52 protein-coding genes, 4 pseudogenes and 1 riboswitch (1 of these 57 running past the window's edge) are annotated in these 50,278 nt (G+C 71.0%); of the genes and pseudogenes, 20 read left to right on the forward strand and 36 right to left on the reverse strand.

The window, feature by feature from the left end:
• A protein-coding gene (locus tag AB0D27_RS08970; protein WP_362504192.1) for a sigma-70 family RNA polymerase sigma factor crosses the window boundary here: on the reverse strand, positions 1-233 show its 5' end (the start). 331 nt of this gene lie to the left of the window's left edge; 233 of the gene's 564 nt are visible here — the first part of the coding sequence; it begins with the start codon at positions 231-233; its stop codon lies off the left edge, out of view.
• A 208-nt stretch (positions 234-441) separates the two neighbouring features.
• Between AB0D27_RS08970 and AB0D27_RS08975 the strand changes: the two are divergent.
• A pseudogene (locus AB0D27_RS08975) lies at positions 442-1,955 on the forward strand (carboxylesterase family protein).
• Between the two features lie 392 nt (positions 1,956-2,347).
• Positions 2,348-2,836, forward strand: coding sequence for an RNA polymerase sigma factor (locus AB0D27_RS08980; RefSeq protein WP_362504195.1), 489 nt, complete (start codon positions 2,348-2,350; stop codon positions 2,834-2,836).
• Here the strand turns inward: AB0D27_RS08980 and AB0D27_RS08985 are convergent.
• Positions 2,813-3,316: an SRPBCC family protein gene (locus AB0D27_RS08985; RefSeq protein ID WP_362504198.1), complete on the reverse strand. Its 504-nt coding sequence runs from the start codon at positions 3,314-3,316 to the stop codon at positions 2,813-2,815. The two genes, AB0D27_RS08980 and AB0D27_RS08985, sit on opposite strands and share 24 nt — an antisense overlap.
• Positions 3,317-3,680: 364 nt before the next feature.
• On the opposite strand from AB0D27_RS08985, the gene AB0D27_RS08990 reads away from it, so the two are divergent.
• From AB0D27_RS08990 to AB0D27_RS09000, 3 genes are all read left to right on the forward strand, one after another.
• The gene (locus AB0D27_RS08990; RefSeq protein WP_362504201.1) at positions 3,681-4,127 is read left to right on the forward strand and encodes a 3-deoxy-7-phosphoheptulonate synthase; all 447 of its coding nucleotides are present in this window, start codon (positions 3,681-3,683) and stop codon (positions 4,125-4,127) included.
• 251 nt (positions 4,128-4,378) lie between these two features.
• A complete protein-coding gene (locus tag AB0D27_RS08995; protein ID WP_362504204.1) occupies positions 4,379-5,266 on the forward strand; it encodes an alpha/beta hydrolase in 888 nt (295 codons plus the stop codon).
• Positions 5,267-5,318: 52 nt separating this feature from the next.
• Positions 5,319-5,897: a gamma-glutamyl-gamma-aminobutyrate hydrolase family protein gene (locus AB0D27_RS09000; protein ID WP_362504350.1), complete on the forward strand. Its 579-nt coding sequence runs from the start codon at positions 5,319-5,321 to the stop codon at positions 5,895-5,897.
• Between the two features lie 156 nt (positions 5,898-6,053).
• Here the strand turns inward: AB0D27_RS09000 and AB0D27_RS09005 are convergent, their stop codons facing one another.
• Complete coding sequence (locus AB0D27_RS09005; RefSeq protein ID WP_362504207.1) at positions 6,054-6,500, reverse strand: Lrp/AsnC family transcriptional regulator; 447 nt, start codon at positions 6,498-6,500, stop codon at positions 6,054-6,056.
• A 161-nt stretch (positions 6,501-6,661) separates the two neighbouring features.
• Here AB0D27_RS09005 and AB0D27_RS09010 point away from each other — a divergent pair, with 161 nt between their 5' ends.
• Positions 6,662-7,180 carry a rhodanese-like domain-containing protein gene (locus tag AB0D27_RS09010; RefSeq protein ID WP_362504210.1) on the forward strand — a complete coding sequence of 173 codons (519 nt, stop codon included), beginning with the start codon at positions 6,662-6,664 and terminating at the stop codon, positions 7,178-7,180.
• Between the two features lie 271 nt (positions 7,181-7,451).
• On the opposite strand, the gene AB0D27_RS09015 is transcribed toward AB0D27_RS09010, so the two are convergent.
• Both AB0D27_RS09015 and AB0D27_RS09020 read right to left on the reverse strand, forming a co-directional pair.
• On the reverse strand, positions 7,452-9,143 hold the full coding sequence (locus AB0D27_RS09015) for a DUF885 domain-containing protein (protein ID WP_362504213.1): 1,692 nt from the start codon (positions 9,141-9,143) through the stop codon (positions 7,452-7,454).
• A 63-nt stretch (positions 9,144-9,206) separates the two neighbouring features.
• Positions 9,207-9,734 carry an Lrp/AsnC family transcriptional regulator gene (locus AB0D27_RS09020; RefSeq protein ID WP_362504216.1) on the reverse strand — a complete coding sequence of 176 codons (528 nt, stop codon included), beginning with the start codon at positions 9,732-9,734 and terminating at the stop codon, positions 9,207-9,209.
• Between the two features lie 60 nt (positions 9,735-9,794).
• Here AB0D27_RS09020 and AB0D27_RS09025 point away from each other — a divergent pair, with 60 nt between their 5' ends.
• Positions 9,795-11,000, forward strand: a complete 1,206-nt coding sequence (locus AB0D27_RS09025; RefSeq protein WP_362504219.1) for a PLP-dependent transferase — start codon at positions 9,795-9,797, stop codon at positions 10,998-11,000.
• A 253-nt stretch (positions 11,001-11,253) separates the two neighbouring features.
• Here AB0D27_RS09025 and AB0D27_RS09030 read toward each other — a convergent pair whose 3' ends face one another.
• From AB0D27_RS09030 to AB0D27_RS09045, 4 genes and pseudogenes are all read right to left on the reverse strand, one after another.
• Positions 11,254-12,684: a GNAT family N-acetyltransferase gene (locus tag AB0D27_RS09030; protein WP_362504222.1), complete on the reverse strand. Its 1,431-nt coding sequence runs from the start codon at positions 12,682-12,684 to the stop codon at positions 11,254-11,256.
• Positions 12,685-12,805: 121 nt separating this feature from the next.
• A pseudogene (locus AB0D27_RS09035) lies at positions 12,806-13,141 on the reverse strand (hypothetical protein); the annotation flags it as partial.
• A gap of 96 nt (positions 13,142-13,237) precedes the next feature.
• Positions 13,238-14,833 (reverse strand): alkaline phosphatase D family protein, encoded by a 1,596-nt coding sequence (locus AB0D27_RS09040; protein ID WP_362504225.1) that lies wholly within the window; start codon positions 14,831-14,833, stop codon positions 13,238-13,240.
• A 293-nt stretch (positions 14,834-15,126) separates the two neighbouring features.
• A complete protein-coding gene (locus tag AB0D27_RS09045) occupies positions 15,127-16,497 on the reverse strand; it encodes a PLP-dependent aminotransferase family protein (protein ID WP_362504228.1) in 1,371 nt (456 codons plus the stop codon).
• Positions 16,498-16,522: 25 nt separating this feature from the next.
• Between AB0D27_RS09045 and AB0D27_RS09050 the strand changes: the two genes are divergently transcribed.
• Together AB0D27_RS09050 and AB0D27_RS09055 are read left to right on the forward strand one after the other, a co-directional pair.
• Positions 16,523-16,900: a hypothetical protein gene (locus tag AB0D27_RS09050; RefSeq protein WP_362504231.1), complete on the forward strand. Its 378-nt coding sequence runs from the start codon at positions 16,523-16,525 to the stop codon at positions 16,898-16,900.
• Between the two features lie 10 nt (positions 16,901-16,910).
• Positions 16,911-17,747: pseudogene (locus AB0D27_RS09055) on the forward strand (EamA family transporter); the annotation flags it as partial.
• 45 nt (positions 17,748-17,792) lie between these two features.
• On the opposite strand, the gene AB0D27_RS09060 reads toward AB0D27_RS09055, so the two are convergent.
• Together AB0D27_RS09060 and AB0D27_RS09065 are read right to left on the reverse strand one after the other, a co-directional pair.
• Positions 17,793-18,623, reverse strand: a complete 831-nt coding sequence (locus tag AB0D27_RS09060; protein ID WP_362504234.1) for an alpha/beta fold hydrolase — start codon at positions 18,621-18,623, stop codon at positions 17,793-17,795.
• Positions 18,624-18,953: 330 nt separating this feature from the next.
• Positions 18,954-19,607, reverse strand: a complete 654-nt coding sequence (locus AB0D27_RS09065) for an NAD(P)-binding domain-containing protein (RefSeq protein WP_362504237.1) — start codon at positions 19,605-19,607, stop codon at positions 18,954-18,956.
• 113 nt (positions 19,608-19,720) lie between these two features.
• On the opposite strand from AB0D27_RS09065, the gene AB0D27_RS09070 reads away from it, so the two are divergent.
• Entirely contained in the window at positions 19,721-20,605 is an 885-nt protein-coding gene (locus AB0D27_RS09070) for an RNA polymerase sigma-70 factor (RefSeq protein ID WP_362504240.1), read from the forward strand.
• 272 nt (positions 20,606-20,877) lie between these two features.
• Positions 20,878-21,639, forward strand: a complete 762-nt coding sequence (locus AB0D27_RS09075; protein WP_362504242.1) for a GntR family transcriptional regulator — start codon at positions 20,878-20,880, stop codon at positions 21,637-21,639.
• 94 nt (positions 21,640-21,733) lie between these two features.
• Here AB0D27_RS09075 and AB0D27_RS09080 read toward each other — a convergent pair whose 3' ends face one another.
• The 3 genes from AB0D27_RS09080 to AB0D27_RS09090 form a co-directional block, all read right to left on the reverse strand.
• Positions 21,734-22,891 carry an ROK family transcriptional regulator gene (locus tag AB0D27_RS09080; protein WP_362504246.1) on the reverse strand — a complete coding sequence of 386 codons (1,158 nt, stop codon included), beginning with the start codon at positions 22,889-22,891 and terminating at the stop codon, positions 21,734-21,736.
• A 100-nt stretch (positions 22,892-22,991) separates the two neighbouring features.
• Complete coding sequence (locus AB0D27_RS09085) at positions 22,992-23,654, reverse strand: response regulator transcription factor (RefSeq protein WP_362504249.1); 663 nt, start codon at positions 23,652-23,654, stop codon at positions 22,992-22,994.
• A gap of 14 nt (positions 23,655-23,668) precedes the next feature.
• Positions 23,669-24,826 (reverse strand): histidine kinase, encoded by a 1,158-nt coding sequence (locus tag AB0D27_RS09090; RefSeq protein ID WP_362504252.1) that lies wholly within the window; start codon positions 24,824-24,826, stop codon positions 23,669-23,671.
• Positions 24,827-24,934: 108 nt separating this feature from the next.
• On the opposite strand from AB0D27_RS09090, the gene AB0D27_RS09095 reads away from it, so the two are divergent.
• From AB0D27_RS09095 to AB0D27_RS09105, 3 genes are read left to right on the forward strand one after another with little or no spacing between them, the layout of a single operon-like run.
• A complete protein-coding gene (locus AB0D27_RS09095) occupies positions 24,935-25,876 on the forward strand; it encodes an ABC transporter ATP-binding protein (RefSeq protein ID WP_362504255.1) in 942 nt (313 codons plus the stop codon).
• Entirely contained in the window at positions 25,873-26,598 is a 726-nt protein-coding gene (locus AB0D27_RS09100; RefSeq protein ID WP_362504258.1) for an ABC transporter permease subunit, read from the forward strand. Before AB0D27_RS09095 ends, AB0D27_RS09100 begins: the two co-directional genes overlap by 4 nt.
• Positions 26,599-26,646: 48 nt before the next feature.
• The gene (locus AB0D27_RS09105; protein ID WP_362504261.1) at positions 26,647-27,090 is read left to right on the forward strand and encodes a hypothetical protein; all 444 of its coding nucleotides are present in this window, start codon (positions 26,647-26,649) and stop codon (positions 27,088-27,090) included.
• Positions 27,091-27,240: 150 nt separating this feature from the next.
• On the opposite strand, the gene mug is transcribed toward AB0D27_RS09105, so the two are convergent.
• From mug to AB0D27_RS09160, 11 genes and pseudogenes are all read right to left on the reverse strand, one after another.
• Positions 27,241-27,741 (reverse strand): G/U mismatch-specific DNA glycosylase, encoded by a 501-nt coding sequence (gene mug / locus AB0D27_RS09110; RefSeq protein ID WP_362504264.1) that lies wholly within the window; start codon positions 27,739-27,741, stop codon positions 27,241-27,243.
• Between the two features lie 44 nt (positions 27,742-27,785).
• Positions 27,786-29,228 (reverse strand): adenylosuccinate lyase, encoded by a 1,443-nt coding sequence (gene purB / locus AB0D27_RS09115; protein ID WP_362504267.1) that lies wholly within the window; start codon positions 29,226-29,228, stop codon positions 27,786-27,788.
• A 59-nt stretch (positions 29,229-29,287) separates the two neighbouring features.
• Positions 29,288-29,656 (reverse strand): DUF4326 domain-containing protein, encoded by a 369-nt coding sequence (locus tag AB0D27_RS09120; RefSeq protein WP_362504270.1) that lies wholly within the window; start codon positions 29,654-29,656, stop codon positions 29,288-29,290.
• Between the two features lie 22 nt (positions 29,657-29,678).
• Complete coding sequence (locus tag AB0D27_RS09125; RefSeq protein ID WP_362504273.1) at positions 29,679-30,461, reverse strand: SGNH/GDSL hydrolase family protein; 783 nt, start codon at positions 30,459-30,461, stop codon at positions 29,679-29,681.
• A gap of 77 nt (positions 30,462-30,538) precedes the next feature.
• Positions 30,539-31,552, reverse strand: coding sequence for a hemolysin family protein (locus AB0D27_RS09130; RefSeq protein ID WP_362504276.1), 1,014 nt, complete (start codon positions 31,550-31,552; stop codon positions 30,539-30,541).
• Positions 31,549-32,874: a hemolysin family protein gene (locus tag AB0D27_RS09135; protein ID WP_362504279.1), complete on the reverse strand. Its 1,326-nt coding sequence runs from the start codon at positions 32,872-32,874 to the stop codon at positions 31,549-31,551. The genes AB0D27_RS09130 and AB0D27_RS09135 overlap by 4 nt, the downstream gene beginning before the upstream one ends.
• A gap of 215 nt (positions 32,875-33,089) precedes the next feature.
• Positions 33,090-33,219, reverse strand: a pseudogene (locus tag AB0D27_RS09140) (GNAT family N-acetyltransferase); the annotation flags it as partial.
• Positions 33,220-33,247: 28 nt separating this feature from the next.
• Entirely contained in the window at positions 33,248-33,667 is a 420-nt protein-coding gene (locus AB0D27_RS09145) for a GNAT family N-acetyltransferase (RefSeq protein WP_362504282.1), read from the reverse strand.
• A 233-nt stretch (positions 33,668-33,900) separates the two neighbouring features.
• Positions 33,901-34,128, reverse strand: a complete 228-nt coding sequence (locus AB0D27_RS09150) for a hypothetical protein (RefSeq protein WP_362504285.1) — start codon at positions 34,126-34,128, stop codon at positions 33,901-33,903.
• Positions 34,129-34,217: 89 nt separating this feature from the next.
• Positions 34,218-36,785: an FtsX-like permease family protein gene (locus tag AB0D27_RS09155; protein WP_362504288.1), complete on the reverse strand. Its 2,568-nt coding sequence runs from the start codon at positions 36,783-36,785 to the stop codon at positions 34,218-34,220.
• A 7-nt stretch (positions 36,786-36,792) separates the two neighbouring features.
• Positions 36,793-37,722 carry an ABC transporter ATP-binding protein gene (locus AB0D27_RS09160; RefSeq protein WP_362504353.1) on the reverse strand — a complete coding sequence of 310 codons (930 nt, stop codon included), beginning with the start codon at positions 37,720-37,722 and terminating at the stop codon, positions 36,793-36,795.
• A 128-nt stretch (positions 37,723-37,850) separates the two neighbouring features.
• Here AB0D27_RS09160 and AB0D27_RS09165 point away from each other — a divergent pair, with 128 nt between their 5' ends.
• Positions 37,851-38,090, forward strand: a complete 240-nt coding sequence (locus AB0D27_RS09165) for a toxin-antitoxin system antitoxin component (RefSeq protein ID WP_028800409.1) — start codon at positions 37,851-37,853, stop codon at positions 38,088-38,090.
• A 4-nt stretch (positions 38,091-38,094) separates the two neighbouring features.
• Positions 38,095-38,469: a fic family toxin-antitoxin system, toxin component gene (locus AB0D27_RS09170; protein WP_362504291.1), complete on the forward strand. Its 375-nt coding sequence runs from the start codon at positions 38,095-38,097 to the stop codon at positions 38,467-38,469.
• Here AB0D27_RS09170 and AB0D27_RS09175 read toward each other — a convergent pair.
• The 4 genes from AB0D27_RS09175 to bioB all read right to left on the reverse strand — a co-directional run bounded on the left by AB0D27_RS09175 (position 38,464) and on the right by bioB (position 42,485).
• Positions 38,464-39,162 carry a class I SAM-dependent methyltransferase gene (locus tag AB0D27_RS09175; RefSeq protein WP_362504294.1) on the reverse strand — a complete coding sequence of 233 codons (699 nt, stop codon included), beginning with the start codon at positions 39,160-39,162 and terminating at the stop codon, positions 38,464-38,466. The genes AB0D27_RS09170 and AB0D27_RS09175 overlap by 6 nt on opposite strands.
• A gap of 153 nt (positions 39,163-39,315) precedes the next feature.
• Entirely contained in the window at positions 39,316-40,032 is a 717-nt protein-coding gene (gene bioD, locus AB0D27_RS09180) for a dethiobiotin synthase (RefSeq protein WP_362504297.1), read from the reverse strand.
• A 1-nt stretch (position 40,033) separates the two neighbouring features.
• A complete protein-coding gene (locus AB0D27_RS09185; protein ID WP_362504300.1) occupies positions 40,034-41,314 on the reverse strand; it encodes an adenosylmethionine--8-amino-7-oxononanoate transaminase in 1,281 nt (426 codons plus the stop codon).
• Entirely contained in the window at positions 41,307-42,485 is a 1,179-nt protein-coding gene (gene bioB, locus AB0D27_RS09190; protein WP_362504303.1) for a biotin synthase BioB, read from the reverse strand. Before bioB ends, AB0D27_RS09185 begins: the two co-directional genes overlap by 8 nt.
• A gap of 160 nt (positions 42,486-42,645) precedes the next feature.
• On the opposite strand from bioB, the gene AB0D27_RS09195 reads away from it, so the two are divergent.
• Positions 42,646-43,770, forward strand: a complete 1,125-nt coding sequence (locus AB0D27_RS09195) for an 8-amino-7-oxononanoate synthase (RefSeq protein WP_362504305.1) — start codon at positions 42,646-42,648, stop codon at positions 43,768-43,770.
• 3 nt (positions 43,771-43,773) lie between these two features.
• On the opposite strand, the gene AB0D27_RS09200 is transcribed toward AB0D27_RS09195, so the two are convergent.
• On the reverse strand, positions 43,774-43,998 hold the full coding sequence (locus AB0D27_RS09200) for a DUF397 domain-containing protein (protein WP_362504308.1): 225 nt from the start codon (positions 43,996-43,998) through the stop codon (positions 43,774-43,776).
• Between the two features lie 9 nt (positions 43,999-44,007).
• Positions 44,008-44,865: a helix-turn-helix transcriptional regulator gene (locus AB0D27_RS09205; protein WP_362504312.1), complete on the reverse strand. Its 858-nt coding sequence runs from the start codon at positions 44,863-44,865 to the stop codon at positions 44,008-44,010.
• Positions 44,866-45,078: 213 nt separating this feature from the next.
• On the opposite strand from AB0D27_RS09205, the gene AB0D27_RS09210 reads away from it, so the two are divergent.
• Positions 45,079-45,537, forward strand: coding sequence for an ATP-binding protein (locus tag AB0D27_RS09210; RefSeq protein ID WP_362504315.1), 459 nt, complete (start codon positions 45,079-45,081; stop codon positions 45,535-45,537).
• An 8-nt stretch (positions 45,538-45,545) separates the two neighbouring features.
• Here the strand turns inward: AB0D27_RS09210 and AB0D27_RS09215 are convergent, their stop codons facing one another.
• Positions 45,546-46,472 (reverse strand): LysR family transcriptional regulator, encoded by a 927-nt coding sequence (locus tag AB0D27_RS09215; protein ID WP_362504318.1) that lies wholly within the window; start codon positions 46,470-46,472, stop codon positions 45,546-45,548.
• Between the two features lie 110 nt (positions 46,473-46,582).
• Between AB0D27_RS09215 and AB0D27_RS09220 the strand changes: the two genes are divergently transcribed.
• The gene (locus AB0D27_RS09220) at positions 46,583-47,200 is read left to right on the forward strand and encodes a LysE family translocator (RefSeq protein ID WP_362504356.1); all 618 of its coding nucleotides are present in this window, start codon (positions 46,583-46,585) and stop codon (positions 47,198-47,200) included.
• Here the strand turns inward: AB0D27_RS09220 and AB0D27_RS09225 are convergent.
• The 4 genes from AB0D27_RS09225 to AB0D27_RS09240 form a co-directional block, all read right to left on the reverse strand.
• Positions 47,154-47,744, reverse strand: coding sequence for a DUF6328 family protein (locus AB0D27_RS09225; protein ID WP_362504321.1), 591 nt, complete (start codon positions 47,742-47,744; stop codon positions 47,154-47,156). The genes AB0D27_RS09220 and AB0D27_RS09225 overlap by 47 nt on opposite strands.
• 76 nt (positions 47,745-47,820) lie before the next feature.
• Positions 47,821-48,294: a C40 family peptidase gene (locus AB0D27_RS09230; protein ID WP_362504323.1), complete on the reverse strand. Its 474-nt coding sequence runs from the start codon at positions 48,292-48,294 to the stop codon at positions 47,821-47,823.
• Positions 48,295-48,297: 3 nt separating this feature from the next.
• Positions 48,298-48,463, reverse strand: a riboswitch (cyclic di-AMP (ydaO/yuaA leader).
• Between the two features lie 369 nt (positions 48,464-48,832).
• Positions 48,833-49,141: a hypothetical protein gene (locus AB0D27_RS09235; RefSeq protein ID WP_362504326.1), complete on the reverse strand. Its 309-nt coding sequence runs from the start codon at positions 49,139-49,141 to the stop codon at positions 48,833-48,835.
• 7 nt (positions 49,142-49,148) lie between these two features.
• The gene (locus AB0D27_RS09240) at positions 49,149-49,784 is read right to left on the reverse strand and encodes an ATP-dependent Clp protease proteolytic subunit (RefSeq protein ID WP_362504329.1); all 636 of its coding nucleotides are present in this window, start codon (positions 49,782-49,784) and stop codon (positions 49,149-49,151) included.
• A gap of 155 nt (positions 49,785-49,939) precedes the next feature.
• Here AB0D27_RS09240 and AB0D27_RS09245 point away from each other — a divergent pair, with 155 nt between their 5' ends.
• On the forward strand, positions 49,940-50,218 hold the full coding sequence (locus AB0D27_RS09245; RefSeq protein ID WP_362504332.1) for a type II toxin-antitoxin system Phd/YefM family antitoxin: 279 nt from the start codon (positions 49,940-49,942) through the stop codon (positions 50,216-50,218).
• Positions 50,219-50,278 lie beyond the last annotated feature (60 nt).

Genomic DNA, 50,278 nt, shown 5'->3' on the forward strand with positions numbered 1-50,278 from the left:
CCCTGGAAGACAGCGATCAGCGACTCCTGCACCGCGTCGGGGCTGTCCGCCAGCGCGATGGGGCGGCACAGCCGGCTGACATAGGGCGTCAGCAGGTTCAGGAGGTCGTTGAGAGCCAGGGCGTCACCGGCCTGAGCGGCATGTACGAGGAGGCCTGCCGCAGCCCATGGATCCTCCTCCGACGGCTGTCGGCGTACCGGCTCGCGCCGCACGCCCGTAGTGACTGTGTTCATGCGCCGTTCTCCTCCCTTTCCCTTGCCTTGTGTCGCTCGGCACCACAGGACGACTCGGTGCGGGCGCTTCACAGGGGCAGAGGGGCTCTTTCCGGCGCACACTCCCTGCGACCGCGGAAGTGGCGCGAATTGATGGGGGACCGGGGGAGCGTTTCGGGCGCGCACGGTCTCTTCTTGTACGACATCAGGGGCTGGGAGGTCGGAACCTGTGGCGAGGGAGCTGCGTCCCGAGACGCGTACGGGACAGGGTGCGGGGCGCGGACAGTTGGAGTACGCACCCGGACGGATTGTCGCGTTCCGCGGGATCCCGTTCGCGAAACCGCCGTTCGGGGCGCTGCGCATCGCCGCCCCCCGGCCGGCCGAGGCATGGGGCGGCGTCCGGCGGGCGACGGCCTTCGGGCCGCCGCCCCGCAGCGTGACCGGATGAACCCGGCGGCCACCGCGGAGGCGGACCGGGCCCCGGACTGTCTGACCGTCAACGTGTGGTCCCCGGACCTGGGGGCGGCGGCGCTGCCCGTCATGGTCTGGTTCCAGGGCGGCGCCTACGTCTTCGGACATGCGGGCGACCCGGTCTACGACGGAGCGCTTCTCGCCCGCGAGGGTGTCGTCGCCGTGACCTTCAACTACCGCGTCGGCATGGAGGGTTTCGCGCAGCTGGCTGGAGCACCGCCCAACAGGGGCCTGCTCGACCAGATCGCCGCGCTGCGCTGGGTGCAGGAGAACATCCGGGCGTTCGGCGGCGACCCGTCCATGGTGACCGTCTTCGGTGAGTCGGCCGGAGCCGGGTCGATCGCGGCGCTTCTCGCCATGGACGAGGCGGCCGGGCTGTTCGGGCGGGCGGTGGCGCAGAGCGTCCCCGGCTCTTACTTCACTCCGGAACTCGCCGCCGGCCTGGCCGGTGCCGTCTGCGGACGACTCGGTCTCGCCGCGACGGCGGACGCGCTGCGCGGGAGCTACCCGTACGCCCTGGCGGAGGCGGCGGAGGAGACCTTCGCCGAGGTGGGGACGCGTGCGGACCTCTGGGGCGTCGTCGCCCACACCGAGACCATGTTCTCGCCGGTCGTCGACGGAGAGACGCTGCAGTGCACGCCGTGGGACGCCGTCGAGCGCGGCGCGGCCCGCGGTATCAGCCTGCTGCTCGGCCACAACCGGCACGAATACCGCCTGTTCATGGCCAAGCGGGCGAGTTCGGCTGGGTGGACGGGGAGCGGGCGGCCCGGGCGCTGCACGTGTTCGGCGCCGCGGTCGGGGGCGCGCCCGCCTACCGCGCCGCCTACCCGGACGCCGACGCGGAGCAGCTCTACGAGCGCGTCAAGTCCGACTGGCTGTGCCGGATGCCGACGGTGCGGCTGCTGGACGCGCAGGCCGGTACGGGCTCGGGCCCCGTTCGCCTGCGAACTGCGCTGGCCCGCCCCCGCGTTCGGAGGTCGGCTCGGCGCCTGTCACGGCCTCGACGTACCGCTGGTGTTCGGCAGCCTGGACGCTCCCCTCGCCCGGCAGATGCTGGGCGAGCGGCCACCGGAGGAGGCCGTCGCCCTGTCCGTCCGGATGCGCACGGCGTGGACGGAGTTCGCGCGGACGGGCGATCCCGGCTGGCCGCCTACGGCCTCGACGAGCGGACGACGAATCTACGACAGCGTCGATACCCTGGAGGCAGACCCCCTGCCGGCTTCCCGCGAGCTGTGGGAAAAGCGAGGATTCGGGGTGCTCGGCCTGCGTTGACTCCCTCACCTCGACACGTTGTCGACGGATGAACCTGTGTATCTGCGCCTCGGTGTTGCCACACGGGGGTCTTGTGATCGGGCATCTTTTGCAGGCTCTCCCGCATTCTTTCACCCGATGCTAGTGTGATCCGCGGGCGTGCAGAAATATGAATTCGCCATCGGTGGGGTCAGTTATTCGTGTTCCGGTTTCTCCTCGCAAGCTTGTTACTTGTGAGTCGAGTCTAGAGGCGCGGTATCTGAGGCGAGCACCGGCAAAGCTGCGTGTGCCTTTGTGTGCTCGAATCGAGCAACTGATTCCCCGTTCCGTCCGGCGTATTTGTTCAAGCTGACGATGGGGGCGCAGTGAGTGGATTTAACGGGGGGCGCACGACGGGCGAGGATCCCGAAAGGGTGGCTCGTCTGGTGGAAGGAGCGCAGCGGGGAGACGCCCTGGCGATGGACGAACTGCTCGGTGTCCTCGCTCCGTACGTCGGCCGGGTCTGCGGACCCGTGGCCCTGCAGGACGGGGCGGACGCGGCCCAGGAGGCGCTCATCGCCGTCTTCCGCAACATCCGCCAGCTCAAGACGCCCGCGGCGCTGTTCGGTTGGGTGCGGGCGATCGCGGTCCGGGAAGCGGTGAAGTTCGCCAAGCAGCGGCAGCGGCAGAACACCGTTCCCGTGGAGTGGGGGGACAAGCCCACCGTCGAGGACCTGCAGCTCGCTTCCGACATCGCCGACGCCATGGGGCGGCTGGCGCCCGAGCACCGAGCGGTGCTGACATTGCGTCATGTCGAGGGGTTGAGTGAGCAGGAGGTCGCGGGGGTGCTCTCGGTCCCCGTCGGCACGGTCAGATCACGGCTGTTCCGCGCCCGCCGGTCATTCCGCACCGCCTGGGACTGACGGGGCCTCCACCCGCCGCTGCACCCGGTCGAGCAGAGCTCCGCTCCGCTTTGCCGACCGGAAGCGGCGCACCCGCCCGACCACCTGGCCGCCGGGGAAGCGCAGACTGCTGAAGAAGGCGAACCGGGTGCCGGCGCCGTCGGCCACCGCGGCCATGCCGCCGGTCAGAATCCTGCTCTGCATCAGGCACCAGCCGGGCCGCAGCACCACGTCGAAGCGCTCACGGTGCCCGAGGGAGCTGACCGCCTGCCCCGGCAGCCGGTCCCCGTCGCCGCCGGTGAGGGTGAAGGAGCGCAACCCGGGGACAATTCGCGGGAGTTCGTGCTCGAGATCGGAGACGACGGACCACAGCTGCTCGAGCGGCACGTCGAAGTACCGCTCCGCGTACGTCGGATGCCGCGTGGCGGAGGCGATGACCCGCAGCCGCCGTACCGAGTCGAGTTCGGCCGTTGGCCAACCGCTGTTCGCCGCACCGGTCATGCTGGCGCTCCCCCTGTGTCGTATGCGAGAGAGAGTCGCACCATCCTCCCGCACGGTCAAGCCCTCGCAAAGGCCCGTTGTCCGGGACGCCGAACTGATTCGCCGGACATATTTCGTACCCCGTGGGGAGTGTGTGGCCACCGCGCGGCCTCTCTCTTCTCAAGGCAGCCTTGAGCCGCCTTCAGGGCAGGAATGAGGAGAGAGGCATCGTGTATTCCAGTGGGTCGCTCCTCGTGCTGCCCCGCGCCCTTTCGCAATTCGGACCGCGGATAACGGGACTGGGCTTTGCCACCGCTTCCGCGCACGAAGGGCCACCCGTCGCGGTCGCGGTGGCGGAGCGCCGTTTCTCCCGGACGATGGCGCGATGGCGCAGGACCGACTTCCGCATCGGCCGCAGCGCGCTGCACCGTGCGCTGCGGGCCGCCGGACTCGCCGCGGACGCGGTCCTGTTCGACGGGCCCCGCCCCCGGCTGCCCGACGGGCCCGTCTCGGCCATCCGGTGGTGTGGCTGTGCGACCCGGTGCACGGCAACACGTACACCAGCGCGACGGGGCACAAGGTCCGGCATGTCGACACGGTGGCCGCCGAGATCCGCGGCTTCTTCGACGCGGTCCGCTCGGTCGGCGGCCGGCCCGGCGGCGTCCATCTGGAGGCCACGTCGGCAGCCGTCACCGAGTGCGTCGGCGGCCCCGCCGGGGTCACCGAGGAGGATGTACCCCTGCGGTACGAGACGGCCTGCGATCCGCGCCTCAACGGGGCGCAGACCGCCGAACTTATCGCTCCGGTCGCGGAGTTGTGTGCGGCGGAGTGACGGCTCGCGAGCCGCTCCCGAGGTTCGCCCCCCTTACACACCGGTGCCGCCGAACCGTGGAGCTTCGCCGGCACCGGTGTGTTGCCGGGTCGGGGTCAGGTTCCGCTACGGACGCGTCTTTGCGGACTTCCGTCGGCCACGGGCATGACCGCCGGCCGAACGGAATTCCGTGCACCGAGGGAACCTTTCGCGAGGCGGCCTCCTCCTGACAGACCGGCCAGCAAGTGAAATCAACGCCCCGGGGAGTTTCCGTGGAGAACCGCACATCACCGATGCCGGAAGTCGAAGGTGTCCGCCACCACCATGTCCGGGTGCGAGGAGTGCGGCTGCATGTCGCGGAGGCCGGAGAGGGGGAGCCGGTGGTCCTGCTGCACGGATTTCCCCAGCACTGGTACGGCTGGCGGCGGCTGATCCCGCTGCTGTCGGACGAGTACCGTCTGATCTGCGTGGACCAGCGCGGCTTCGGCTGGTCCGATGCGCCGGCCAAGGGCTACGACACCGACAGCAAGGTGGATGACGTACTGGCCCTGATGGACGAGTTGGGCCTTGGCCGGGTCCGTCTCATCGGGCACGACTGGGGAGCATGGACCGGCTTCCACCTGTGTCTGCGGGCACCGGAGCGGTTCACGCACTACCTGGCGCTGAACATGCTGCACCCCTGGCCGCTGCACCGTCGGCTGATGCCGCAGTCCTGGCGGTTCTGGTACACCGCGCTGCTCGAACAGCCGCTGCTCGGCCGCTGGATACTGCGCCGACGGCCGGGGTTCACCCGGTACCTGATGCGCAAGGGTGTGATGGAGAAGGCGGTGTGGACACCGGCGGCGATGAACGAGTTCGTCCGCTCCAGCCAGGAGCCCGACCGGGCGCGGGCCGGGGAGGCGCTGCACCGGGCCTTTGCGCTGCGGGACATCGCCAAGCTGGTGCTGGGCCGGTACAAGAAGCTGCGGCTCACCGTGCCGACCGTGATCCTCGCGGGCGAGCGGGACTTCATGCTGCCTCCGGGTGTCCTCGCGGACGCCGGGCGGCACGCGAGCGACCTGCGCGTGGAGGTCGTGGCCGGGTGCGGGCACTACGTGCACGAGGAGCGTCCCGAACTGGTGGCGAAGACGGCACGCGAGCTGTTCACCGGCGGCCGCTGACCCCCTCCCGGCCCCGACACGTTCACGGAATCCCTGAATCCGGAAAATTCGGCTGGCCGACTATCTCCGGCAGACCGGCGCCGAGGTCATCACCTACCGCGCCGGGTTCCCGCCGGAGCTGCTCGACACCGTGGCACCCGACCTGCTCGTCCTGTCCCCGGGCCCCGGCCGCCCGTCTGACTTCCGCATGTCCGACCTGATCGACGCGGCACTGGTGCGCGCGCTGCCGCTCTTCGGTGTCTGCCTGGGCCTGCAGGGACTGGTAGAGCACTTCGGGGGGACGCTCGGCCGGCGTCCCCTGCCGATGCACGGCAAGCACTCACCGGTCGAGGTGGTCGACGACGGTGGCGTGGTGTTCGGGAACCTGCCCAGCCGCTACCGAGCCGGGCGCTACCACTCCCTGTACGCCGATCCCGGCACGCTGCCCGGTGGGTTCCGGGTGACGGCCCGCACCGCCGACGGCACGGTGATGGGCATCGAACACCGTGAACTGCCCGTGGCGGCGGTCCAGTTCCACCCAGAGTGGATCATGACCATGGAGTCGGGCGTGGGTCACGCCCTGATGGCCAACGTCGTCGCCGGGCTGACCCGCGCCCCGTCGACGACTCTCGGCGCGGGGAGCGTGCGATGACGGAACACAAGGATCACGGGGACATCGAGCCGCCCGACGGCGAAGAGGGCAAGGGTAAGGAACCGCACGGAGGTCACGGCGCCGGAGAGCGGCCCCTGGAGCCGGACGACAGTCATAGTGCACTCGGTGGTACGGCAGCGGGTGTTCAGGGCTGAGTCAGTGCCCCAGCGGGCGTCGCGGGAGAGGCGAGGAGTACACGACACTCGTCGTCACCGAGCCGAGCGTGCCGATCTTGCCCGAGATCTCCTCGAGGTGGCTCATCGAGCGCGCCGCGACCTTGATGACGAAGCAGTCGTCGCCCGTGACGTGATGCGCCTCCAGGATCTCGGGCGTCGCCTCGACGAGGTCGTGGAAGGGCTTGTAGTTGCCGTTGGGGTATCTGAGCCGCACGAACGCGAGGATCGGCAGGCCCAGGCTCTCCGGGTCGACGACGGCCGCGTACCCCTGGATGACACCCGCCTCCTCCAGGCGGCGCACCCGCTCGGTGACCGCGCTTGCGGACATGGAGACGGCCCGGGCCAGCTCGGTGAAGCTGGACCGGCCCTCGCGCTGGAGGACATCGAGGATGCGCCAGTCGGTGGCGTCCGGGGAATACGCGGTCATGTGCGATGGATAGCAGGGAAATCACCGGCCGATCAAGAGTGATGCCGTGAATCGCCCCTTCAGGAAGTGGATCACCGGACGTAGGTTTTTGGACAGGACGTCCCGTGGGGCCGGTGCGGAGAAGGTGCCGGTTCGGCGGGACAGGGAGGGAAAACCAGACCATGACTGTGACCGCTGACACCACCGTGAACACCACCGCGACCAGTACGACGACCGTGACGAACCCGGTTCTGCGCGTCGCGCCGGCATCCCCGGCCGCGGCCGCCGCCTACTTCGGCGCGAGCCTCTCCTTCCACGCCGATGTGTCCGACGTCGCCGCGGCCCTCGCCGCCGATGGCGACCCCGGCTTCGTCGTCCTCGACTCCCGCTCCACCGCGTCCTGGGACCAGGGACACATCCCCGGCGCGATCCACTTGCCCACCGCTCTCATCCCCGAGCAGGCCGAGCGGCTCCTCGACAGGTCGGTGCCCGTCGTCACGTACTGCTGGGGCCCCGGCTGCAACGGCGCGACCCGCGCCGCACTCGCCCTCGCCGAACTCGGCTTCCAGGTCAAGGAGATGCTCGGCGGCTTCGAGTACTGGGCCCGCGAGGGCTTCGAGTTCGAGACCTGGGAAGGCCGCGAGCGGCGTGCCGCCGACCCGCTGACGGCCCCGGCGGACGAGGAGGACTGCGGCTGCTGAGCGCGCGGGGGGGGGACTCGCGAGGGCCCGGACTCGCGAGGGCTCGGACCCCCGCCGGGCACGGCGGCCGGCGGGGAACGACGACCATCGTGCACAGCGGCCGGGGATGACGTGCGCCCCGCATCGTGCACGGCGGGGCGGTCGGAACGACGACATCGTGCACGGCGGCCCGGTCGGAACGACGACCATCGCGCACGGCGGCCGGGGGAACGACGGCCATCGCGCACGGCGGCCGGAGACGACGTGCGTCCCTGGCCGCCGGCGATGATCGTCAGAGCTGGGACAGCTCGTCCACCAGGTCGTCCAGGCCCAGAGAACCCTGCGAGAGGGCGGCCATGTGCCAGGCCTTGGCGTCAAAGGCGTCACCGTGCCGCTTCTTCGCGTTCTCCCGGCCCAGCAGCCAGGCGCGCTCGCCGAGCTTGTACCCGATGGCCTGGCCGGGGATGGTGAGGTAGCGGGTCAGCTCACTCTCCACGAAGTCGGCCGGCCGGCTGCTGTGCGCGCCGAAGAACTCCTGCGCCAGCTCGGGGGTCCAGCGCTCGCCCGGGTGGAAGGGCGAATCGGCCGGAATCTCCAGTTCCAGGTGCATGCCGATGTCGACGATGACCCGGGCCGCGCGCATCATCTGCGCGTCGAGATAGCCGAGCCGCCGCTCCGGGTCGGTCAGGAAGCCCAGCTCGTCCATCAGGCGCTCCGCGTACAGCGCCCAGCCCTCGCAGTTGGCGCTGACCCCGCCGACGGTGGCCTGGTAGCGGGAGAGGTCCTCGACGACGTACACCCACTGCGCGAGCTGGAGGTGATGTCCGGGCACGCCCTCGTGGTACCAGGTGGAGACGAGGTCGTAGACGGGGAAGCGGGTCTGCCCCATCGTCGGCAGCCAGGTGCGCCCCGGGCGCGAGAAGTCCTCCGACGGCGCGGTGTAGTACGGGGCCGCGGCGCCGCCGGGCGGTGCGATGTGGGACTCCACCTTCCGTACCGGCTCGGCGAGTTCGAAGTGGGTGCCGTCCAGGGCCTCGATCGCCTCGTCCATCAGGCCCTGGAGCCAGGCCCGCACCTCGTCGACGCCCTCGATGTGCGTGCCGTGCTCGTCGAGGTGCGCGAGGGCCGCCCACGGCGTCTCGGCGCCGGGCAGGATCTTCTCGGCCTCGGTCCTCATCTCCGCGAGGAGGCGGTGGTATTCGGCCCAGCCGTACGCGTACGCCTCGTCGAGATCGAGATCCGTACCGTTGAAGTAGCGCGCCAGACGCGCGTACCGCTCGCGGCCCACCGCGTTGGGGGCGCCCTCGATCGTGGGCGCGTACACGTCGCGCAGCCAGTCCCGCAGGGCCACGAGAGCCTCGGTGGCGGTGCGGGCGGCCGTGTCCAGCTCGCCGCGCAGGGATTCCGGGCCCGCCGACGCGAAGTCCTCGAACCAGCCCCGGCCCTGGCCGTCCGTGTCCGACCACTCGGTGAGCTGCTCGATGAAGGTCGCGGTCGGGCGCGGGCTCGCGTACAGCTTGCGGTCCAGGCCCAGGGCGAGGGATTCCCGGTATCCGGCGAGGGCGGCCGGTACCGCGCGCAGCCGTTCGGCGACCGCGGCCCAGTCCTCGTCCGTCCCGGTCGGGGTGAGCGTGAAGACCTCCCGCACCCCGTGCGGCGCCGTGTGCAGGTTGCCCACGGCCCGCAGGCCCTCGCCGGCCTCGTGGACCGCGATCTCGGCGGTGAGCCGCTCGCGCAGCAGCCGGGCACAGCGGCGCTCGATGTCACGGTCCGCGCCGGGCTGCCGCTCCGCCTCGTCCAGCCGCGCGAGCGTCGCCCGCGCCAGATCCGCCACGGCCTGCTGGCCGGCGGGCGAGGTGTCGGGCAGCTTGCTGTGACTCTCCTTCACACCGAGGTAGGTGCCGAGTACCGGGTCGAGGGCGATGAGGTCGTCGACGTAGGCGTCGGCGACCTCGCGGGGCAGCGGGTTCTTCGTCTGTGACATGCGGACATCCTCATACGGGGACAGGCGCCACGTCAGCCCGATAAGCGAGGCCTCGCGCCCGTATCAAGCTGATTTCGCCGCGGGCTTGTCCGTGACCGGCTTCGCGGGGTGAGGGTCCCGCCGCGGCGGCAGCAGCGGGCCGCAGTCCCACTGCTGGAAGATCAACCGTGTCTCCACCCGCGCCACTTCACGCTGCGAGGTGAACTCGTCCAGCACCAGGCGCTGCAGATCCGCCATGTCCGCGACCGCGACATGGACGAGGTAGTCGTCGGGTCCGGTGAGATGGAAGACGGTACGGGACTCCGGCAGCGCCTTGATCCGGTCCACGAACGGCCCCACCAACTCCCGCCGATGCGGCCTGACCTGCACGGACAGCAACGCCTCCAGCCCCCGCCCCAGCTTCGCCGGGTCCAGCCGCAGCTGATGGCCGAGAATCACCCCCGCCCGGCGCAGCCTGGTCACCCGGTCCAGGCACGTCGAGGGCGCGACACCGACCTGCGCCGCGAGATCGCGGTACGTCGTCCGAGCGTCGTTCTGCAGCAGCCTCAGCAGATGAAGATCCACCGGATCGAGTACGACAGAATCGGCCATGCCGCGAACGTAACACGGGATCTGGCGCTAGAACCCCGGCCGGTGTTCAGTCTTCTGACCATGGATTCCTTGGTATACGACTCATATGACGCACAGGACCTCCTGAACGGAACCGGCCAGTCCTCCATCACGCCGACGGCTCGGGCGCTCGCCACCGAGGCCGTGCACGCCGGGCGGGAGGATCTCGCCGGTCAGGGGCTGCACGCGGCGCCGATCGACCTGTCCACGACCTACCCGTCGTACGACAGCCGCGGTGAGGCCGCCCGCATCGACGCGTTCGCGGCCGACGGCGGCGAACCGTCGGGACCGCCCGTCTACGCCCGGCTCGGCAACCCCACCGTCGCCCGCTTCGAGACCGCCCTCGCGCGCCTGGAGGGCACCGAGAGCGCGGTCGCGTTCGCGAGCGGTATGGCCGCGCTGAGTGCCGTACTGCTCGTACGGAACGCGATGGGACTGCGTCATGTCGTCGCCGTACGCCCCCTGTACGGCTGCAGCGACCACCTGCTCACGGCGGGACTGCTGGGCAGCGAGGTGACCTGGGTCGATCCGGCCGGCATCGCCGACGCTCTGCGCCCCGACACCGGTCTGGTGATGGTGGAGTCCCCGGCCAACCCGACCCTCGCCGAACTCGACCTGCGCGCCGTCGCGCACGCCTGCGGATCCGTGCCGCTGCTCGCCGACAACACGTTCGCCACGCCCGTGCTGCAACGCCCCGCCGAACAGGGCGCCCGTCTGATCCTGCACAGCGCGACCAAATACCTGGGCGGGCACGGTGATGTGATGGCCGGAGTGGTGGCCTGTGACGAGGAGTTCGCCCGGCGGCTGCGCCAAGTGCGGTTCGCGACGGGGGGTGTCCTGCATCCGCTGGCCGGCTATCTGTTGCTGCGGGGCCTGTCGACATTGCCGGTACGGGTCCGAGCCGCCTCCTCCAACGCCGCGGAACTCGCCCGACGGCTCGCCGACGACCCGCGCGTCGCCCGCGTGCACTATCCGCGCATCGGCGGCGCCATGATCGCCTTCGAGGTCCACGGCGACCCCCACGACGTCATCGCCGACGTCCGCCTGATCACCCCCGCCGTAAGCCTCGGCAGCGTCGACAGCCTCATCCAGCACCCGGCCTCCATCAGCCACCGCATAGTGGCCCCGGAAGACCGCCACCACGCGGGAGTCAGCGACCGGCTGCTGCGACTGTCGGTGGGTCTGGAGGACGTGGACGACCTGTGGGATGACCTGGAGCGGGCGTTGGGGGGTGGGGGGCGGAGCTGAGGGGGAGGGGCGCGGGTGTGTGTCGGGGCCGCCGGGGCGTGCGTTGCCCAGGGTCACGGGCGTGGGTTGCCTCGGTCACGGGCGTGCGCCGCCCGGGCCGTCCGAGCGTGCGCCGCCCCGGGCGGGTCACGGCCGTGGGTTGCTCGGGGCCGCCCGGGCGTGTGCCGCCCCGGGTTTGCCCGGGCGGGCGTCGCCCCGGGTTGCCCGAGCGGGCGTCGCTCGGGCAACCGCGGTGGCCGCTGCCCTCGGCCCGTTAGTCCCGCACAACCCGCTCCCCACGCTGGCCCTCGTCGTGCGGCAGTCGCGCAGTCACCGGAGTCGCGTCCAGGCGGGCGGTGATGACCAGGGTGCCCTCCTCGATCTGGTAGTCGAGGGGGAGGCCGAGACCACGCATGGCGGCGACCATGCCGGTGTTGGACGCCTGCGTGACGGCGTACACGCTCTCGCAGCCGGCCTCGACGGCCATCGTCACCAGGCGGCCGAGCAGTTCGCCGCCGACCCCGCGCCGGTGCCAGTCGTCCTCGACGAGCAGCGCGATCTCCGTCTCGTCGCCGTCCCAGAGCAGGTGGCCGAGCCCGACGATGCGCCCGGATGCCGTCTGCACGGCGAGGGTGCGTCCGAAACGGGGGCTGAGCAGGTGGTTGAGGTACCGGTCCACGTCGCCGACCGGGCCGTGGTAGCGCATGCTCAGCGTGCGCGGCGAGCAGCGCTCGTGCATCGCCTTGGCGGCCTCGACGTCGGAGACGTCGGCACGCCGCACAGTGATGGCGTTGCCCCGAGGCAGCGTCAGCATGTCCTGACCGCGCGGAATCCGCGGACCGAGCCGCGCGTCCAGCTCCACCAGCGCCCGCGCCCGCGCGAACTCGGTCGGCGTGAACGGCAGATACGGCCGCTCCACCGTGATCACTCCGCCCTCCGGCGCCCGTAGCCGCATCACCGTGTCCTCAAGGGCCCCCTCCACCGGAGCGCTCTCCTGCGCCCGCCCGGAACCCGGGGACTTGGCGGGCAGCGAACGGATGGTGCAGCGGCCGAGCAACTGCCGCAGCGCGAGCGGCAGTTCCGCGGCGTCCAGTGCCGTACGGGTGGCGAGGCCCAGCACCCGCGTCGGCGCGTCCACCAGGTCGTGGGCGTCGGCCCGTTCGATCCAGGTCCCGGCGCCGCCCGCCTGTGACACCGCGCGGGTGATCTCGGAGTTGGCCAGCTCCGCGGGGGCGCGCAGCAGGAACTCGTCCACCGTGCCCTCGGCCAGCGGGTGCGTCTGCAGGCTCAGGATGTCGACCTGCCGCTGCGCCAGCGCCGTGCACAGCGCGGCCAGCGAACCGGGCGTGTCCCTCACCGTCGTGCGCATGCGCCAGAGCACGGTCGCCCCGCCCACGGCCTCCGGCGTCGCGGCGGCTTCCTCGGACGCCCCGGCCGGCCGGCCGTCGGCGAGCGGCCGGGCGCCGGTATCGTCCGCCGGCGGCGCGTGACCGTGGTGGCGTGCCCACCATGTGTGGAATCCGGCCGTGGCGACGAGGATCACCGCCGAGGTCACCAGCAGAGCGGGCCCGTCGGGCCCGTGCCCGATCAGGTTGGCGGCGGCGTCGGCGACCGCGACGGCCGTGAACAGCGCCGCCAGTTCGACGAGGTCCCGCCGCCAGTGGTGGATGGGGCGACCGTGTTTCGTACGCGTCACATCAGACATGTCTGGAGTCATACAGCCACTGTGAAGGAAGGGTGTTGCGTGATCACGAACGGTTTGTGACTGATCGGTTAAGTATCGTTCTGCCCCTTTTGGAGTTCTTTTTAGGGGTCCTTTGCTTACATCAGGCGGCCGCCTGATGTGTCAGCGCGATCCGCAGGCGGCGTGCCTGAGCCACCAACTTGGACGAGCCGCGCCATCCGGCCGTCTGGGCGAGATGCGTGAGATCACCGCGTGCCCCGGACCGCTCGGCGCAGTCGGCCGCGACGGCCAGCAGATCTCCGAGCCCGCGTGCGGGACTGCCGCTCATGCCGTCCGTCGCGAGATCGGCCAGCAGAACGGGCAGCGCGTCGCGGAGCACCGACCAGACGGTGGCGTAGGCGCCCGTGGCCGCCGCCGTCTGCATCGACTCGGCGAGCCGCAGCGGCTTCACGGCCCCCCGGCGAACCAGCTCTGCCAGTTATGGCGGCAGACGAACCGGCACCAACGCCGCCGCGCACCGGGGGATGACTCCGGTGCGCGGACGATGGTTCGAGGGTACGGGAGGCGGCGGGCGCTACTGCCCCACGTGCCCGGGCTGCAGCACCTGCGTGAACAGCACGCTGCCGTCCTGCTCGCGCAGCCGCACCGTGAGCTCGCCGCTGTCCCCGTCGATGTCGACCTCGCCGAAGAACTGGTAGCCGCCGGCGGGAGAGACGTTCGAGGCGGTCGGCGCCTTCACGAACACCCGCTCGGGCCCGAAGGTGTTGTCCAGCGCGTTCGCCGGGAAGGCACCGGCGTTGAGCGGCCCTGAGACGAACTCCCAGAACGGCTCGAAGTCGGTGAAGGCGGCCCGCGAGGGCTGGTAGTGCTGCGCCGAGGTGTGGTGCACGTCGGCGGTGAGCCAGACGGTGCCCGTGATCCGCCGGTGCTTGACGAACCGCAGCAGCTCCGCGATCTGCAGCTCGCGCCCCAGCGGCGCGCCCGGGTCGCCCTGCGCCACTGCCTCGATGTTCGGCTTGCCCTCGGTCGTGTCCGGCACGACCAGGCCTAGCGGCATGTCGGCGGCGATCACCTTCCACACGGCACGCGACCGTGACAGCTCCCGCTTGAGCCACTCCAGCTGTTCGGCGCCGAGGATGCCCTGTGGGTCGGTGGTCTGTGTGTCGGAGGAGTTGGCGTTGCGGTACGTCCGCATGTCGAGCACGAAGACGTCCAGGAGCGGGCCGTGCCGCATGACCCGGTAGACGCGGCCGTCCTCGCTGCCCGGCCGCAGCGTCGAGATGGGGAAGTACTCGCTGAAGGCGCGACGGGCCCGGGAGGCCAGCACGTCGACGCTCTTCTCGGCGTACCGGGTGTCCGAGGCCGCGATCACCTCACCCGGGTACCAGTTGTTGCGTACCTCGTGGTCGTCCCACTGGATGATGGACGGCACCTGGGCGTTGAAGCGCTTCAGGTTCTCGTCCAGCAGGTTGTAGCGGAAGTTGCCGCGGAACTCCGCCAGCGTCTCGGCGACCTTGGATTTCTCCTCGGTCGTGATGTTCCGCCAGGTGCTGCCGTCGGGGAGCGCCGCGGTCGCCGCGATCGGTCCGTCGGCGTAGATGTTGTCACCGCTGCACAGGAAGAAGTCCGGATCGAGCTTGGCCATGGCGTCGTAGATCCGGTAGCCGCCGATGTCCGGGTTGATGCCCCAGCCCTGGCCCGCCAGGTCGCCCGACCACAGGAAGCGCACTCCATCGCGCCGCCCGACCGGCGTCGTACGGAATGTGCCGGTCACCGGTTCGCCGGTGCGCCGCGGGTCGTCGGGATCGGCGAGCAGGACGCGGTAGTGGATCTGCTCGCCCGGGGGCAGTCCTCGCAGCCGCGTCGTGCCGGTGAAGTCCGTGTCCGCGCCGAGCAGCGGGCCCTGCCATCTGCGGGGATTGCGGAAGGACTCGGTGGCCGACGTCTCGACGATCATTCGGGCAGGGCGGTCGGAGCGGACCCAGACCAGTCCCGAGTCGGCGGTCACGTCTCCGGCCTGGACACCCCACCCCGGCTTCGGCCGCCCGGACAGGGCGAACGCCGGTGCCGCGCCGAGCGCGGTGGGCAGGGCCAGCGCCGCCGACGCGGCGAGGGAGCCGCGCAGAACGCCGCGGCGACCGGGGAAGAGGCTGTGCGGACGGTGTGACATGAATGCGCCTCCAGGGACGGATTCGGCCAGTGTGCAATGCCACAACTACTGGGCCGCCGCAGCGCCCACGGAAACCACAAGTGAACAACTGGCCGCGGGAACAAGGGAGCCGAGGCACGACTCAGGGCGGTCTCGCGGGCACTCGAGGGAGTGATTCAGCTGCGGCCGGTGTCGGCATCGTAGGTACTCGATGGGAGTGATTCAGCTGCGGCCGGTGTCGGCATCGTAGGTACTCGAAGGGAGTGACTCAGCTGCGGACCGTGTCGACGGCTCAGGCACTCGGAGACGGGAACTCAGCCGCGGACGACCTCCGCCATCAGCCGCACCCCTTCGCGGATCCGCGCCGGCGACAGGTGCGCGTACCCCAACACCAGCCGTACGCCGTCCTCGACCGCCCCTCCGTAGTGTGCGAGCGAACGGACCGCCACCCCCCTCTCAGCGGTCCGCGCCAAGAAGTGGTCCTGTGGCCCGTATCGGCCGGGCAACACGGCGATGACGTGCAGACCCGCCGCGATTCCGGTCACCCGCGTGCCCGGGAAGTCCTCCTCCAGGGCGGACAGGAGGGCGTCACGCCGTTCCCGGTAGGCACGCTGGCAGCGGCGCAGCTGCCGGTCGTAGTCGCCCCGTTCGACGAAACGGGCAAGGAGCGCCTGGTCGACGACCGGGTTGCCGAGATCCATGGTGCGTTTGCGCTCGACGACCTCCTCGGAGAGGGCCGCGGGGACGAGCAGCCAGCCGAGCCGCAGACCCGGGGCGAGGGACTTGCTCACCGACCCCGTGTAGGCGACATGGTCGGGATCGAGCCCTTGCAGGGCACCCACCGGGGCACGGTCGTAGCGGAAGTCCCCGTCGTAGTCGTCCTCGATCACGAGTCCGTCCATCGAGCGTGCCCAGTCAAGGAGTTCCACGCGGCGGCGCGCCGAGTACGCGATCCCCGAGGGGAACTGGTGGGCGGGCGTCGTCACCACCGCGCGTACGCCCGACGCCTCCAACGGACCGCTGGCCAGTCCTTCCTCGTCCAGGGGCAGCGCTACGGTGCCGACGCCGGCCGACGCGTACAGCGCGCTGTGCTCAGGACTCCCCGGCTTCTCGACACCGACCTCGCGCACCCCGCGCGCGTGGAGCACGAAACCGAGCAGAGTCATCGCCTGAGCGACTCCGGAGACCACGACGATCCGCTCCGGGTCGGCGACCACACCCCGGCGCCGGGTGAGCAGTTCGGCGAGGGCCGTACGCAGCTGGGGCAGACCGCGTGGGTCCGGGTAGCCGAGGGCGTGATGCGGCAGCTCGGCCAGCACTCCGCGCTGCGCCGCCGCCCACGCGGCTCGCGGGAACAGCGACAGGTCCGGCGTCCCGGGTACGAAGTCGGCCCGCGCTCCGGCAGGTCGTGGGGCGAGATCACGCGCGCGCGGGCCCGCTGCACGGGCAGCGCCGCCGACCCAGGTCCCGGCACCACGGTCGCTGCGCAGATATCCCTCGGCCGTCAACTGCTCATACGCCTCCGTGACCAGCCCCCGCGACACGCCGAGGTCGGCGGCGAGCTCACGGCTGGACGGCAGCCGGGCGCCCGGAGCGAGCCGCCCCGAACGAACCGCCTCGCGCAGCGCCGCCTGCAAGGTGCGGCCACGCGCGCGTGCGGGCACCGAGGCGGCGGGCAGGAGCACTTCCCAGGCGGCGGTCCACGGTGTGGTGGCTGACGGTGCGGCTCCGGACGGCGCGGTGCTCGGCGGTGCGGCTCCGGACGGTGTGGTGGCTGACGGTGCGGCTCCGGACGGAGTGGTGCCTGACGGAGTGGTGCCTGACGGAGCGGTTCCTGACGGTGCGGCACTGAACGGCACGGCGGCCGATGGCGTGGCTCCGGGCGGCGCGGTGCTCGACGGTGCGGCACTGAACGGCACGGCGGCCGATGGCGCGGCTTCGGACGGTGTGGCGGCTGACGGTGCGGCTCCGGACGGCGCGGCGGTCGACGGCGTGGCTCCGGACGGCGCGGACGCCTGTGGCCCGCCACGATTGGTCCCCGATGACGTCATGGAAGTGGACCTTAAGCCGGACCACGTCCCTACATAGCGTCACCGTCATGAACGCCACCACCACCCGGGGCGCGCTGCTCGCCGCCCTCGCCTGCGTCCTCGTCGGAGGTTCCTTCACCGCCAACAGCGTCCTGGGCCACTATCCGTACACGGGCGGCCAGTTCCTGCGCTATGGCCTCGCCTGCCTACTGCTCCTGCCCCTGGTCGGCCGGGGCGGCGCGGCCCCGCTGCGGCGGCTGGCGGCGCGTGAGTGGGGGCGCCTCGCGCTGCTGGCGGCCGTCGGCATGGTCGCCTTCAACCTGGCGGTCATCGCCGCCGAACGCACGGCGGAACCGGCGGTTCCGGGCGTCTTCGTGGGCTGCGCCCCGGTGATCGTGGCCGTTGTCGTCCCGCTTCAGGAGGGCCGCCGTCCACAACGCCGCGTGTTGGGCGGAGCGTTGCTCGTCGCTCTCGGCGCCTTCACCGTCCAGGGGTGGGGCCGCACGGACGCGGCCGGGATCGCCTACTCCGTGTGCGCGTTGGCCGGAGAGGTCGGTTTCGCGGTCCTGGCCGTGCCCGTGCTGCGGCCCCTGGGGCCACGCCTGCTGTCGGCCACGGTGTGCGGGCTTGCCGCGGTCGAGTCGGCGGTCGCCGGGGTGTCGACCGGCGGCGGGGCGTGGCTGCGGACGCCGGACGCGACCGAGGCCGCCGCGCTGCTGTGGCAGGCGGCGGTCGTCACGGTGGTCGGCTTCGTGTGCTGGTACATGGGCATGCAGCGGATCGGCGCGGAGCGCGCCACGTTGTTCTCCGGTCTCATTCCCGTCGCGGCGGCCTGCACCGCGCCGCTCGTGGGCACGGGCGCGTACGGCGCCGCGCAGGCTGCCGGCAGCGCCCTGGTCGGCGGGGGAGTCGCCCTCGGATCCGGTGCGTTGGGCCACCTAGGACGCCGCTCAGCGGCTGCCGTCGAGGATGACGCGGGCGACGAGCGCCGGGTCGTCGTTCATCGGGACGTGCCCGCAGCCGGGCAGCCGCACCAGCCTCGCCCGGGGAATGATCTGCTTGGCGCGGATCCCTTGGCGGCGCACCAGGAGCCGGTCGCGGGTGCCCCAGGCCACGGTGACGGGAAGCGTCGGAATGTCGTCCGTGAACTGGACGGTGGCTCCCGCCCGGAGGGTCTCGCCGAATCCCTCGGCGTGGGCCAGCGCGAGGGTCTCGGCGACGACGGCCTCGGGTGAACGGCGGCCCGGCCGGGCATAGATGGTGCTCGTCAGCACCGTCCGACCGGCTGCCGTGCGCGAGAGCCGCTCGACCACCGGGAGCGGGAGGCGCCGCGCGGCCTGCCGCATGGCCATCAGCACGCCGAAGGCGTAGCGCCGCTCGATCGGTGACCAGAAACCGGCGGGCGAGAGGGCCGTGACGGACCGTACGAGCTTCTCGCGGCCCAGCCCCAGGGCCAGCAGGCCGCCCAGAGAGTTGCCCGCCACGTGCGGCCGCTCGATCTCCAGTGCCTCGCAGAGCGCTCCGAGCGCGGGTACCACCGTCGCCAGGTCGTGCGTGAGCCCTTCGGGCAGCGCCGGCGACTCGCCGAAGCCGGGAAGGTCGACGGCAATGACGTCGCGTTCGGCCGCCAGAATGTGGATGACCGGGTCCCAGGCCTGCCTGTGGTGGCCGATTCCGTGCAGCAGGAGCAGCGGTTCGCCACTGCCCACGCGCGCGTAGGACATGGTCACGGTCCTCGGGCCGCGCGGAGAGGGGAGGCTGAAGGAGACCGTGGCGGACATGGGGCTGCTCCTCGTCTGGGACACGCTGGCGGACAGTCTTGTAGACAGCTTGTCAGCAACTGCTACCGACGGGTAGCCCTCGGCCGCCACGAACCGCACGACGCACGCACACGCCGGGCCCAGTGGGCCACGGTGCCTGCGCGGAGCGGCCCACCAGGCGCCCGTACGCCGTATGAGATGCCACACGCCCGTACGCCGAGGTGCCACGCGCCCGTACGCCGTATGGAGGTGCCGCGCCCGCGTGCCTCGTATGAGGTGCCGCGCGCCCGTACGCCGCATGAGGCGCCACGCGCGCGTGCGCCGCGGACAGGGCCCACGCGCGCGGGCCCCTCAACGCGCCCTACGCACCTCCACGTTGAACTCAGGGTGCCCGACGTGCTGGAACAGGGTCAGCCACAGGGGAAGGTACATCTCCGTGGCCCGCGCCGTCCCGATGCCGCCCAGGTCGAGGACACGGTGCGCAGGCCAGCCGAACTCCCCGAGGAGCGCCGTCACCTGCTCCTTGGCGTCCCGGTCCTCTCCGGAGACGAAGATCTGGTGCTCTCCCGGCACCATCGCGGGGTCGACCATCAGGTGGCAGTTGACCGTGTTGAGGCTCTTCACCACCCGCGCCTGCGGGAAGGCGCGCTGGATCTGCTCGCCCACGCTGTCCGACCCGACGGGGGAGAGCCGCACCTGACCGTCCTCGAACGCGAGGGGGTTGGAGACGTCGAGAACGACCTTGCCGTCCAGATGCTCCTCGCCGACCGATCGCAGTGCGGGCAGAGCCACCCGCCCGCCCACCGCGTTCACGACCACCTCACCGAACGCGGCCGCCTCCGCGAACGTGCCGTGGCTCGCCCCCGGCCCCGCACCGTCGGCCCACTCCGCAGCGGCCGGATTGTCCTTCGTACGCGAACCCAGCGACACCTCGTGACCCAGTTCGACCAGCTTGCCGCCGAGGGTGCGCCCCACTTCGCCCGTGCCCAGAACCGCGTACCGCATGGTCGCTCCTCCGGTGTCGAGGCCGCCGGCCACCAATGGCCCGCGGGCCATTGTGCTCCGGCAGGAGGCGATTCCGCCTGGACACGACCGGACGAGTCGGGTGGGATGGAACGGTGGCAATCGACACCGTGACCGATGTCTTCGAAGAGCACCGTCCCGTCCTGATGGGCGTGGCCTACCGCATGCTGGGACGGGTGGCCGACGCGGAGGACGTGGTCCAGGACGCCTGGCTGCGCTGGTCCGGCGCCGACCGAAGCGGCGTGCGCGAACCGCGCGGCTACCTGGTCCGCACCACCACCCGGCTCGCCATCGACCGGCTGCGCCAGGTCCAGTCGCGCAACGAGGCGTACGTGGGGCCGTGGCTCCCCGAGCCCTACGTCACCGACTTCGGCGACACCGTCCCGGACGCCGCCGAGCGGACCGTGCTCGCCGACTCCGTCTCGCTCGCCTTTCTCGTCGTCCTGGAATCCCTGTCGCCCTTGGAGCGCGCGGTTTTCGTCCTCAGGGAGGCGTTCGGCTATCCGTACGCCGACATCGCCGCCATGCTCGACCGCGGCGAGCCCGCCGTACGCCAACTCGCCGGACGGGCCCGCAAGCACGTCGACGAACGGCGGCCGCGCTACGAGGTCGACCCGGCGGAACGCCGAGATCTCACGGAGCGGTTCCTCGCCGCGGCGGTGGAGGGCGACCTGGAAGGGCTCATGGCCATACTGGCCCCGGACGTCCGCCTGGTGGGCGACAGCGGAGGGCTCGCCCAGGCTCCCCTGCGCGTCATCGAGTCCGCCGACAAGGTGGGGCGCTTCCTTCGCGGTGTCGCCCAGAAGGGCGTCCCGGACGTGGCCTTCCGCTTCCTGGAACTCAACGGCGGCCCCGCGCTCCTGGTCCTGTCCGGCGACAAGCCCGACAGCGTCGTCCAACTGGACGTCGTGGACGGCCGCATCCAGTGCGTGTACATCGTGCGCAACCCGGCGAAACTGGCGTCCTTGGCCGCCGAATAGGCTCCCTGCTCCGCTCTGGCCGCACTGATCCCCGTACGACACCGAAAGCCCCCCTCTCTGGACGGGGGCTTTCGGCGTTGTGTCGCGAACGTCACCCAGCGCGAACGCCCCGTGAACGCTCCACGGAAGCGCACCGGTGCGATGCGTAGGCGATCGAGGATTGGTCTTGACCAAGGGTGAGGGCAGCCCTATGGTCGCAGGGATAGTGCAGGAACCTTTAATAAACAAGGGCGTTAAAACGCCGCTGGGCCACGGCGATTGCGGAGGACAGGGTGGGGACCACGCAGCTGGAAACGGTGCCGGAGCCTAAGTACTGGCATCTCAAGACCGTGCTCACTGAGGCACTGGACTCCGAGTTCTCCGTGGGCGAGATCCTGCCCAACGAACGCGATCTGGCGGCTCGGTTCGGCGTCGCCAGGGCCACGCTGCGCCAGGCGCTCGAGCAGCTCGAACTCGAAGGACGGCTGCAGCGCCGCCGCGGAGTGGGCACCACTGTCGCCCCGCCGCGCGTGGGCGTGGCCGTCGGATCCGAGCAGCACACGTGGCCCGGCGCGGCCGGAGACGCCTGGCAGCCCGCGGACTGCACGGCGACCGTCCCGCCCACGTCGGTGGCCGACGTCCTGGAGACCACCGCCGACGAGCAGGTGCACACGGTGCGCCGCTCCCGGGTGACGCACGGCCAGCCGGTCGCCGCCGAGCTGCTCTACATCCCGGCGTCCTCGGTGCCCGACCTGTCGGCGATCGACGCGCCCTCGGGTGCCGCACGCGCGCGTGCGGTGCTGCGCGAGCTGCAGCGCCTGGAGCTGGAGGGCCAGGACCGCGCCGTGGAGCTCGGCTCGGCCCGCGCCGACGACGCCAAGGAACTCGACCGTCTTCCCGGGGCGCCCGTCCTGGTCGTCACGACCCGCTTCTTCGCCGAGGGGCGTACCGCCGCGGTCTCCGTGGCCACGTACCGCGCCGACACCTGCCGGCTGACCTTCGGCGACTCGGGCGGCGTGGAGATCCATCACGCCCCGGAGCGCCGCGCTTCCTGAGGCGCCGCACCGGGCCGCCCACCGAGCCGCACCCGTGGTCCCCCGTCGTGCCCCGCACACCCCCGGGGCACGACGCTTTTCAGCGACCGTGCGCTCAGCGGCGCGCTGTGACCGTTCCCTCCACCGCGAACAACTGCTCCTCCACATGGTCGAGCGCCAGCCGCAGCGCTCCCGTCGCCACGGCCGCCTCGCCCAGCAACGAGAGGGTCACCTTGGGCGGGCGCAGACAGTAGCGCGCCAACTCGCGCCGCAGCGGTTCCAGCACGCCGTCCAGCCCGGCCGCCCAGCCCCCGACGACGACCAGCTCGGGGTCCAGGGCGAGGACGAGCGCCGCGACGTCGTGCACGAGACGCTGGATGAAGCGCTCGACGGCCGCACGGGCCCGCTGATCGCCGTTTCGTGCGAGGGCGAAGACCTCGGCGACCGCCTGCTCGTCCAGTGGGTGCAGCGGCTCGTCCGTGGTGGACAGAAGTGTTTCGGGAGTTGCCTCACGGCCCAGCAGGTGCAGCGCCCCGATCTCGCCGGCCGCGCCCCCGTACCCCCGGTGCAACCGTCCGCCGATCAGCGACCCGGCGCCCGGACTCAGCCCGGCCAGCACGAACACGACGTCGTCGGACTCCGTGGCCGCGCCCTTCCAGTGCTCGGCGACCGCCGCCGCGTTGGCGTCGTTCTCGACCAGTACCGGGCACTTGAAGGACCGACTCAGCCGCTCGCCGAGCCGCAGGCCCGTCCACTCCGGCAGCGCCGTGCCCAGGCGTACCGTGCCGTCCGCCTCCACGATCCCGGGGCTGCCCACGCCGACCGCCCGCAGCGAGCCGCGGGCGACACCCGCCCGGCGCAGCAGCTCGGCGACCGCCATCCGCAGCCGTTCGAGCCGCTCGTCCGCCGACGCGGTCTCGTCCACGTCCTTGGCCATGGCGCCCAGCACGCGGCCGTCCAGGTCGGCCAGGAGCGCGGCGACGCGGTGCGGGCCGATCTCCAGGCCCAGCAGATGGCCCGCCTCGGCCCGGAACCGGAACCTGCGCGCCGGACGGCCCTGGCGCCGGGCAGCGCCCTCCTCGGCGGCCTTCTCGACCACGAGTCCGTTCTCGATCAGCCCCTCGACGACGCCCTCGACCGTGGGCCGGGACAATCCCGTCACCCGGGTGATCTCGGTGAGGGTCGCGCAGTCCGTGCTACGCAATGCGTGCAGCACCACCGCGGAATTGATCCTTCGCAGCAGAGAGGGGTCCCCGCCGGTCAACCGCCCCAACGTCCGTCCTCCCAGCTCGTGCGCGTGTTGGCCGGATCGTACTCGGCGCCGCGCACCCCGGCGAGTGCCGGGACCCCCCTTACCTACCGACGAGTCGGAATCAGCCCGGCGCCACGAACCCCGACTCGTACGCAGCGATCACGGCCTGTGTACGGTCCCGGGCACCCAGCTTCGCCAGTACGGCACTGACGTGGGACTTCACCGTCTCGGTGCCGACGATCAGGCGCGCGGCGATCTCCGCGTTCGACAGCCCCCCGGCCATCAGCCGCAGCACCTCCGCCTCCCGCTCGGTCAGGGCGGCCCGCTCCATGACCGCGCGCGCCGCCGGATTCCCCGCATCCTCCCCGTACTCTGCGGCCAACTGCCGTACAGAGGCCGGAAACAGCAGCGACTCGCCCTCGGCGACCAGCCGCACCGCGTGCACGATCTCGGCGGGCCGCGCCCGCTTCAACAGGAAACCGTCGGCGCCCGCGCGCAGCGCCTCGTAGACGTACTCGTCGTTCTCGAACGTCGTCACCACGAGGATCTTCGGTGGGTCGCTGACCGTGCGCAGGAGCGCGCGCGTGGCCTCGATGCCGTTCATGAGGGGCATCCGGACGTCCATGGCGACCACGTCCGGCCGCAGCCGCCGCACCAGCGGAATCACCGCCGCACCGTCGGCCGCCTCCCCGACGACCTCGATGTCGGGCTGCGCCTCCAGGACGGCGCGCAGACCCGCGCGTACGAGGGGTTCGTCGTCGACGAGGAGAACGGTGACCGGCATCCGGCCAGCGTAGATCAGCGCAACGGCAGCTCTACATGCACCTGCCAGTCCCCCTCGTGCGGTCCCGTCCGCGCGCGGCCGCCGAGCAGCGCCGCACGCTCGCGTATGCCGCGCAGACCGCTGCCCCGGCCCGGCCCCGGTATGTCGGCCGTCAGCGGATTGCGGACCTCCAGCCCGAGCAGGCCGTCCCGGACCTCGATACGGACGCGGACCGGGACGCCTCCCGCGTGCCGCAGCACGTTGGTGAGCGACTCCTGAAGGATGCGGTAGCCCTCGCGCGACACCGGGCCCGGGACGCTCTCCACCGGGCCTCTCACCTCGGCGTCGACCTTGGCTCCTGAGGTGCGCGCGGACTCCAGGAGCCGGTCGGCCTCGGTCAGCGTCGGGCGGCTGCTCGCGGGGCGCTCCGCCTCGCGAAGGACGCCCAGCACCCGGTCCAGATCCTCCAGGGCCGCTCTGCCGGTGTCCTCGATGGCGCCCAGGGCCCGGTCGGTGAACGCGGGGTCGCCGGCCGCCCGGGCCGCGCCCGCCTGCACCACCGCGACCGTCAGCGCGTGACCGATCGAGTCGTGCAGCTCACGGGCTATGCGACTGCGCTCCAGGAGCTGCTCGGTGCGCTCCTCCAGGGCGGCGAGCCGCTCGGTGGGGGAGGGGCCGAGGAGACGGTGTGCGATCGCCGTGATCAGCTCGCCGAGGCCGACCACAGCGCCGTAGAGGGCGAGCAGCGGCAGCGGGACAAGCAGCGCGTACGCCCAGTGCGGGGGCACCGTCACCGTCATGAGCGGGGTATCGACACGAGTCGGGTCGAACACCGCCCTGACCAGGATGACGGCCGTCGCAGGCAACCAGACGGTGAGGAAACTCGCCACCGTCCCGAAGACCATCCGCGCTTCCAGCCAGAGCACGGTCCGCCACCGGTCCCACCAGGTGACCGAAGGAGCGACCGAGAACGCCGCGGCCCCGCCGCCCCGCGCCAGCATGAACTGCGCCTGCACGCCCTCGCCCCGCCGCACAGCCGGAATCAGCCCGAGCGGAATGAGCAGCACGGCAGGCACCCAAGGCTTCGACATGTCGATGAACAGCCACACGCTGACGAACAGAATGGGCACCCACAAGTGCAACCAGCGTGTATATGTCGTCCCCCGGACCAGCGGGCGCAGAAAGCGGGCCATCGCATCATCGTGCCAGGCGGCACTGACAACGGGCCTCCCCCGAGCGGGGGAGGGGATCTCCACCGGTGGGGGAGGTGACGCCCCCTCAACGAGGGCCAGTCTGAGGGCATGACGAGCATCGACGTCCAAGACCTGACCAAGGAGTACGGCGGCAGGCGCGCCGTGGACCACCTCACCTTCAGCGTTCTCCCGGGCCGCGTCACCGGTTTCCTCGGTCCCAACGGCGCCGGAAAGTCCACCACCATGCGGCTCGTGCTAAGCCTGGACCGGCTCACGTCCGGCACCGCCACCATCGCAGGCCGCGCCTACGCCTCCCTCCACGAGCCGCTGCGCCACGTGGGCGCTCTGCTCGACGCGCAGGCCGCGCACGGATCGCGGACCGCCCGCGACCATCTGCGGGCGCTCGCCGCGAGCAACCGCATCCCCGAACGCCGCGTCGACGAGGTGCTGGAGGAGGCGGGGCTCGCCTCGGTCGCGCGGCGCCGGGTGAAGACGTACTCCTTGGGCATGCGCCAGCGCCTGGGCATCGCGGCCGCGCTTCTCGGTGATCCGCCCGTGGTGCTGCTCGACGAACCGTCGAACGGGCTCGACCCCGAAGGGATCATCTGGATCCGGGAGTTGATGCGTCGGCTGGCCCGTGAGGGCCGCACCGTCCTCGTCTCCAGCCACCTCATGAACGAGACCGCGTCCTTCGCCGACCACCTGGTCGTCCTCGGCCGGGGCCGACTCCTCGCGGACATGCCCATGCGGGAGTTCATCCACGCGCGCGTGCAGCCCCGCGTGCGGGTGCGCAGCACGGACGGTCGGGCATTGGGTGACCTGCTCGCGCGCCACGGCATCGATGCCATCGAGGGCGAGGACGGACGCTGGACCGCCCTCGACGCGCGCGTGGAGGACATCGGGCGCCTCACGTCGACCGCGAACCTGTCCATCCTCGAACTCGCCACGGAGGAGGGCACGTTGGAGCAGGCCTACCTGGATCTGACGTCCGCCGAGACCGAGTTCGCCGCCACCCCCACTCCGACACAGCGCCAGGAGGCCCGACCATGACGTTCGTACCCGTACTCCGCGGGGAGTGGATCAAGATCCGTACGCTGCGCTCGCTCGTCGGAGCGCTGCTCGCCGTCCTCCTGGCGACGGCGGTGTTCTCCGCGCTCGCCGGACTCGACGACACCGGGGACCGGGAATTCGACCCGCTGTTCTCGGCATTCTTCGGGGTCAGCTTCGGACAGATCGCGGCGATCACCTTCGGTGCGCAGGCGGTCTCGGCCGAGTTCCAGGGCGGCGCCCTGCGCGTCTCGCTCGCCGCGGTGCCCGAGCGTGTGCGCTGGTTCGCGGCCAAGGTGGTGGCGATCGGCGTTCCCGCGTTCACCGTCGGGCTGGTCACGGGAGGTGTCAGCCTGATCGTGGGCAAGGCGGTGCTCGGGGCCAAGGCGAGCGGGCTGACCTGGGGGGAAGGGCTTCGCGCGGTGGTCGGCTGCGGTGTCTACCTGACTCTCATGGCCCTTCTCGCGGCCGGACTCGCGGCGGTTCTGCGCAGCGGTGTCGCCACCTTGAGCACGCTGATCCCGTTCCTTCTGATCGTGTCCTTCGTCGTCGGGGGAGCGTCGGGGAGCGTGGCGGACTTCCTTCCGGACAAGGCGGGACAGGTGGTCCTCCACGAGTCATGGGACGGCGCCCTCGGACCGTGGACGGGGCTCGCCGTGACCGCGGCCTGGACGGCCGCGGCCCTGACGGCCGGCGCCTGGAGCCTGCGGCGCCGCGACGCCTGAGCCCTGACGGCACGCCAATTGTCAGTGGCAGCCGCTTTACTGGATCTCATGACCAGCGCTCAGCACCTCGCCACGATAGAGCGACTGTGCTCCGAGGGCTTCCCTCAGGAGCACGGCGGCTCGGACGTCGGCGCCGAGGGACCGGGTTACCGCATCGTCGAGTTAGCGACGAGCGAGGAATTCTGGGAGGACGACGGCACGGCACGGGAGGAGACGCAGGAGCAGTACGAAGCCGATCGGGACGGCATCACGGAGCTGCTCGCCAACCGGTGGGGGCGCCCCCACATCATCAGTCTGGCGAGCGTGTTCGAGCGGTCGGTGGACGGCGAGGACATACCCGAGCCGTGGGGCATCCTGAGTTCGCATGTGCCGGACCTGCACCTCTGGAGGGCGGACGGCCACGACCGCTGGGTTGCCCTTGGCGTCTCACAGTGGGCCAGGGACCTGCCGTTCCAGCTCCTGCTCGTGGTCACGGAGATCGACCCGCCGTGACTTACGGGGTCCGAGCCGGATCCGCCGTGGCTTACGGGTCCGTGCCGGATCCGCCGTGGCTTACGGGGTTCGAGCCGGATCCGCCGTGGCTTACGGGGTCCGAGCTGGGCCCGCCGTGGCTTACGGGGTCCGAGCCGGATCCGCTATGACCTACGGAGTCCGAGCCGCTTCCCGCAACCGGCCGAATTCCTCCGCCATGGACGCCGCGGTCCAATGCGCATTGAGGCCACTCGGGTTGGGCAGCACCCACACCCGGCTGTCCCCGATCATCCCCTCCTGCGGGCCGACTTGGGCCTTGCGCTCGCCGAACGCCGCCCGGTACGCGGTCACGCCCACCACCGCGAGCCAGCGCGGCCGCAGCCGCTCCACCTTGGCGCCGAGCAGCCGCCCGCCCTCGAGGTACTCCTCGGCGGTGAGCTCGTCGGCCCGGGCGGTGGCACGCGCCACCACGTTCGTGATGCCGAGCCCGTACGAGAGCAGGTCGCCCTGTTCGGACGGCTTCATCAGCCGGGGCGTGAAGCCGGAAAGATGCAGCACTGGCCAGAAGCGGTTGCCGGGGCGGGCGAAGTGGTGGCCCGTCGCGGCCGTCATCAGACCCGGATTGATGCCGCAGAAGAGCACCTCGAGACCGTCCGCGGCAACATCCGGCACCAGCCGGTCGCGGGCGGCCTCCAGGTCCGCGGGAGTGAGCCGTGTCAGAGGATCGCCCCCGGCGTGTAGCCCGCGGCCTCCGGGTGCTGCTTCACGATCTCCTCGATACGGCCCACGACGACGGCGACCTGGTCGGCGGCGGCGCCCGTGAACGACAGCTTGTCGGCCATCAGCTCGTCGAGCTGCGCGCGGTCCAGCGGAATGCGCTCGTCGGCGGCGAGCTTGTCGAGCAGTTCGTTGCGCTCGGCGCCCTGCTCGCGCATGGCGAGGGCGGAGGCGACGGCGTTCTCCTTGATGGCCTCGTGGGCGACCTCACGGCCGACGCCCGCGCGCACGGCGCCCATCAGGACCTTGGTGGTCGCGAGGAACGGCAGGTAGCGGTCCAGTTCGCGCGCGACGACGGCCGGGAAGGCGCCGAACTCGTCGAGGACGGTGAGGAAGGTCTCCAGCAGGCCGTCCAGCGCGAAGAACGCGTCCGGCAGCGCGACCCGGCGTACGACCGAGCACGACACGTCGCCCTCGTTCCACTGGTCGCCCGCCAGCTCGCCCGTCATCGACGCGTAGCCGCGCAGGATGACCATCAGGCCGTTGACGCGCTCGCAGGAGCGGGTGTTCATCTTGTGCGGCATCGCGGAGGAGCCGACCTGGCCCGGCTTGAAGCCCTCGGTCACCAGTTCGTGCCCGGCCATCAGCCGGATCGTCTTGGCCAGCGAGGACGGGGCCGCCGCCAGCTGCACCAGCGCGGTGACGACCTCGTAGTCGAGCGAGCGCGGGTAGACCTGGCCGACGGAGGTGAACGCCTGCGAGAAGCCGAGGTGCCGGGCAATCCGCTGCTCCAGGTCCGCCAGCTTGGCCGCGTCCCCGCCCAGCAGGTCCAGCATGTCCTGCGCCGTGCCCACCGGGCCCTTGATACCGCGCAGCGGGTAGCGGCCGAGTAGCTCCTCGACCCGGCCGTACGCGACGAGCAGCTCGTCGGCGGCGGTCGCGAAGCGCTTGCCGAGCGTGGTGGCCTGTGCCGCGACGTTGTGTGAGCGGCCCGCCATGACCAGCTCGGCGTACTCACCCGCGAGCTTGCCGAGGCGTGCAAGGACCGCCACCGTGCGGTCGCGGATCAGCTCCAGGGAGAGCCGGATCTGCAACTGCTCGACGTTCTCGGTGAGGTCGCGGGACGTCATGCCCTTGTGTACGTGCTCGTGCCCGGCGAGGTCGTTGAACTCCTCGATCCGCGCCTTCACGTCATGCCGCGTGACCTTCTCGCGCTCGGCGATCGAGGCGAGGTCGACCTGGTCGAGGACGCGCTCGTAGTCGGCGATGGCGGCGTCCGGCACCTCGATCCCGAGGTCCTTCTGCGCCCGCAGCACGGCGAGCCAGAGCTGACGCTCCAGCTTCACCTTCTGCTCGGGGGACCAGAGCGTGGCGAGCTCGGCGGAGGCGTAGCGTCCGGCGAGGACGTTCGGGATACGGGGCTTTGCGGGTGCGGCAGTCACGTGTATGGATCCTACTGGCGATTCCTGCAGGCCGGCGCCGCGGGGCTCTTCGTGGGAACCTACGAGCCCGGCTCGGAGCTGTCCGCGATCTCGGCCAGGATGTCGCCGTGGCACAGCTCGGGCGCGCACCAGCACGCCAGCGTCTTGCCGCGCAGCGCGGGCACCTGGCCGAGCAGCTCGGGGCGCTCCAGCAGATACGCCCGGTACTTCTCCATGACTTCGGCGCGGGTACCGTCCCGCTTCTTGGTGGGGGTGTCCGGCGCGAACGGGTTGTAGAGCGGGTGCTGCGGGAGGTCCCAGTGGCCCATGGTCCAGCGGCGGCCGACGTAGACGAGGTCCGCGGGGGCGTTTTCCAGCCGGGGGCCGAAGTCGCGGATGTGGCCCTTGAGGTTGATCACGGTGGTGGGCTGGGTGGGCTTGGTGGGCATGGGGCTCCCTTCAGCCGTATGTCTACCCCACGGGCCCGTCGTACGGCAGCAGCTCCGGCCGCTTCGCCGGGAGCCCGTCACCCGATGAGCGCCCCGTCAGCCGCCGTCCGATCCACGGCAGCAGGTGCTGCCTGGCGAACCGGGCGTCGGCGGTACGGCGGGCGACCCAACCGGGCGGCGCCGTGGCCGCGACCGGCGCACGCCACTGCGGGTCCTCCGGCTCGTACCCGAGCGTCTGCCACACGGCCTCGGCGACGCGGCGGTGCCCCTCGCCCGTCAGGTGCAGCCGGTCGACGTCCCACAGGCGGGGGTCGGCGAGGGAGGGCGCCCCGTACAGGTCGACCACGAGTGCGCCGTGCCGCCCGGCGAGGTCGTCGACGCAGGCGAAGAGCTCTTCCATCCGGGGCCGGAAGCGTTCCAGCACCGGCCCGTTGCGGCCCGGGCTGCGCATCAGGACCAGCTGCTTGCAGGAGGGGGCCAGCCGCTCCACGGCCTCCTCCAGGAGACCGCGGACGCGTCCCATGTCGACCTTGGGTCGCAGTGTGTCGTTGAGCCCGCCCACCAGCGTGATCACGTCGGGCCGCATCGCGGCCGCCACGTCCACCTGCTCGTCGACGATCTGCCTGATCAGCTTGCCCCGCACGGCGAGGTTGGCGTAGCGGAAACCGGGCGTCCGCGCCGCCATCCGGCTCGCGAGGAGATCGGCCCATCCCCGGTACGAGCCGTCGGGCAACAGGTCCGACATGCCCTCGGTGAAGGAGTCGCCGACCGCGACAAGGCTGGTGTGGGTGGCGTTCGTCTGCATGGCGGAAAAGATGGTAACCCGCACGACATACCCGCCGGTCGGTGGGGCCACCGACTCCGCCGGAAGGCCGCGCCCTCTCATGCCGGCTGGCCGAACAGCTCCCGCAGGACGTCCTCCATCGTCACCAGTCCCGAGAGGCGCCCGTCGCTGCCCATGACCGCCGCGAGGTGGGTGCGACTGCGCCGCATCGCCGTGAGGACGTCGTCGAGCGGTGTGCTCTCCCGGACACGTGCGATGGGCCGCATGTCCTGGACGCGGAACGGCAGATCGCGCGGTGTCGCGTCCAGCGCGTCCTTGACGTGGAGGTAGCCGACGATGCGGCGGCCGTCGTCGACGACGGGGAAGCGGGAGAAGCCGGACTCGGCGGACAGCCGCTCCAGCTCCTCCGGCGTGACGCCCACGCGCGCGTAGACGATGCGCTCCAGCGGGAGCACGACGTCGCGCACGGGCCGGCGGCCCAGTTCCAGCGCGTCGTGCAGCCGCTCCTGGGCACGGTTGTCGATGAGCCCGGCGGCGCGGGAGTCCTTGACCAGCAGGGCCAGCTCGTCGTCGGAGAAGGTCGCGGTGACCTCGCCCTTCGCCTCGACCCGCATCAGCTTCAGCAGCCCGTTCGCGAACGCGTTGATCGCGAAGATCACCGGGCGCAGCGCGCGGGAGAGCGCCACCAGCGGCGGGCCGAGCAGCAGCGCCGTGCGCACCGGCTCCGCGAGCGCGACGTTCTTCGGCACCATCTCGCCGAGCAGCATGTGCAGATACGTCGCCAGGGTGAGCGCGATGACGAAGGAGACCGCGTGGCCGGCGCTCTGCGACACCCCCACGGCATGGAACACCGGCTCCAGCAGGTGCGCGATCGCGGGCTCGGCCACGATGCCGAGGACCAGCGTGCACAGGGTGATGCCGAGCTGCGCGGCCGCCAGCAGCGCTGACACATGCTCCAGACCCCACAGCACGCTGCGCGCCCGTCGGTCGCCCTGCTCGGCGTGCGGCTCGATCTGGCTGCGGCGCACCGAGATCAGCGCGAACTCGGCGCCCACGAAGAAGGCGTTCACGACGAGCGTCGCCAAGCCGATCAGCAGTTGTACGGCGGTCACCGTTCCCCTTCCTCCGCGTCGAACGGCGCGTGCAGCAGCACGCGTGCGGCCCGCCGTCCCGAGGCGTCCACCACGTCGAGCCGCCACCCGGCGACCTCGACGGTGTCACCCACGGCGGGAATGCGGCCGAGCTCGGCCGCCACGAACCCGGCCAACGTCTCGTACGGCCCGTCGGGCACCCGCAGCCCGACCCGTGCCAGCTGGTCGGTGCGCGCGGACCCGTCGGCCGAGAACAGCGCGCGGCCCTCGTCGTCCGTGCCGACCGGCGCCAGGTCCGGCGTCTCGTGCGGGTCGTGCTCGTCCCGCACCTCGCCGACGACTTCCTCGACGATGTCCTCCAGGGTGGCGACCCCGGCCGTACCGCCGTACTCGTCGATGACCACGGCCATGGTGCGCTTGCCCACCAGCCGGTCAAGGAGCCGGTCGACTGTCAGCGACTCCGGGACGAGCAGGGGCTCGCGCATGATCTGGGAGACGGATGTCTGCGTCCGGCGTCCGGCGGGCACGGTCAGCACGTCCTTGATGTGCGCGACGCCGACCACCGAGTCGAGATTGCCCCGGTAGACGGGGAAGCGCGACAGACCCGTCGCCCGGGTCGCGTTCGCCACGTCCTCGCAGGTCGCCTGGACGTCCAGCGCGATGACCTGGACGCGCGGGGTCATCACGTTCTCCGCGGTCAGGTCGGCGAGGTTCAGTGTGCGCACGAACAGCTCGGCGGTGTCCGCCTCCAGTGCGCCCTGCTTGGCGGAGTGGCGGGCGAGAGCCACCAGCTCCTGGGGTCCGCGCGCGGAGGCCAGCTCCTCGGCGGGCTCGAGGCCAAAGCGTCGTACGAGATGGTTCGCCGTGTTGTTGAGATGGGTGATGAACGGGCGGAACGCGGCGCTGAACAGGCGTTGTGGCGTCGCCACCCGCTTGGCCACGGCGAGCGGTGAGGAGATCGCCCAGTTCTTGGGCACGAGCTCGCCGACGACCATCAGGAAGACCGTCGACAGGGCCGTACCGATCACCAGTGCCACCGAGGCCGACGCGGAGTGCGAGACGCCGACCGCCTCAAGCGGGCCGGCGATCAGCTTGGCGACGGACGGCTCGGCGAGCATGCCGACCACCAGGTTGGTGACGGTGATGCCGAGCTGCGCGCCGGACAACTGGAAGGTCAGATTCCGTACGGCCTTGAGGACGCCCGGCGCGCCGCGCTCACCGCGTTCGACGGCCCGCTCCAGCTCGCTGCGCTCGACCGTGGTCAGCGAGAACTCGGCCGCGACGAAGGCGCCACAGGCCAGCGACAGCACAACCGCCACCAGGAGGAGGAGCACTTCGGTCATCGGGTCACCTCCGTCCCATGATCGACCAGGGGCGGGGGGATCGCGCGATGTCGACGGCCGCCGTGCGGAGCACGGCACCGGATACTGGGAGGCTCGCCCATGGGCGGACGCTCACACCTTTCCTTGGAGGATCGAGTGGCCCTTCAATGGTAAAGGATGGGCAAAGGGACCTCCCTCGGGTGGTCGGTCAATGGGCCCCCTTCGGGTGGTCGGCCTCAGTCGCTGAGCGGCTTCACCCACCGGCGCCAGTTGTTTCTGGGGCGCGTACCCGGCGGCCCGCCACGCATGCTGCGCGGTCCCGTTCGGCTGGTATGCCGTCGCGTCTCCGCGACGGCCGCCGAGCCGCTCCCGAATGTCTGGGTCCTGCCCCTGCTCACAGCGGCTTGACCCAGCGCCGCCAGTGGTCCTCGCGATGGTAGCCAGCCGCGGCCCACGTGCGGTGTGCCTGTTCGTTGGCTTCCAGGACCATGGCGTCGACACGTCGCCCGCCCAGGGCGATGAATCGTTGTTCGGCTGCTTCCAGTAGAGCGGTGGCGATGCCTTGCCGGCGGCAGTCCGGGTGTACAGCCAGTCGGTACGCGGAGCATCGCCACCCGTCGAAGCCGGCTATGACGGTTCCCGTGAGGAGGCCGTCGCGCTCTGCGAGAAGCAGGGCTTCGGGGTCTCTTGTGACGAGTCGAGCCACGCCGTCGTGGTCGTCGCTGATGCTCGTTCCTTCCGCGGCTTCGCGCCAGAACTGCAGCACGGTGTCGATGTCCGAGAGAGTGGCGCAGCGGATGTGAAGATCGCTCATGGGGCGAGCCAAGCAGAGTGCCGGCCTGTCCGGCGAACGGTTTCCGTGCCGAGGAACGACCTTGGTGTGCTCCACTACCGGCGGCGTCAGGGCAGCACCGCATGCCGTCCCGGACCAGCAGGCCGGAATGGCCCCGGCGGTACGCGGCCAGCGTGGCCAGTTGCTCCGGGGCGGTTGACGCCCTTCACCCGGCCCGACACGGTCCAGCCCGACACGGTCCAGCCCGACACGGTTCAGATCGAGATCTGGCGCTCGGCGATCTGCCATGACAGCATCCGGTCGTCGTACGGCTGCGCCCCCTCCGGGCGGAAGACGACCCGCTTCTCCACCGCCCTGCGGTAACGCTTGGAGCCCGGCCTGCCCAGGCTCCCCGCCGTCAGGCCGCGGTGGCAATTGGCGCTCCATTCGTCGGCGGGCGAGGGGCTGAGCAGGTTGACGCCGAAGCGGAACGGACGCGGCATGAAATCTCCCTACGCGTCGGCGACTTGGCCTCGTCGGCGACTTGACCTCACGGGCGACTTGACCGCATGGGCGACCCGAGGCGAGGCAATCACTCGTGCGCGATGGCCGCCAGCACATTCATGCGGGAAGCACGCAACGCCGGCAGCAGCGCCGCGACGATGCCCACGACCGCCGAACCGATCACGACCGCGATGATCGTCGTCCAGGGGATGGCGAGCGCCTTCATGCCCTGCAACGCGAGTACCTGCTGTACACAGACGCCCCAGACGAGCCCCAGCGCCAGGCCGAGGACCGCGCCGAACACGGCGATCACCACCGACTCCAGGCGGATCATCCTGCGCAGCTGACGCCGGGCGAGCCCGATGGCGCGCAGCAGTCCGATCTCCCGGGTGCGCTCCACGACCGACAGGGCGAGCGTGTTGACCACACCGAGCACCGCGATGACGATCGCGAGTCCGAGCAGCGCGTACACGAGGTAGAGCAGCACCGCGATCTGATCGTGGATCAGCTTCTTGTAGTCGGCCTGGTCGCGGGCCTTCACCTGCGGATACGGGGCGAGGGTCTTCTCCAGACGTGAGCGCAGCTGGTCGGCACTGATGCCCGGGGCCGCGTTCACATACAGCGCGGAGTCCTGCCCGCCCGGCACGTACTTCTGGATCGTGTCGAAGCCGAAGTACAGGCCGCCTTGCACTCCGAAGCCCTCAGCGGCGTCCTGGTCGGTGAGCGCGGCCACCGTCAGCTCGGCCTTCCGCCCGGCCGGGAACTCGACGGGGATCGTGCTGCCGACTCGCACGTCGTGCTTCTTCGCGAAGCCCGCGTCCATGGCGATGTGCCCGTCCGCGAGCGCCGAAGCGGTGCCACCCTGGGCGTACGTGACATGGGCGACGTCGTCGAGTCGCGGATCGTAGGCCGCGGCGGTCGTCTTGACCTTCTTGCCGTCCGGCAGCCGCACCGCGACCGGCGTGAACCGCTGGCGCACGACGAGCCCGACGCCCTCGGTGCCGCGCACCTTGTCCGTGAGCTCATGGGAGAACGGCACGAAGTTGTCGTTCTGGAGCACGAAGTCGGCGCCCAGCGTCCTGTCGATCTGCTGGTCGAAGGACCTGCTCATGGACGCGCTGGCCACTGACATCCCGCCGACCAGGGCGAGTCCCACCATCAGCGCGGCGGCGGTGGCGCCCGTGCGCCGCGGATTGCGCAGCGCGTTGCGCTGGCTCATCCGGCCGACCGAGCCGAACAGCGCGGGGAAGGCCCCGCCCAGCACCCGGATCACCGGCCGCACCAGCAGCGGCCCCGCGATCACCATGGCGATGAGCGTCAGGACGACACCGAGGCCCAGCAGTGAGGCGGCCGTGGACGTCTTCGACGAGGCGGCACACCCCGCGAGCGCGGCGGCACCGGCCGCGCCGACGACCGCGCCCACCACGGCACGTACGCGCAACGGCCGTCCCACACCGGCGACTTCGGCGTCCGCGAGGGCCGCCATGGGGGAGACGCCCGCCGCGCGCCTGGCCGGGAGGTACGCGGCCACGAAGGTGACGCCGACTCCGACGACGTACGCCGCAACGGGTGTGACCCAGCCGATCACCATCTCGGTCGACTTGAGGTTCATGCCGAACGCGGTCATCAGCTTGATCAGCCCGATCGCGAGCCCGATCCCCGCCCCGAGACCGAGGGTCGAGCCGACCACGCCGAGGAGCAGCGCCTCGGTGAGCACCGACCGGCGCACCTGCCTCCGGTCGGCGCCCAGCGCACGCAACAGTCCTAGTTCACGGGTGCGTTGGGCGACCAGCATCGAGAACGTGTTGACGATCAAGAAGATTCCCACGAGCACAGCGATACCGGCGAAGCCGAGCATCACGTACTTGATCACGTCGAGGAAGCCGCCGAGTTGGGCGGCGGCCGACTTGGAGTGCTCCTCGGCCGTCTTCAAGTCGTAGGTCTTCGTCCCGAGTTCGGAGGCGATGCGCTGCTTGAGCGATGCGTCGCTGACACCCGGCGCGGCGTCCACGGAAATGCTCGTGGCAGCGGCGGGGCTGCCGAGCAGACGGGTCTGCGCGGTCGGGGTGTCGAGGAAGACCAGCGCGGCACCGGGATTGGTGGTGGTGAAGGTGGCGATCCCGACGATCCGCACCTTGAACGTGCCGGGCTGTGCCTGCACCGTCAGGGTGTCACCGATGCGGACATGCTTCTTCTTGGCGGTGTCCGCGTCCAGGAGTGCCTCGGCGTCCCCCTTCGGCTCATGGCCGGAGGTCAGCTTCACCGGGCTGCGTTCGGTGACCTCCCAGTTGGTGACGATGGTGGGAGCGCCCGTCGTCGGTCCGACTGACTCGCTGTGGCTGTCGACGACCGGGGCGTTCTCCACCGCCGCGTCCACATGGGTGGCGGCGACCCCGTCCACCTTTGCGAGCCGGCGCGCGAGCGAGGCGGGCACGGTCTCGGTTGCACCGGTCGGAATCCGCGAGCTGAGGTCGTTCTTCGGCTCCACGGTCACATCGGCCGACGTGGACGCGAAGAGCCGGTCGAAGGTGCGGGTCACCGTGTCCGAGAAGATGAGGCTGCCCGCGACGAACGCCACGGACAGGACGATGGCCAGCGCCGAGAGCAGCAGCCGCCCCTTGTGCGCGAAAAAGCTCCGCAGTGTCGCCTTGAGCACGAGCGCCTCAGTCCTTGTCGAGGGTCACGTCGCCGGAGCCGCCGGAGCCGGAGCCGACGGAGTCACCGGAGCCGCCGGAGTCACCGTCGGGAGCCGCGTCGCCGGTGCCGCCGCCCCCGCCGTCGAAGGTCACTCGCATCGTGTCAGACACGGGGGTCTGGGCGCGTCCCCCGGAAAAGAGGCGCATGCGCTCGAGCACCGCCTCCGCCGTAGGCCGCTCCATCTCGTCCACGATCCGCCCGTCCCCGAGGAAGAGCACCAGGTCGGAGTGGGCGGCGGCGCCTGGATCGTGCGTGACCATGACGACGGTCTGGCCCAGTTCGTCGACCGCCTCGCGCAGGAAGCCGAGCACTTCGAGCCCCGCGCGGGAGTCGAGGTTGCCGGTGGGCTCGTCGGCGAAGATCAGCTCGGGGCGCGAGGCGAGCGCCCGGGCGCAGGCGACGCGCTGCTGCTGGCCTCCGGACAGCTGCGCGGGCCGGTGCCCCAGCCGGTCACGCAGTCCCAGCGTGTCGATGACCTGGTCCAGCCACTTCTGGTCGGGCTTCTGTCCGGCGATGTCCATGGGCAGTGTGATGTTCTCGACCGCGTTCAGCGTCGGGATCAGGTTGAACGACTGGAACATGAACCCGATCCGGTCACGCCGCAGACGGGTCAGGTCGCGGTCCTTGAGCCCGGTGATCTCGGTGTCGCCAAGCCACACCTGTCCGGCCGAAACCGTGTCGAGCCCCGCCAGGCAGTGCATCAAGGTGGACTTTCCGGAGCCCGAGGGACCCATGACCGCCGTGAAACGGCCGCGCGTGATGTCCACGTCGACCGAGTCGAGGGCGAGCACCGTCGTCTCGCCCGAGCCGTACGCCTTGGTCAAGCCGCGGGCGCGGGCGGCGATCCCGTCCCCTTCCGCGCGGCCGAGATCCTGCTCCGCAGCAGCTGTGGACAAGACCGCCTCCTCAGTGATGGACATCCCGGCTCCCTTGTCCCGGCCGAGCGTAGTGTGACCCGGGGCACACCGGGTATCCCCCCGGTGCCCTCTTGCCGATGCTAGCGATCCGGCGCTAGCTTCGAGGTATGGCGAAGACCCAGCTGAACGTACGGGTGGACGAGGGCACGGCCCGGGCCGCCCGTGAGCGAGCCCTGGAGCGTGGGATGAGCGTGAACCGCTATATAGAGGAGCTGGTCAGACAGGACACCGGGGAGGTGGGCCACACCTTCGTGGAGGCCGCCGCCGATTTCATGAAGCAGTACGAGTCCGTCTTCGCCGAGGAATTCGGCGCGGACCGAGAAGGCACCCGCGAAGGTCGTCGTTGATCCCTTGAGCAGTCTCAGAGTCGACCTTGCCTGGCTCCTCATGATCGCCGAACAGAAGACGCCCGGAGATCCCCAGGTCACCGACTGGGGAGCCCTCGTCGCCGCCGTCAGCCGGCACGAGGCGGAGATTTTCGGCGTTCCCGTCTACGACAGCCCGTACACCCGCGCCGCCGCGCTCCTCCAGCTCCTGCTGCACGTCCCGGCGCTCGAACGCTCCAACGCGATGTTCGCCTCGGCCGTCGCGTACGCCTATCTCGTCGCGAGCGGCCTGAAGGTCGTCACCTCTCCCGAGCAGGTGCGCGAACTCGCCCGGCTGGTCAAGGCGGGCGACGCGACCGTGCACGACATCGCGCAGGCGCTGCGCCAGTGGAGCCTATGAGCCGTCGGTCTCCCTGAGCCCGGGGCGCCACGCGGTACCCAGCACACAGTACGAGGTGGGCAGCCGGGGCCCCTTCTCGGGCATCAGCAGCCGCCGGTACGGGCCGAGTTCGAACCCGGCGTCGCGCAGGGCGGCGATCGGGTCGCGGGCCAGATGGCAGCCGCCGTTCAGGCGCGGCCACACCGTACGGTCCAGGCCACGCTGAGTGAAGGTCATCGCGCGCCCGCCGCCCCTGCCGTGTTCGAAGAACCTCAGGGTGCCGCCCGGTCGCAGCACGCGCCGCAGTTCGGCGAGGGCGCGCTCCACATCACGGACGCTGCACAGCACCAGCGACAGCACGGCCGCGTCGAAGGCCTCGCTCTTGACCGGCAGCGCCTCCGCGGCACCGGGCACCACGTCGACGGGCACATCGGAGCGCAGGGCGGCCTCCACAGCCAACCGCCGCAGCAGCCGCTCGGGTTCGAGGGCGACGACCTCCGAGACGGTGCTCGGATAGTGCGCGAAGTTCAGGCCGTTGCCCGCGCCGATCTCGATGACCCGTCCGGACAGTCCGGCGAGCAGTTGGTCGCGGACCCCGCCCATGCCAAGCCGCGTCTCGGCACTCACGCTGATACGGGCGTAGTAGCGGGCGAACAGCGGATGGTGCACGGGATCCCGCGTCACCTTGCCGGAGCCGGCCGACCTGAGCGCCATGACGGACCTCCTGGGAGGATGTGCCTTGCCGTCATTCTCCCCCCAGGACGTCCGCCGCACTCGCCGGTCCGTCGGGGCGGGTCGCGCCCGCGCGGCGCAGCCGCACAAGGTCACGCCCCCGCGCCCCTTACGGAGCGCCGCTTTCCGCCGCCTCTAGGAGGCGTAGGACACCGCGAAGGCGCTCGCGCTCCAGTCTCCGCCCAGCCGAGGTGCCAGCCAACTCGGTGCCGCCGCACGGAAGTCGGCGGGTGGGTAGGCCCCCGCGCCCGACGGCACCGCGCCGAGCAGTGGGGCGTCGGCCACCATCGGGAGATCCGCGAGATTGCAACGGGACGCCAGGTCCACCTCGTTGGGCCAGCTGCCGATCACGATGCCCGCGAAGTCGAGCCCCCGGGACCGCAGTTCATGGGCCGTCAGTTCTGTCGTGTTCAAGGTGCCCAGGCCCGCTGAAGCGACCACCAGTACCGGTGCGTCGAGGAGTTGCGCCGCGTCGGCCAGGGTGCCGCCGTCGTCGTCGAGCCGGACGAGCAGGCCTCCCGCCCCCTCGACCAGTACGAGGTCGTGCTCGGTGGCGAGTTTGTCCGCCGCCTCCGCGACCTCCCGCGGACGCACCGGTGCGAGACCGGCGCGCCGCGCGGCGGTGCCGGGGGCCAACGGCTCCGGATAGCGGGCGAGTTCGAGCGTCGTCACGGCGCCCGCGAGGCGGGCCACCTCATCGGCGTCGCCGCGCTCGTGCGGACCTACACCGGTCTGTGCGGGCTTGAGCACGGCGACCGACCGTCCGGCGGCGAGGGCCGTGGCGGCGATCGCGGCGGTCGTGACCGTCTTGCCGACCTCCGTGCCTGTCCCCGTGATCACCAGTACCGGCATGTCATCCCTCCCGTGCCGCCGCGCACACCGCGCGCGCGATCCGTGCCAGGTCCGCGTCGCCCGTGACATACGGCGGCATCGTGTAGATGAGGTCGCGGAACGGCCGCAGCCACACGCCCTCGCGCACGGCGGCCGCCGTCGCCGCCTTCATGTCCACCTCGCGGTCGAGCTGGACGACTCCGATCGCTCCCAGGACACGTACGTCCCGGACTCCCGGCATCGAGGACGCCTCCGCCAGCCCCTCCCGCAACCCCGCCTCGATGCGCTTGACCTCGCTCTGCCAGTCCTGGCCGAGCAACAGGTCGATCGAGGCGCAGGCCACCGCGGCGGCCAGCGGATTGCCCATGAACGTGGGCCCGTGCGCGAGCACCGGGACCTCGCCGCGTGAAATGCCGTCGGCCACCCGCGAGGTGCAGAGCGTCGCCGCCATCGTCAGGTATCCGCCGGTCAGCGCCTTGCCGACGCACATCACGTCCGGAGTGACGCCCGCGTGGTCCGCCGCGAACAGCTTGCCCGTACGGCCGAAGCCGGTCGCGATCTCGTCGAAGACCAGCAGCACGTCATGCGCGTCGCAGGCCTCGCGCAGCACACGCAGATACGCGGGGGAGTGGAACCGCATCCCGCCCGCGCCCTGCACCACCGGCTCCACGATGACCGCGGCCAGCTCATCGGCGTGCCGCTCGATCAGCTCGCGCAGATGATCGGCGTACGACTCCTCGTACGCGACCGGCGGCGCGTCGGCGAACACCTGGCGCTGGAGGACGCCCTGCCACAGCTCGTGCATCCCGCCCTTGGGATCGCACACGGACATGGGCTGCCAGGTGTCCCCGTGATAGCCGCCGCGCCAGGTCAGCATGCGCTGTTTGCCGGGGCGGCCGAGCGAGCGCCAGTGCTGGAGGCACATCTTGACGGCGACCTCGACGGAGACCGAGCCGGAGTCGGCGAGGAAGACGTGCTCCAGGCCCTCGGGCGAGATGTCGACAAGGCGCTTCGCCAGTCGCACGGCGGGCTCGTGCGTGAGACCGCCGAACATGACATGGCTCATGCGCTCGAGCTGGCCGCGCGCCGCGTCGTTGAGGACCGGGTGGTTGTAGCCGTGGATGGCCGACCACCAGGACGACATGCCGTCGATCAGCTCGGCCGAGCCGTCGGCCAACCGTAGGCGCACGCCGCTCGCCGATTCCACGACCAGTGGCTCCTGGCGGCCGGGCATCGGCCCGTAGGGATGCCAGACGTGCCGCCGGTCGAGGTCGAGCAGCTCCCGCACGGACAGGTCAGGCATTGGGCGCGACATCCGTTCCGGCACCTCGACGGCGTACGGCGACGAGATCCGTACGCGCTTCCTGGACGACGGTCTCCTCGGCGGGCGAGCCACAGGGCCCGCACCCGGCGTCCGCGTGCGACCCGCATCCGGCGTCCGCCTGCGAGCCGCAACCGCCGCCCGCCGGAACCCGGTGCTCGGGCAGCGTCACCTCTCCCGCGCCCTCCACCTCGAACCCGGCGTCCGCGATCATGTCGAGGTCGGCCTTGCCGGCCTGGCCCTCACTGGTGAGGTAGTCGCCGAGGAAGATCGAGTTGGCCAGGTTCAGGGCCAGCGGCTGCAGGGTGCGCAGATGCACCTCGCGGCCGCCCGCGATGCGGACCTCGGCGTCCGGGCAGACGAAGCGGACCATCGCGAGGATCCGCAGACAGCGCTGTGGGGTGAGGTTCCACTCCTTGGCGAGCGGGGTGCCCTCGAAGGGGATCAGGAAGTTCACCGGAACGGAGTCCGGGTCGAGCGCGCGCAGCGCGTAGACGACGTCGACGAGGTCCTCGTCCGACTCGCCCATGCCGGCGATCAGGCCCGAGCAGGCGGACAGACCCGCCGCGTGCGCCTTCTGCACCGTGTCCACCCGGTCGGCGTACGTGTGGGTGGTCGTGATGTCCCCGTACGTCCCCTCGGAGGTGTTCAGGTTGTGGTTGTACGCGTCCGCGCCCGCCTCGCGCAGCCGCTCGGCCTGGCCGTCGGAGAGCAGGCCCAGGCAGGCGCACACCTCGACGTTCTCGTTGTTGTCCTTGATCGCCTTGATGGTGTCGGAGACCCGGTCCACGTCACGGTCCGTCGGACCGCGCCCGCTGGCCACCAGACAGACCCGCTTGGCGCCTCCGGCCAGGCCCGCCGCGGCGGCCTGCGAGGCCTCGTCGGGCTTGAGCCAGGTGTACTTCAGGATGTCGGCCTTGGAGCCGAGCCGCTGCGAGCAGTACGAGCAGTCCTCGGGGCACAGGCCCGACTTGAGGTTGACGAGGTAGTTGAGTTTCACCCGTCGGCCGAACCAGTGCCGGCGTACCTTGCCGGCCGCGGCCACCACGTCGAGCACGTCGTCGTCGGAGGTGGCCAGCACGGCCAGAGCTTCCTCGCGGGTCGGCAGCTCGCGCCGAAGCCCCTTGTCCACCAGCGTGTTCAGCAGGTCCATGAGGTCCGATCCTTGCCTATGCGACCGCTTCCGGCCAAGGAGAGATTGCACAACAGAGACGGTTCGACGTGTGGGTATTGCCACATCCTGGGCGGCTGGCCCGGCCGCTAGGGTCTGTGCACTGCCTACAAAACATCCGTCACCACGGCCCGGAGGACACATGGCGTTCGGCTGGATGGACGAGCAGGCCGAAGCGCGCCGCCGGGCCGGACTCGTCCGCACCCTCAGGCCGCGCCCCGCCGACTCGCCGCTCCTCGATCTCGCGAGCAACGACTACCTCGGTCTGGCCCGCCATCCGGAGATCACCGAGGCGGCGGCCCGGGCCGCGCGCCGGTGGGGCGGCGGCGCGACCGGCTCCCGGCTCGTCACGGGCACCACGGAACTGCACGCCGAGCTGGAACGCGAGCTGGCCGACTTCTGCGGTGCCGAGTCCGCGCTCGTCTTCTCGTCCGGATACGCGGCCAATCTCGCCGCCGTCACCGCGCTCGCGCCGCACGGCTCACTCGTCGTCTCGGACGCGGGCAACCATGCCTCATTGATCGACGGTTGCCGACTGGCCCGGGGCAGCACACAGGTCGTCGCGCACACCGACCCGGACGCCGTGCGCAAGGCGCTGGGCACTCACGAGGGGCCCGCCGTCGCCGTCTCCGACACGGTCTTCTCGGTGGACGGGGACGCGGCGCCGCTCGCCGAACTCGCCGTCGCCTGCCGGGAGTACGGGGCCGGACTGATCGTCGACGACGCGCACGGGCTCGGCGTCCTCGGCGACGGTGGCAGGGGCGCTCCGCACGCGGCGGGCCTCGCGGGCGCGGCGGACGTCGTGGTGACCGTCACGCTCTCCAAGTCCTTCGGCAGCCAGGGCGGGGCCGTCCTCGGCCCGGCCCCGGTCATCGACCACCTGGTCAACGCGGCACGCACGTTCATCTTCGACACCGGTCTCGCGCCCGCGGCGGCGGGCGCGGCTCTCGCGGCGCTCAGACTGCTGCGCCGCGAGCCGGAGCGCGCCGCACGGGCCCGCGCGGTGGCGACGGCGCTGCACACGCGCCTGACGGCCGAAGGCCTGCAAGCGGTACGTCCGGACGCCGCGGTCGTCTCCGTGCGCGCGCCGTCCGCCGAACGGGCCGTGCGGTGGGCGGCCGACTGCCGCGAGGCGGGACTCGCCGTCGGCTGCTTCCGTCCCCCGTCCGTGCCCGACGGCATCTCACGGCTGCGGCTGACCGCCCGCGCGGACCTCACCGACGAACAGATCGGCGACGCCGTACGGGTGATCAGCGCGACCCGGTGACGCTCAGCTGAGTCCGGTGATGAATCCCTCCCACGCGGCGGGAGCGAAGAGCAGGGCGGGGCCCGCCGTGTTCTTGGAATCGCGTACGGCGACGAGTCCGGCCCAGGGTCCTGGGCCCGGTCGCGCCGTCTCGACGCAGTTGTTCATTCCCGTACTTCGGCTGCTGCGCAGCCATCGCACGTCGTGCAGTGAAGTACTGGAAGGTACGTACCGAGGCATTGCGGTCATGGTGCCTCCTTACGCGCCGTCACCTATCCCGGCGATGTAATCCAACGAGTCCTCGGGCGAAAGGGCGTGGATCTGAAGGGCGTTGAAGGCCTCGCTGTAGGCCTGAAGGTCTTCTTTCCGTTCGAGGTAGAGGCTACTCGTCAAGTGGTCGAGAACAACCACATCCAGATCAGTTGTGTTCGGAAATGAGAAGATAACGAAAGGCCCGGTGATGCCGATGTGTGCACCGGCGGCGAACGGGAGTACCTGAAGCCGCACTTGGGGCAAGGTGGCCGCCTCCCGCAGCCGCAGCAGCTGCCGCGCCATGACGTCCCGACCGCCGACCCCCCGGTGCAGCACCGCCTCGTCCAGGACCGCGCTCAGTTCCAGCGGCGGATGCGAACGCAGCACGTCCTGGCGGGCCAGGCGTACCTCGACGAGCGCGTCGAGCTTGCCGTCCTCAAGTCCGCCCACGGCGGCCCGCGTCACCGCACGGGCGTACTCGGGTGTCTGCAACAGCCCCGGCACCACGGAGGTCTCCAGCGTGCGCATCCCGCTGGCCTGCGACTCAAGACTGATGAAATCGCGGTACGTCGAGGGCAGCACCCCCCGATAGGCGTGCCACCAGTGGTGCCGCCCGTTGCCCTCGGAACCCGCCAACACGACCAGAAGATCTCGTAATTCGGGATCCTCGACGGCGTAGGCGTCCAGCAGACGTTCCACGTCCGCCGGCTTCACTCCGCTGGTGCCCGTCTCGATCCGGCTCACCTTCGACTGGTGCCAGCCCAGCAGGCGGGCCGCCTCACCACTCGTGAGACCCGCATCGGCGCGCAGCGCGCGCAGTTCGGCACCGAGCTTGCGGCGGCGTACCGCGGGACCGTGCTGCATGGCCGTACTCCTTACTCCTTCCGAGCCGCCCAAATACGCTCTGTCGTCGCAGAGTTCACCGCTTCGAGCGACAGATATATGCATATCTTGGTGGATCGCTCCCGTGCCCGGCCCGGTAATGGCAGTCTGGCGCGAAGCACCAGTCCGGGACCGTACTCGAACCATCCGCTCCTTGTCGGACTCCGGTCCCGGTGGGAAAGGGACGACGTCGCCATGGCAGATCACCAGGAAGCATCCGTCACTCTGCCGAGCGATCCCGCTTCGGTCTCCGCGGCCCGGAAATTCGTCGCAGACGTGCTGGCCGAATGGGGCCTGCCGTGCGACTGCGAAGCCGCTGACACCGTACGCCTGATCGTGTCCGAACTAGCCACCAACGCCGTCCAGCACACGTTCGGGCAGTCGCCCACCTTCACGGTGGACGTCCGGCTCGACCGAGACGAACACCTGCGCATCGGAGTCACCGACAGCCACCCGCGCTTCCCCAAACGGCTGCCCGCCGCCGTCCAGCAGGACAACGGCCGCGGCATGGTGATCATCCGCTGGCTGACCTCCGAGTGCGGCGGCAGACTCACCGTCCGGCCCACCCGGGAGGGCGGCAAGACGGTCTCCATCCAGCTTCCCTGGACGGTACCGGTCGAGCCGGTGGCGGCCGGCGGGCCCCAAGGGCCTTAAAAAGAGCGTCAGTTGTCGTGCCGTTGCTGCCCGGCTCTTCCGAAGGCGCCGCGCAGCAGGGCCCGAAAGGCATCGGCCGCCGGGGCCGCCTCGTCGGTCCGGTGGACGACGGAGATCGTACGACGCAGATCTCCCGGTTCCAGCAGTCGGATGCCCACCGGGGTCGCCGCCGTCCTGGCCACCATCTCCGGTACGACCGCGACGCCGAGCCCCGCGCTGACCAGCGCGCAGACGAGGGCGTACCCCGGAGTCTCGACCAGTACCGAAGGGGCGGCTCCGGCCCGGGCGAGCGCGGCCTCCACGCCCTGCCGGGCCGGATGGTCGGGAGCCATGCTGATCAGCGGCTGACCGGCGAGCCCGGTCAGCGGCAGCCGCGCGGAGCCACCCGCGAGAACATGCCCCGGAGCGGTCACCAGCACCAACTCCTCGACCAGCACCGGCTCCAGACGTACGGACGACGGGAGGGGCACGGGCGGCGCGGGCTGATAGGTGTGCGTCAGCGCCAGGTCCACTTCGCCCGCCGCGACCGCCGAAACGCCCTCCGGAGGCTCATAGCCCGCGACCGTGAGCTGCACGTCCGGGTGAGCGCGGCGAAACGCACTGAGCACGGGCGGCAGCAGATGGATGCCCGCCGTCTGGAAGGTGCCGAGCCGCAGAGTGCCGCCCGACAATCCCGCCAGGAGCGCCAGTTCGTGCCGGGCGCGCTCCATCTCGGCGAGGACCCGGCGAGCCCGCGTCACCAGCAGCTCGCCCGCGCCCGTCAGCCGCGCCCCCCGATGGGACCGCACCAGCAGGGTCGCTCCCGCCTCCCGCTCCAGCTTCGCCAACTGCTGGGAGAGCGCGGGCGGGGTAAAGCCGAGGCGCTCCGCGGCCCGGGTGATCGACCCCGCCTCGGCGACCGCCACCAGCGCCGCGAGCCGTGTCGGGTCGTACATCTGGTCTCTCCTGGGCCGGTGGCAGGACGCCTGGTATAAACGATTGCTTAAGGCAGACCCAGGATAGTCGATATATGTCCTATAGGCCCGGCGCGGGCAGTCTGGTGCTCATGGACATACAGCTCGCCGCCTTCACCGTGGTCGCCGCCGGCATGGTCGCCATGCCGGGCGCCGACTTCACCGTCGTCGTACGCAACGCTCTCGTCTCGCGCCGGGCCGGAGTCGCGTGTGCGCTCGGGGTCGCGGGCGGACTGCTGGTGCACACGGCGCTGGCCGTCGCCGGGGTCGCCGCGGTCCTCACCGCCGTGCCCGCGCTGTTCCGGGCGCTCCAGCTCCTCGGCGGCGCCTACGTGCTGTACCTGGGGGTGCGCACCCTGCGCTCGCTGGGACGGCTGCGGGAGGCGGAGCCAGAGGAGACGACGTCCGGCGGGCGGCCGCTGCGGCAGGGCTTCGTCACCAACGCGCTCAACCCGAAGGCGCCGATCACCTTCCTCAGCCTGCTGCCGCAGTTCGTGCCCGCGGGCAGTCCCGCGATGCCCCGCACCCTGCTGCTGGCGCTGATCGTGGTCGTCCTCGCCCTGGTGTGGTTCCCGGCGGTCGCGCTGCTGGTGGACCGGCTCGGACGGTGGCTGCGCAGGCCTCGGGCCGCCCGGGCCGTGGAGGCGGTCACCGGCGGCGCGCTCACCCTTCTCGGTGTGGTGCTCGTCCTGGAGACCGTGAGGCTCTGACGCCACGCTGCACCAGCCGGGGCAGCACGCCCCACAGGGACAGACAGACGGCCAGCGTGCCCGCGCCCGCGGCGATCCCGGCTCCGCGCCCCAGCGTCACGTCCACGACGAGGAGCACCGATCCGGTGAACGCCAGCATCAGCACGTACAGACCCAGGTGGGCGAGGCGGGAGGAGACCCGCACGATGGTGGGCTTGGCGTTCTGCTGGAACAGCGACCGGTGCAGGGCGGCGGGGCTCGTGAAGAGGGCGGCGGCCAGTACGGCGAGCAGCAGCGTGGTGACGTACGTGGCGCGCTGCGCCGTGTCGAGGGACGGGAAGCGCTGGGTGAAGGCCAGGGTCAGCAGGAAGGCGAACAGGATCTGGACCCCGGTCTGGGTGACGCGCAGTTCCTGGAGAAGCTCGGCGAAATTGCGGTCCGCCCGTTCGAGGGGCGTCTCGTTGCGAGCGGGCTTCTCGTTCTGGCCGGGCGGCTGGTTGTGGCCAGGCGTCTCGCTGCGGGGAGGCGTCTCGTCGTGAGTGGTGCGGGGGCGTTGGTCGACCATGGGGAACGAGTAACCACTCTGACCCGTGTTTCACGCCCCTGGGGGCGGCGGCCCGCGCCGCCGCCCTCAGAGCGGGTCAGCTCACCCGGCCGTACCAGACGCTCCTCGTCCAGATCCTCTCGAGCTTCACGACCTCCCCCGTCTTCGGGGAGTGCCATATCTTTCCCTTCCCGGCGTAGATGCCGACGTGATACACGTTCCGGCCCGAGTGGAAGAAGACGAGGTCTCCGGCCTTGCGGTGCGAAGCGGAGACATGGTGCGTCTTGTTGTACTGCGCCGCGGCCGTACGAGGCAGCTTCTTGCCCGCCTTCTTGAACGAGTAGAGCGTGAACCCGGAGCAGTCGAAGCGGCGTGGTCCTGTGGCGCCCCACTTGTAGGGGGAGCCTTTCTTGGAAGCCGCGACCTGAAGTGCCTTCGTCGCGAGCGTGGCCGCCTGGGCGTCGGGTGCGACGCCAGGGACCACGAGGCTGCCGCCCACAGCGGCGATGGTGAGCGCCGAGGCCGTACCGGCCCGGGTCCACAGCGACGGGACACGATTGAGCGCAGTCATGCGCAACCCTTCGTCAGCCGCCTGTGAAGGATGACCTGTCGGATTCGGGCTGGCGAAGTTGCCCGGCCGCGTGCTGCGGCTTCACCCCAAGGACCGCCCGGAAGCTCTCCGGCGGCCCGTAGTGCTGGGTCCTCCACTCCTGCCGATGCACATCTGTCGACCGGTCATCCGGGCGGCGGCAGGACTCGGCGTCCGCCCGGACCGCCCCGCCGTTGTGGCGGGGGCTTGTCGTCGGAAGGGATCTTCACGCATAACTGTCAGAAAATCCGAATGGAATCGGTGGTTTGTGGGGTTACTCACCACTCACCCGTTCGGGTGGACACCCCTCTGTTCGACCGGGTGTTGGGGTGGCCGACCACGCTCGTACCAGCGACGGAAGGCTTCATTCCGCCTCTGCGCTACGCGCGTTGCGCAACTCTTACGCCCTCCTGAGAGGACCCGTGACTACTCCATCAGGGGGTACGCCATCTGGTCCGTTTGAAGCCCGGGCCGGACGCTCCGCCGACACGGCGCGAGCGGCGGCCCGGGTGTGGGTGCGTCAACTGTCGGAGTGCGGCGGCACCGTGACCCGGGCCGCCCGCCGCTCGCCGTCGAGGACCCGCAGGGCCTGGGCCAGAGTCGGGGCATGCACCTCGCTCTCGCCGCGCTGATGCATCAGCGTGAGGGCGTCCCGCAGCGCGGTGGCCTTGCCGACCAGTGCCTGAGCGGCCCTCAGGCCCCGGTAGGTGTCTCCCGGGCGGGCCGGGTTGATGCGGCCGAGCAGATCGACCACGTCGAGATAACGGTCGATCAACTCGGCCTCCGCGCGTGTCAGCGCGGGCAGCGGAGGCAGTTCGGGTGGGAGCATCGGCCGATCACCTCGCGCCGGGCGCGGTGCGCGAGGCCTTGCGGCTCGGGATGATCCGGTCGACGAGGCCGTACGCCACCGCCGCCGGCGCGTCCAGGATCTTGTCCCGCTCGATGTCCGCGGCGACCCGCTCCGGGCTCTGTCCCGTGTGCCGTACGAGCATCTCCTCGAGCATCCTTCGGGTGCGCAGCAACTCCTCGGACTGGATGACCAGATCGCTCGCCTGGCCCTGGACCGGCTCGGGAAGTGAGGGCTGGTGGATGAGTACGCGGGCGCCGGGCAGCGCGAACCGTTTGCCGGGCGTGCCCCCGGCCAGCAGCACGGCCGCGGCCGACGCGGCCTGCCCCAGGCAGACGGTCTCCACGTCGCAGGTGACGAACCGCATCGTGTCGTAGACCGCGGTCATCGCGCTGAACGAGCCGCCGGGGGAGTTGATGTAGAGCGAGACGTCCTGATCCGGGGCCAGGTACTCGAGGTACATGAACTGTGCCATCACATCGTTCGCCGAGGTGTCGTCGATCGGCGTCCCGAGGAACACGATCCGCTCGTCGAGCAGCTTCGAGTACGGATCCAGGGTCCGCCGGCCCGCACTGGTGCGTTCGGTGAACTCCGGCAGGACATGGCGGGCGGACGGGTCGTTCATGGCTCGCGCCTCCTCTGGGGGACTCCTGGGGGACCCTCCTGTCAAAAATGTACAGGACGTACAATGCCTGTCGGCAGGGTGCTCGCTGACAGCGAAAAAACGAGGAGATCGTCCGCTCCGAGAGGGGTGTCAGGGACCGGTCTAAGCTGGACGGCATGGCCTACGAGATTCCGGTGACGCAAGCCAGGGCTGAGCTCGCCGATCTGATCAACCGCGTGGTGTACGGCGGTGAGCGCGTCGTCGTGACGCGGCACGGGAAGCCTCTCGTCGCCCTGGTCTCCGCCGCCGACCTGGAGCGCCTCGAAGAGCTCGAGGAGCCCGCGGAGGAGCAGGTGATCAGTGCCCTCTCCAGTGTCCGCGAGGTCGCGTCCGCGCCGCGCGAGCGCCAGCGGTTCGGTATCGCCGCCGAGCACCGGGGGCCCAACGCGTCGTAAGAGCAGGGCGGTTCACCTGAATGCGGTGTGCCGATGACAAGGAGACCGTGCGCCCCCGCC

It is taken from the genome of Streptomyces sp. NPDC048415, assembly GCF_040651675.1.
In the GTDB taxonomy this organism is placed as follows: domain Bacteria; phylum Actinomycetota; class Actinomycetes; order Streptomycetales; family Streptomycetaceae; genus Streptomyces.

What these genes read in the sequence shown, in the direction of transcription:
- AB0D27_RS08985 (WP_362504198.1), bottom strand. Translation starts at nt 3,316, where the DNA reads ATGACCGGTGCGGCGAACAGCGGTTGGCCAACGGCCGAACTCGACTCG.
- AB0D27_RS08990 (WP_362504201.1), top strand. Translation starts at nt 3,681, where the DNA reads ATGGCGCAGGACCGACTTCCGCATCGGCCGCAGCGCGCTGCACCGTGC.
- AB0D27_RS09005 (WP_362504207.1), bottom strand. Translation starts at nt 6,500, where the DNA reads ATGACCGCGTATTCCCCGGACGCCACCGACTGGCGCATCCTCGATGTC.
- AB0D27_RS09010 (WP_362504210.1), top strand. Translation starts at nt 6,662, where the DNA reads ATGACTGTGACCGCTGACACCACCGTGAACACCACCGCGACCAGTACG.
- AB0D27_RS09015 (WP_362504213.1), bottom strand. Translation starts at nt 9,143, where the DNA reads ATGTCACAGACGAAGAACCCGCTGCCCCGCGAGGTCGCCGACGCCTAC.
- AB0D27_RS09020 (WP_362504216.1), bottom strand. Translation starts at nt 9,734, where the DNA reads ATGGCCGATTCTGTCGTACTCGATCCGGTGGATCTTCATCTGCTGAGG.
- AB0D27_RS09025 (WP_362504219.1), top strand. Translation starts at nt 9,795, where the DNA reads ATGGATTCCTTGGTATACGACTCATATGACGCACAGGACCTCCTGAAC.
- AB0D27_RS09030 (WP_362504222.1), bottom strand. Translation starts at nt 12,684, where the DNA reads ATGTCTGATGTGACGCGTACGAAACACGGTCGCCCCATCCACCACTGG.
- AB0D27_RS09040 (WP_362504225.1), bottom strand. Translation starts at nt 14,833, where the DNA reads ATGTCACACCGTCCGCACAGCCTCTTCCCCGGTCGCCGCGGCGTTCTG.
- AB0D27_RS09060 (WP_362504234.1), bottom strand. Translation starts at nt 18,623, where the DNA reads ATGTCCGCCACGGTCTCCTTCAGCCTCCCCTCTCCGCGCGGCCCGAGG.
- AB0D27_RS09065 (WP_362504237.1), bottom strand. Translation starts at nt 19,607, where the DNA reads ATGCGGTACGCGGTTCTGGGCACGGGCGAAGTGGGGCGCACCCTCGGC.
- AB0D27_RS09085 (WP_362504249.1), bottom strand. Translation starts at nt 23,654, where the DNA reads ATGCCGGTCACCGTTCTCCTCGTCGACGACGAACCCCTCGTACGCGCG.
- AB0D27_RS09090 (WP_362504252.1), bottom strand. Translation starts at nt 24,826, where the DNA reads ATGGCCCGCTTTCTGCGCCCGCTGGTCCGGGGGACGACATATACACGC.
- AB0D27_RS09095 (WP_362504255.1), top strand. Translation starts at nt 24,935, where the DNA reads ATGACGAGCATCGACGTCCAAGACCTGACCAAGGAGTACGGCGGCAGG.
- AB0D27_RS09100 (WP_362504258.1), top strand. Translation starts at nt 25,873, where the DNA reads ATGACGTTCGTACCCGTACTCCGCGGGGAGTGGATCAAGATCCGTACG.
- AB0D27_RS09105 (WP_362504261.1), top strand. Translation starts at nt 26,647, where the DNA reads ATGACCAGCGCTCAGCACCTCGCCACGATAGAGCGACTGTGCTCCGAG.
- AB0D27_RS09120 (WP_362504270.1), bottom strand. Translation starts at nt 29,656, where the DNA reads ATGCCCACCAAGCCCACCCAGCCCACCACCGTGATCAACCTCAAGGGC.
- AB0D27_RS09125 (WP_362504273.1), bottom strand. Translation starts at nt 30,461, where the DNA reads ATGCAGACGAACGCCACCCACACCAGCCTTGTCGCGGTCGGCGACTCC.
- AB0D27_RS09135 (WP_362504279.1), bottom strand. Translation starts at nt 32,874, where the DNA reads ATGACCGAAGTGCTCCTCCTCCTGGTGGCGGTTGTGCTGTCGCTGGCC.
- AB0D27_RS09145 (WP_362504282.1), bottom strand. Translation starts at nt 33,667, where the DNA reads ATGAGCGATCTTCACATCCGCTGCGCCACTCTCTCGGACATCGACACC.
- AB0D27_RS09150 (WP_362504285.1), bottom strand. Translation starts at nt 34,128, where the DNA reads ATGCCGCGTCCGTTCCGCTTCGGCGTCAACCTGCTCAGCCCCTCGCCC.
- AB0D27_RS09165 (WP_028800409.1), top strand. Translation starts at nt 37,851, where the DNA reads ATGGCGAAGACCCAGCTGAACGTACGGGTGGACGAGGGCACGGCCCGG.
- AB0D27_RS09175 (WP_362504294.1), bottom strand. Translation starts at nt 39,162, where the DNA reads ATGGCGCTCAGGTCGGCCGGCTCCGGCAAGGTGACGCGGGATCCCGTG.
- bioD (WP_362504297.1), bottom strand. Translation starts at nt 40,032, where the DNA reads ATGCCGGTACTGGTGATCACGGGGACAGGCACGGAGGTCGGCAAGACG.
- AB0D27_RS09185 (WP_362504300.1), bottom strand. Translation starts at nt 41,314, where the DNA reads ATGCCTGACCTGTCCGTGCGGGAGCTGCTCGACCTCGACCGGCGGCAC.
- bioB (WP_362504303.1), bottom strand. Translation starts at nt 42,485, where the DNA reads ATGGACCTGCTGAACACGCTGGTGGACAAGGGGCTTCGGCGCGAGCTG.
- AB0D27_RS09195 (WP_362504305.1), top strand. Translation starts at nt 42,646, where the DNA reads ATGGCGTTCGGCTGGATGGACGAGCAGGCCGAAGCGCGCCGCCGGGCC.
- AB0D27_RS09200 (WP_362504308.1), bottom strand. Translation starts at nt 43,998, where the DNA reads ATGACCGCAATGCCTCGGTACGTACCTTCCAGTACTTCACTGCACGAC.
- AB0D27_RS09205 (WP_362504312.1), bottom strand. Translation starts at nt 44,865, where the DNA reads ATGCAGCACGGTCCCGCGGTACGCCGCCGCAAGCTCGGTGCCGAACTG.
- AB0D27_RS09210 (WP_362504315.1), top strand. Translation starts at nt 45,079, where the DNA reads ATGGCAGATCACCAGGAAGCATCCGTCACTCTGCCGAGCGATCCCGCT.
- AB0D27_RS09215 (WP_362504318.1), bottom strand. Translation starts at nt 46,472, where the DNA reads ATGTACGACCCGACACGGCTCGCGGCGCTGGTGGCGGTCGCCGAGGCG.
- AB0D27_RS09220 (WP_362504356.1), top strand. Translation starts at nt 46,583, where the DNA reads ATGGACATACAGCTCGCCGCCTTCACCGTGGTCGCCGCCGGCATGGTC.
- AB0D27_RS09225 (WP_362504321.1), bottom strand. Translation starts at nt 47,744, where the DNA reads ATGGTCGACCAACGCCCCCGCACCACTCACGACGAGACGCCTCCCCGC.
- AB0D27_RS09230 (WP_362504323.1), bottom strand. Translation starts at nt 48,294, where the DNA reads ATGACTGCGCTCAATCGTGTCCCGTCGCTGTGGACCCGGGCCGGTACG.
- AB0D27_RS09235 (WP_362504326.1), bottom strand. Translation starts at nt 49,141, where the DNA reads ATGCTCCCACCCGAACTGCCTCCGCTGCCCGCGCTGACACGCGCGGAG.
- AB0D27_RS09240 (WP_362504329.1), bottom strand. Translation starts at nt 49,784, where the DNA reads ATGAACGACCCGTCCGCCCGCCATGTCCTGCCGGAGTTCACCGAACGC.
- AB0D27_RS09245 (WP_362504332.1), top strand. Translation starts at nt 49,940, where the DNA reads ATGGCCTACGAGATTCCGGTGACGCAAGCCAGGGCTGAGCTCGCCGAT.